This window comes from Rhodococcus sp. NJ-530 (assembly GCF_003860625.1).
Lineage (GTDB): Bacteria > Actinomycetota > Actinomycetes > Mycobacteriales > Mycobacteriaceae > Rhodococcus_F > Rhodococcus_F qingshengii.
Genome location: NZ_CP034152.1, coordinates 3,239,648 through 3,297,318 on the forward strand (window position 1 = coordinate 3,239,648; position 57,671 = coordinate 3,297,318).

Annotated in this window: 45 protein-coding genes, 3 pseudogenes and 1 riboswitch (2 of these 49 running past the window's edge); of the genes and pseudogenes, 18 read left to right on the forward strand and 30 right to left on the reverse strand. The window is 63.7% G+C overall.

What is annotated here, in order from left to right; genetic code table 11:
• Both EHW12_RS15185 and EHW12_RS15190 read right to left on the reverse strand, forming a co-directional pair.
• Positions 1-10,445 carry the start of a non-ribosomal peptide synthase/polyketide synthase gene (locus tag EHW12_RS15185; protein WP_125051073.1) on the reverse strand. The gene continues 16,132 nt to the left of window position 1, outside the view, so the window shows 10,445 of its 26,577 coding nt (coding positions 1-10,445); the start codon lies at positions 10,443-10,445; its stop codon lies off the left edge, out of view.
• Between the two features lie 294 nt (positions 10,446-10,739).
• Positions 10,740-11,096, reverse strand: coding sequence for a hypothetical protein (locus EHW12_RS15190; RefSeq protein WP_042450945.1), 357 nt, complete (start codon positions 11,094-11,096; stop codon positions 10,740-10,742).
• A 189-nt stretch (positions 11,097-11,285) separates the two neighbouring features.
• Between EHW12_RS15190 and EHW12_RS15195 the strand changes: the two genes are divergently transcribed.
• Positions 11,286-11,624, forward strand: coding sequence for an RNA polymerase-binding protein RbpA (locus EHW12_RS15195; protein ID WP_003944971.1), 339 nt, complete (start codon positions 11,286-11,288; stop codon positions 11,622-11,624).
• Positions 11,625-12,053: 429 nt separating this feature from the next.
• Here the strand turns inward: EHW12_RS15195 and EHW12_RS15200 are convergent, their stop codons facing one another.
• The 7 genes and pseudogenes from EHW12_RS15200 to EHW12_RS15225 all read right to left on the reverse strand — a co-directional run bounded on the left by EHW12_RS15200 (position 12,054) and on the right by EHW12_RS15225 (position 18,753).
• Positions 12,054-13,232, reverse strand: coding sequence for a PrsW family intramembrane metalloprotease (locus tag EHW12_RS15200; protein ID WP_125051075.1), 1,179 nt, complete (start codon positions 13,230-13,232; stop codon positions 12,054-12,056).
• Complete coding sequence (locus EHW12_RS35865) at positions 13,229-13,363, reverse strand: hypothetical protein (RefSeq protein ID WP_277426193.1); 135 nt, start codon at positions 13,361-13,363, stop codon at positions 13,229-13,231. The genes EHW12_RS15200 and EHW12_RS35865 overlap by 4 nt, the downstream gene beginning before the upstream one ends.
• Before the next feature lie 44 nt (positions 13,364-13,407).
• Positions 13,408-13,881, reverse strand: a complete 474-nt coding sequence (locus tag EHW12_RS35255; RefSeq protein WP_241198976.1) for a hypothetical protein — start codon at positions 13,879-13,881, stop codon at positions 13,408-13,410.
• Between the two features lie 136 nt (positions 13,882-14,017).
• Positions 14,018-14,848, reverse strand: a complete 831-nt coding sequence (locus EHW12_RS15210; RefSeq protein WP_047270554.1) for a hypothetical protein — start codon at positions 14,846-14,848, stop codon at positions 14,018-14,020.
• A gap of 92 nt (positions 14,849-14,940) precedes the next feature.
• Positions 14,941-16,508: pseudogene (gene lnt / locus EHW12_RS15215) on the reverse strand (apolipoprotein N-acyltransferase).
• 37 nt (positions 16,509-16,545) lie between these two features.
• A complete protein-coding gene (locus EHW12_RS15220) occupies positions 16,546-18,180 on the reverse strand; it encodes an amidohydrolase (RefSeq protein WP_125051077.1) in 1,635 nt (544 codons plus the stop codon).
• A 12-nt stretch (positions 18,181-18,192) separates the two neighbouring features.
• The gene (locus EHW12_RS15225; protein WP_003944915.1) at positions 18,193-18,753 is read right to left on the reverse strand and encodes an FxsA family protein; all 561 of its coding nucleotides are present in this window, start codon (positions 18,751-18,753) and stop codon (positions 18,193-18,195) included.
• Between the two features lie 250 nt (positions 18,754-19,003).
• On the opposite strand from EHW12_RS15225, the gene EHW12_RS15230 reads away from it, so the two are divergent.
• The gene (locus EHW12_RS15230; RefSeq protein WP_003944837.1) at positions 19,004-19,663 is read left to right on the forward strand and encodes a hypothetical protein; all 660 of its coding nucleotides are present in this window, start codon (positions 19,004-19,006) and stop codon (positions 19,661-19,663) included.
• Positions 19,664-19,700: 37 nt separating this feature from the next.
• Here EHW12_RS15230 and EHW12_RS15235 read toward each other — a convergent pair whose 3' ends face one another.
• Positions 19,701-20,360, reverse strand: coding sequence for a response regulator transcription factor (locus tag EHW12_RS15235; protein ID WP_003945024.1), 660 nt, complete (start codon positions 20,358-20,360; stop codon positions 19,701-19,703).
• A 57-nt stretch (positions 20,361-20,417) separates the two neighbouring features.
• Positions 20,418-21,545, reverse strand: a complete 1,128-nt coding sequence (locus EHW12_RS15240) for a sensor histidine kinase (RefSeq protein ID WP_003944953.1) — start codon at positions 21,543-21,545, stop codon at positions 20,418-20,420.
• Between the two features lie 74 nt (positions 21,546-21,619).
• On the opposite strand from EHW12_RS15240, the gene EHW12_RS15245 reads away from it, so the two are divergent.
• Genes EHW12_RS15245 through EHW12_RS15260 form a run of 4 tightly spaced genes read left to right on the forward strand, consistent with a single transcriptional unit; the run spans position 21,620 to position 26,198 of the window.
• Positions 21,620-22,387, forward strand: coding sequence for a TSUP family transporter (locus tag EHW12_RS15245; protein WP_030536361.1), 768 nt, complete (start codon positions 21,620-21,622; stop codon positions 22,385-22,387).
• Between the two features lie 30 nt (positions 22,388-22,417).
• Positions 22,418-23,938, forward strand: coding sequence for a TldD/PmbA family protein (locus EHW12_RS15250; RefSeq protein WP_125051079.1), 1,521 nt, complete (start codon positions 22,418-22,420; stop codon positions 23,936-23,938).
• Positions 23,935-25,293: a metallopeptidase TldD-related protein gene (locus EHW12_RS15255; protein ID WP_075833200.1), complete on the forward strand. Its 1,359-nt coding sequence runs from the start codon at positions 23,935-23,937 to the stop codon at positions 25,291-25,293. The genes EHW12_RS15250 and EHW12_RS15255 overlap by 4 nt, the downstream gene beginning before the upstream one ends.
• The gene (locus tag EHW12_RS15260) at positions 25,293-26,198 is read left to right on the forward strand and encodes a TIGR01777 family oxidoreductase (RefSeq protein ID WP_125051081.1); all 906 of its coding nucleotides are present in this window, start codon (positions 25,293-25,295) and stop codon (positions 26,196-26,198) included. The genes EHW12_RS15255 and EHW12_RS15260 overlap by 1 nt, the downstream gene beginning before the upstream one ends.
• A 7-nt stretch (positions 26,199-26,205) precedes the next feature.
• Here the strand turns inward: EHW12_RS15260 and EHW12_RS15265 are convergent, their stop codons facing one another.
• Complete coding sequence (locus EHW12_RS15265) at positions 26,206-26,586, reverse strand: PPOX class F420-dependent oxidoreductase (RefSeq protein WP_042450954.1); 381 nt, start codon at positions 26,584-26,586, stop codon at positions 26,206-26,208.
• A gap of 203 nt (positions 26,587-26,789) precedes the next feature.
• On the opposite strand from EHW12_RS15265, the gene EHW12_RS15270 reads away from it, so the two are divergent.
• Positions 26,790-28,445, forward strand: a complete 1,656-nt coding sequence (locus EHW12_RS15270) for a GMC oxidoreductase (RefSeq protein ID WP_082654839.1) — start codon at positions 26,790-26,792, stop codon at positions 28,443-28,445.
• A gap of 39 nt (positions 28,446-28,484) precedes the next feature.
• On the opposite strand, the gene EHW12_RS15275 is transcribed toward EHW12_RS15270, so the two are convergent.
• Entirely contained in the window at positions 28,485-32,105 is a 3,621-nt protein-coding gene (locus tag EHW12_RS15275) for a cobaltochelatase subunit CobN (RefSeq protein ID WP_042919753.1), read from the reverse strand.
• A 63-nt stretch (positions 32,106-32,168) separates the two neighbouring features.
• Positions 32,169-32,254, reverse strand: a riboswitch (cobalamin riboswitch).
• Between the two features lie 74 nt (positions 32,255-32,328).
• Here EHW12_RS15275 and cobG point away from each other — a divergent pair.
• The 7 genes from cobG (at position 32,329) to EHW12_RS15310 (ending at position 37,292) form a co-directional block, all read left to right on the forward strand.
• On the forward strand, positions 32,329-33,471 hold the full coding sequence (gene cobG / locus EHW12_RS15280; protein WP_058226724.1) for a precorrin-3B synthase: 1,143 nt from the start codon (positions 32,329-32,331) through the stop codon (positions 33,469-33,471).
• 19 nt (positions 33,472-33,490) lie between these two features.
• Positions 33,491-34,117: a precorrin-8X methylmutase gene (locus tag EHW12_RS15285; protein WP_007729839.1), complete on the forward strand. Its 627-nt coding sequence runs from the start codon at positions 33,491-33,493 to the stop codon at positions 34,115-34,117.
• Positions 34,114-35,601: a precorrin-3B C(17)-methyltransferase gene (gene cobJ / locus EHW12_RS15290; RefSeq protein ID WP_125051083.1), complete on the forward strand. Its 1,488-nt coding sequence runs from the start codon at positions 34,114-34,116 to the stop codon at positions 35,599-35,601. The genes EHW12_RS15285 and cobJ overlap by 4 nt, the downstream gene beginning before the upstream one ends.
• 26 nt (positions 35,602-35,627) lie before the next feature.
• Entirely contained in the window at positions 35,628-35,987 is a 360-nt protein-coding gene (locus tag EHW12_RS15295) for an HNH endonuclease signature motif containing protein (RefSeq protein WP_065455757.1), read from the forward strand.
• Positions 35,984-36,388, forward strand: coding sequence for a hypothetical protein (locus tag EHW12_RS15300; protein ID WP_058226722.1), 405 nt, complete (start codon positions 35,984-35,986; stop codon positions 36,386-36,388). The genes EHW12_RS15295 and EHW12_RS15300 overlap by 4 nt, the downstream gene beginning before the upstream one ends.
• The gene (locus EHW12_RS15305) at positions 36,385-36,624 is read left to right on the forward strand and encodes a PLDc N-terminal domain-containing protein (RefSeq protein ID WP_003944835.1); all 240 of its coding nucleotides are present in this window, start codon (positions 36,385-36,387) and stop codon (positions 36,622-36,624) included. Before EHW12_RS15300 ends, EHW12_RS15305 begins: the two co-directional genes overlap by 4 nt.
• Before the next feature lie 77 nt (positions 36,625-36,701).
• Positions 36,702-37,292: a dihydrofolate reductase family protein gene (locus tag EHW12_RS15310; RefSeq protein WP_125051085.1), complete on the forward strand. Its 591-nt coding sequence runs from the start codon at positions 36,702-36,704 to the stop codon at positions 37,290-37,292.
• Between the two features lie 446 nt (positions 37,293-37,738).
• Here EHW12_RS15310 and EHW12_RS15315 read toward each other — a convergent pair whose 3' ends face one another.
• Positions 37,739-38,521, reverse strand: coding sequence for an alpha/beta hydrolase (locus tag EHW12_RS15315; protein WP_125051087.1), 783 nt, complete (start codon positions 38,519-38,521; stop codon positions 37,739-37,741).
• A gap of 274 nt (positions 38,522-38,795) precedes the next feature.
• Here EHW12_RS15315 and ccsB point away from each other — a divergent pair.
• Positions 38,796-39,754 (forward strand): annotated as a pseudogene (ccsB, locus tag EHW12_RS15320) (c-type cytochrome biogenesis protein CcsB).
• A gap of 13 nt (positions 39,755-39,767) precedes the next feature.
• Here the strand turns inward: ccsB and EHW12_RS15325 are convergent.
• From EHW12_RS15325 to EHW12_RS15360, 8 genes and pseudogenes are all read right to left on the reverse strand, one after another.
• Positions 39,768-40,282: pseudogene (locus EHW12_RS15325) on the reverse strand (DUF1990 domain-containing protein).
• On the reverse strand, positions 40,282-40,641 hold the full coding sequence (locus tag EHW12_RS15330) for a VOC family protein (protein WP_019748498.1): 360 nt from the start codon (positions 40,639-40,641) through the stop codon (positions 40,282-40,284). The pseudogene EHW12_RS15325 and the gene EHW12_RS15330 overlap by 1 nt, the downstream one beginning before the upstream one ends.
• A 10-nt stretch (positions 40,642-40,651) precedes the next feature.
• A complete protein-coding gene (locus EHW12_RS15335; RefSeq protein WP_019748499.1) occupies positions 40,652-41,293 on the reverse strand; it encodes a ScbR family autoregulator-binding transcription factor in 642 nt (213 codons plus the stop codon).
• Positions 41,294-41,452: 159 nt separating this feature from the next.
• Positions 41,453-42,352: a HAMP domain-containing protein gene (locus tag EHW12_RS15340; protein ID WP_225320034.1), complete on the reverse strand. Its 900-nt coding sequence runs from the start codon at positions 42,350-42,352 to the stop codon at positions 41,453-41,455.
• Between the two features lie 166 nt (positions 42,353-42,518).
• The gene (locus EHW12_RS15345) at positions 42,519-43,292 is read right to left on the reverse strand and encodes a cobalt-precorrin-6A reductase (RefSeq protein ID WP_037126390.1); all 774 of its coding nucleotides are present in this window, start codon (positions 43,290-43,292) and stop codon (positions 42,519-42,521) included.
• Positions 43,289-44,038 (reverse strand): precorrin-4 C(11)-methyltransferase, encoded by a 750-nt coding sequence (cobM, locus tag EHW12_RS15350; RefSeq protein ID WP_003944967.1) that lies wholly within the window; start codon positions 44,036-44,038, stop codon positions 43,289-43,291. Before cobM ends, EHW12_RS15345 begins: the two co-directional genes overlap by 4 nt.
• A complete protein-coding gene (locus EHW12_RS15355) occupies positions 44,035-45,318 on the reverse strand; it encodes a bifunctional cobalt-precorrin-7 (C(5))-methyltransferase/cobalt-precorrin-6B (C(15))-methyltransferase (RefSeq protein WP_030536348.1) in 1,284 nt (427 codons plus the stop codon). The genes cobM and EHW12_RS15355 overlap by 4 nt, the downstream gene beginning before the upstream one ends.
• Complete coding sequence (locus tag EHW12_RS15360; RefSeq protein WP_051720849.1) at positions 45,315-46,076, reverse strand: SDR family NAD(P)-dependent oxidoreductase; 762 nt, start codon at positions 46,074-46,076, stop codon at positions 45,315-45,317. The genes EHW12_RS15355 and EHW12_RS15360 overlap by 4 nt, the downstream gene beginning before the upstream one ends.
• Before the next feature lie 30 nt (positions 46,077-46,106).
• On the opposite strand from EHW12_RS15360, the gene EHW12_RS15365 reads away from it, so the two are divergent.
• Positions 46,107-46,532, forward strand: a complete 426-nt coding sequence (locus EHW12_RS15365; RefSeq protein ID WP_007729859.1) for a PPOX class F420-dependent oxidoreductase — start codon at positions 46,107-46,109, stop codon at positions 46,530-46,532.
• On the opposite strand, the gene EHW12_RS15370 is transcribed toward EHW12_RS15365, so the two are convergent.
• Positions 46,533-47,669, reverse strand: coding sequence for a Xaa-Pro peptidase family protein (locus EHW12_RS15370; protein WP_125051089.1), 1,137 nt, complete (start codon positions 47,667-47,669; stop codon positions 46,533-46,535). It abuts the gene before it with no gap.
• Positions 47,670-47,706: 37 nt separating this feature from the next.
• On the opposite strand from EHW12_RS15370, the gene EHW12_RS15375 reads away from it, so the two are divergent.
• Entirely contained in the window at positions 47,707-48,672 is a 966-nt protein-coding gene (locus EHW12_RS15375; protein WP_003944862.1) for a 5'-3' exonuclease, read from the forward strand.
• Positions 48,673-48,676: 4 nt separating this feature from the next.
• On the opposite strand, the gene EHW12_RS15380 is transcribed toward EHW12_RS15375, so the two are convergent.
• The 7 genes from EHW12_RS15380 to pafA all read right to left on the reverse strand — a co-directional run bounded on the left by EHW12_RS15380 (position 48,677) and on the right by pafA (position 57,282).
• Positions 48,677-49,501 (reverse strand): DUF4333 domain-containing protein, encoded by an 825-nt coding sequence (locus EHW12_RS15380; protein WP_125051090.1) that lies wholly within the window; start codon positions 49,499-49,501, stop codon positions 48,677-48,679.
• Between the two features lie 52 nt (positions 49,502-49,553).
• On the reverse strand, positions 49,554-52,265 hold the full coding sequence (locus tag EHW12_RS15385; RefSeq protein WP_125051092.1) for an RNA helicase: 2,712 nt from the start codon (positions 52,263-52,265) through the stop codon (positions 49,554-49,556).
• 48 nt (positions 52,266-52,313) lie between these two features.
• Positions 52,314-53,342 (reverse strand): twin-arginine translocase subunit TatC, encoded by a 1,029-nt coding sequence (gene tatC / locus EHW12_RS15390; protein WP_003945030.1) that lies wholly within the window; start codon positions 53,340-53,342, stop codon positions 52,314-52,316.
• Between the two features lie 73 nt (positions 53,343-53,415).
• Positions 53,416-53,691: a Sec-independent protein translocase subunit TatA gene (gene tatA, locus EHW12_RS15395; RefSeq protein ID WP_003944836.1), complete on the reverse strand. Its 276-nt coding sequence runs from the start codon at positions 53,689-53,691 to the stop codon at positions 53,416-53,418.
• 134 nt (positions 53,692-53,825) lie between these two features.
• Complete coding sequence (locus EHW12_RS15400; protein WP_030536343.1) at positions 53,826-54,803, reverse strand: YafY family protein; 978 nt, start codon at positions 54,801-54,803, stop codon at positions 53,826-53,828.
• Positions 54,803-55,813 carry a YafY family protein gene (locus EHW12_RS15405; RefSeq protein ID WP_003944939.1) on the reverse strand — a complete coding sequence of 337 codons (1,011 nt, stop codon included), beginning with the start codon at positions 55,811-55,813 and terminating at the stop codon, positions 54,803-54,805. The genes EHW12_RS15400 and EHW12_RS15405 overlap by 1 nt, the downstream gene beginning before the upstream one ends.
• A 110-nt stretch (positions 55,814-55,923) precedes the next feature.
• The gene (gene pafA / locus EHW12_RS15410; protein ID WP_007729869.1) at positions 55,924-57,282 is read right to left on the reverse strand and encodes a Pup--protein ligase; all 1,359 of its coding nucleotides are present in this window, start codon (positions 57,280-57,282) and stop codon (positions 55,924-55,926) included.
• Between the two features lie 144 nt (positions 57,283-57,426).
• Between pafA and EHW12_RS15415 the strand changes: the two genes are divergently transcribed.
• Positions 57,427-57,671: the beginning of a phosphatase PAP2 family protein gene (locus EHW12_RS15415; RefSeq protein ID WP_007729871.1), read on the forward strand. Its footprint extends 1,174 nt past the window's final position; only the first 245 of its 1,419 coding nucleotides appear in the window; the start codon lies at positions 57,427-57,429; the stop codon falls past the right edge of the window.

A 57,671-nucleotide genomic window follows, 5' to 3' on the forward strand; every position in this document is an offset into this window, starting at 1 on the left:
ATCGCCGCGTCGAACACCGCGGTGCCCGGCTCGGCCTCTACCTCGATCACCCGGCAAATATCCTCGGCTGCAACAGATCTCGGCTCGCCGACAACAAGCCTGCGCTCGCCGTCGAGCTCGAGGCGTGCGCGAAGGATGTCGTGACGATCGAGAACAACTTGAAGAGCCGCGGTCAACTGCTCCACACTGTGAAGCCCGTGCGGCGCGTTGAGAAGAGTCGCTTGGGAGAACGAATCGAGACCTCGGAGATCGGAGCCGAGCCGGTCGAGCCACCACTGAGCCACCGGCATCAACGGCACGTGGCCCACGCCGTCTCCGGGAAGTTCCTCGAGCACCTCGGGTTCGTCGTCCTTGGTCGATGCCAGCAAAACCGCAAGACCGGCGACCGATTTCACCTCGAAGACGTCACGCGGGGTGAAGACGAGCCCGGCATCGCGGGCACGGGCGACGAGCTGAATCGACATGATCGAATCGCCGCCCATCGAGAAGAACGAGTCGTCGACGCCCACCGATTCGACACCGAGGACATCGACGAACAAGGCGGCCAGCGTGCGTTCGGTATCGGATTCGGCGGCCCGCGAGCGTGCCTGGGTTGCTCGCAAGTCGGGAACCGGCAGGGCTCGGCGGTCGAGCTTTCCGTTGGCAGTCATCGGCAGTTCGTCGAGAACGACCACGACCGCAGGAACCATGTACGGGGCCAGAGCCGAGCCCGCGAACGCGATGACGGCCTCGGGATCCACAGTCTGAGCGTCGTTGGCAGGCACGACGTATCCGACGATCCGTGCGGCGCCTCCGTCACGTTCGAGCGTGGTCACCACGGAATGTGCAACGCCGGGATAGCGAGCCAGAACTGCCTCGATCTCGCCGAGTTCGATGCGGAATCCGCGAATCTTGACCTGGAAATCGCCTCGACCCTGGTACTCGAGTTCGCCGTTCTTGTTCCACCTGGCGAGGTCGCCGGTTCGGTACATCCGTGTGCCCGCACTGCCCGCGGGATTGGGCACGAATCGTTCGGCGGTCGTGCCGGCGCGGTTTCGGTAACCGCGGGCGAGTCCGTCGCCGCTGACGTACAGCTCTCCCGTCACTCCGACCGGGACGCGGTGCAGGCGATTGTCGAGGACCCACGCGGTGATGCCTGTCGACGGGCGACCGATCGTGACTCGATCGGTCGGGGACATCGGCTCGGTGATGCTGGCGACGACCGTCGATTCGGTTGGTCCGTAGGCATTGATCATGATCCGGTGATCGCTGACCCAGGCGGCGACGAGGTCGGGTGGGCAGACGTCGCCGCCGGTTCCGATGCACACCAGCTCGTTCAGTCCGCTCGGATCGACCGTGGCCAGTGCGGCTGGTGTGATGAAGGCGTGCGTGAGGTGCTGGTCGGCGATCAGACTCGTCAGTTCGGTTCCGCCGATGATGCTCGGTGGGGCGATGACCATCGTGGCCCCGGCACCAACAGCCATCAGGAGTTCGAGAATCGAGGCGTCGAAGCTCGGTGAGCTGAAATGCAGCGTGCGCGAGGTCGACTCGACGCGGAAGCGACTGCGTTCCTGCTCGGCAAGTGCCGAAAGCCCACGGTGAGTGACCATGACGCCTTTGGGGACGCCGGTGGAACCGGAGGTGTAGATGACATAGGCCGGGTTGTCCAGGGACACCGCAGCCAGCAGCTCCGAGGCATCTATCCGCTGATCACCGATCTGTTCGAGGGTTGCGAGTGTCTTTGCCTGATCGAGCAGAACGGCGTCTGCCTCGTCGGGGACGACACCCACATGCTCGGCGGTGGTGAGAACGACGCCCGCTCCCGAGTCGTTGATCATGTGGTGCACGCGGTCGACGGGATACGCCGGGTCGACGGGTACGAATGCAGCGCCGGACCGGGCAACCGCCCAGATCGCGACCACGGATTCCAGTGAGCGTGGTAATGCCAGGGCGACAACGGATTCCGGACCGACCCCGCGGCTGATCAACAGTCGTGCAAGCCGGTTGGCGCGGCGGTCCAGATCGGAGTAGGTCAGATGGCGGTCGCCGAAAATCAGTGCAGCCCTCTGCGGTTCGTCGACGTACTTCCGCTCGAGCAACGTCGAGAAGTGAACCTGCTCGGGAAGTTCCGGTGCGACGGCGCGAATCGTGTCGAGATCACTCACGAGATCGATGTCGCCGACCGGCGTGTGCGGTGACTCGGTGACAGCACCGAGAATCCGAACCAGGTATCGAGCGAAACCTTCGACGGTCGACTCGTCGAACAGGGCGCTGGCGTAGGTGAACCCGGCCTCGATTCCGGCCGGCCGGCCGTCGTCGTCGAAGGTCTCGGCAAGCGTGAGTTGCAGATCGAAATTCGAGACGGCGGATTCGAGTTCGAGGACCTCGACGTCCAAATCCGTCAGACGAACTGCTGGCCGAGTGGTGTTCTTGAACTCCAGCATCACCTGGAACAACGGTGAATGCGACGTCGACCGCTCCGGAGCCAGCGCATCGACGACGCGCTCGAAGGGGACGTCTGCGTGAGCGAAGGCGTCGAGGTCGGTGCTGCGAACTCTGGCCAACAGATCGGTGAACGAGGCGGCGGGGTCGACGTCGGCGCGCAGGACCAACGTGCCGACGAACATACCGACCATCGGATCCAGCAGGGCATTTCCGCGCCCGGCGATCGGTGAGCCGATCGTGATGTCTTCCATGCCGGACAATCTCGCCACGAGCACTGCGTATGCGGCGTGTACCGCCATGAACATACTGCTTCGGTGTTCGATCGCGGTTTCGCTCAGACGACGGTGGATGCCGGCATCGATGTCGAATCGAACGACGCCGCCCGAGAGATCCTGCACACGCGGACGCGGTCGATCTGCGGGGAGCGCAAGAATTTCGGGAACACTCGCCAGTTGACGTGTCCAGTACTCGAGCTGACCGGCAAGAGTGCTGTCCGCTTCGTCGATCCGACCGAGAGCCCTTTCCTGCCAGATGGCGAAGTCCGCGTACTGGACCGGAAGAGGAGACCAGTCGGGCGCCTCACCTCGATGCCTTGCCGAGTACGCGCTCATCACGTCGAACGCCAACGGTGCCATCGAGAATCCGTCGGCGCAGATGTGATGGACGACCACGGTCAGGACGTGATCTTCTTCGTCGACCTCGATCAGTTCCGCCCTGATCGGTGGAGCCTGCGTGACGTCGAAGCCCCTCGAGGTGAGACGTTCGATCTCCCCGAGTACCGCTTCGGCGTTTGCGGCGACAACCGGCAGCGCGCCCAACGCTTCACCGGGTTCGACGATCACCTGCGCCGGCACTCCCTCGACCATGGGAAACAGCGTGCGCAGCGATTCGTGGCGAGTAAGCACGTCGGTGATCGCGCCCTCCAACACGGCAACGTCCAACCGGCCTCTCAGCCTGATCGCTATGGCGACGTTGTACGCCGCGGACGTGACGTCGAATTGATTGACGAACCACATGCGCTTTTGTGCCAGCGACAGCGGGATCGTCTGTGGCCGCGGCAATGCCTCGAGCGGAAGGACTGCCGGTCCCCCTCGTGCCGTGGCGCACTCGACCGCCAACTGCGCAACGGTCGGCGCGTCGAACAACTCTCTGATCGACAAGTTCAACGACAGCGAATCGTTCACGCGCGCCACAGCGCGTGCAGCGACGAGGCTGTTTCCGCCGATCTCGAAGAAGTTGTCGTGAACACCGACTGCCCCGGATTCCAGAAGCTCCTCGAAGATCGCCGCCAACTGCGCTTCGAGCGGTGTTCGCGGCGCCAGATACGTCTGCGAGCTGTCGAAGCTGGGCGCGGGCAGAGCCTTCCGATCAAGCTTGCCGGTCGAACCGAGAGGGAACACGTCGAGGGCGATGACCACCGCGGGAACCATGTAGGCCGGAAGGAGACCTCTCAACTCGGTGCGTAGGCCGTCCGTGTCGATCGAAGTGCCGGTGTCGGCGATGACGTAGCCGACCAAACTGTCACCGACCACGTCGTCGTGATGGACGAGAGCAGCAGCTTGCGCGACACCGGGCAGCCTGAGCAATGCTGCTTCGACCTCGGCGAGTTCGATGCGCTGGCCGCGGATCTTGACCTGGAAATCGCGTCGACCGACATAGTCGAGCAGCCCGTCGGCGCGCCACCGGACGACATCACCGGTTCGGTACATCCGGGTGCCAGACGGGCCGTACGGGTCGGCCACGAACCTGTCGGCGGTGAGATCACTGCGCCCGAGGTATCCACGCGCCAGTTGCACTCCCGCCAGATACAGCTCGCCGTGAACGCCGACCGGAACCGGATGCAGCCGCCCGTCGAGGACATAGAGCTGGGTGTTCCACACGGGCGCACCGATGGGAACGGTGACGGTCATGTCGGGGGTGAATTCGGCGGCGCTGACGTCGACGGCAGCCTCCGTGGGTCCGTACAGGTTGAACAGTCCCGCAGAACTCAGACGGGTGAACGCCTCCGCAGTGGTAGGCGCGAGGGCTTCACCGCTGCAGAACACCTGACGCAGGCTCGCACACTGCCCGGCAGTCGCGGCAGCGACGAATTCCGCGAGCATCGACGGAACGAAGTGCGCCGTCGTGACGCCTCTGTCGGCAATCAACACCGACAGGTACCCGGGATCACGGTGCCCGTCCGGTTCCGCGATCACTAACTGCGCGCCGGTCTGCAGGGGCCAGAACAGTTCCCACACCGAGACGTCGAAGGTTACCGGAGTCTTGTGCAGCACCACGTCCGACGCGTGAAGGGGGTACGTGTCCTGCATCCACAGCAGGCGATTGACGATCGAACGGTGTGATACTGCAACACCTTTCGGTCGACCCGTCGATCCGGACGTGAAGATCACGTAAGCAGCATTGTCCGGGCGCAGGGGTCCGAGCCGATCAGCGTCGGTGATCGGCGCCGTCGTGGACACCTGACGATCGAGATCGACGTCCACGATCGGGACTCGCGCGGGAAAAGCGCCGTGGTCCTGGGGCCGGCTCAGCACGCAGATCGGTTCCGCGATGTCGAAGACGTACGCGATGCGCTCGGCGGGATGATCGGGATCCACCGGGACGTATGCCGCACCGGCACGGATCACGGCGTGGACCGCGACGAGTAGTTCCGGTGACCGTCGAATCGACACCGCGACGCGCATGTCCGGGCCGACCCCGCGGGCGATGAGGGTTCTGGCAAGTTCACCGACCCTCGCGTCGAACTCCGCATAGGTCAGTGTCCGCTCGCCGTAGACCAGCGCGGCCCCCTCGGGTGTCCGGGCTGCCTGCTCCGCCACCAGGTCCGAGAGGGTGGTGATCGGTACGGCGTGTTCGGTGGCATTCCAACGCTCGAGGACCAGTTCCGCCTCGCCCGGAGCTGTGAGATCGACGTCGCCGACGACGGATTCCGGGTAGGCAGCTACCGCGTCGAGGAGCATCGTGAAGCGATCAGCGAGGCCGGACATGGTGTCCGAGTCGAAAAGCTGGCTGGCGTAGTTCAACTGGCCGTCGAGATGGTCGCCGCGGTCGGTGAGAATGACCTGAAGATCGAACTTTGCCGCGCCCGTCGACAGTTCGTCGACCGTGACCTCGAGCTCGGGCAAAGTGACCTCGGTGGGAGCGGCGCCCTGCATCACCAGCATCACCTGGAACAGCGGCGCCTGGTTGTCTGCGAGGGATTCGACGAGTACGTCGTACGGCACTTCGGTGTGCTGCAAGGCCGCCACGTCGACGTCGCGGACGCGGGTGAGAACTTCACCGAAGGTGAGTCCCCCCTCGAGAACCGTCCTCAGCACCACCGTGTTGACGAACATTCCGACGACGTCGTCGAGAGCGCGCTCGCTCCGCCCGGCCACCGGAGTGCCGATCGTGATGTCGTTCGCTCCGGATTCTCGGCTGAGCAGGACGGCCAGCGCGGCGTGGATCACCATGAACACGCTGACATCGCTGCGCGCCGCGATCTCGCCGACCCGGCGGTACGTCGCGGAGTCGATCCGGAAATCGAGATCGTCACCGCGCAGCGAGACACCCGCAGGGCGCGGATGATCCATCGGCAGTTCCGCGAGCTCACCGCGTTCGGTGAGCGTGTGCGACCAGAACCGCAACTGCTCGGCAAGAATCGAATCCGGGTCGGACGCTTCACCGAGCGCTCCGCGTTGCCACTCGCTGAAATCGCCGTACTGCACTTCGAGTGGCAGCCACGCCGGCACGCGTCCGCTCGCCCGCGAGGCGTACGCCACCATCACGTCACGAGCCAGCGGCGCCATCGACAGGCCGTCTGCTGCAATGTGGTGCACGACGAGGACCAAGGTGTGCTCGCGTTCGTTCACCTCGAGCAGAGTCGCGCGGATCGGCACCGATTCGCTGACGTCGAATCCCTCTCGCGCGAGCTCACTCGCCCGCGCCGAGGTCGCTGCGGCAGGTACCGTTTCCACCTCGAGATGATCGAACATCTCGTCCACATCGAGAACGTGCTGGACGGGGCCACGCGCACTCTCGGGGAAAACGGTCCGCAAGATCTCGTGTCGAACGATGACGTCCCGCAGCGCGGTGAACAGTGCATCGACGTCGAGATCGCGGGTCATCGAAACCGCGATCGGAATGTTGTACGCCGGCGAACTCGGATCGAGTTGATTGGTCAGCCACATTCGTTGCTGCGCCAGAGATACCGGTATCCGGTCAGGGCGATCGATACGCGTCAGTGCCGGGGCACGTGTGTTCCGCGAGTCCGCGAGGTCGGCACGTGCTGCCAGAGCGGAGACGGTCGGCGCCTCGAAGAGGTCGAGAACGCTCAGCGTCGTTCCGAGAGCTCCGTTGACCCGCGACACGACGCGGGTCGCGATCAACGAGTCACCGCCGAGGTCGAAGAAACTGTCGTCTGCTCCCGCCCGGGTGATACCGAGCAGATCGCAGAACACCGCCGAAATTCGCTTCTCGGTCGAGGTCTCGGGGGCACGGTATTCAGCCGACCCGCCCACAGAATCGATGTCCGGTAACGCTTTCCTGTCGATCTTTCCTGCCGGAGTCAACGGAATGGAGTCGAGGACGACGATCCGCGCGGGAACCATGTGGGCTGCCAACGAAGATCTCGCGTGGGCGACCAGCTCGGAGTTGTCGATGTGTGTGCCCGCAGCCGCCGTGACGTACGCCGCCAACAGTGTTTCCCCACTCGGGCCCGCAACTCCGGCGGTGACTGCCTGTGCGACGCTCGGGTGGCGGCGCAGCACGTCGTCGATCTCGCCGAGCTCGACGCGGAAACCGCGGATCTTGATCTGGAAGTCGCTCCGGCCGAGGTACTCCAGCTCACCCTCGCCGTTCCACCGCGCGAGGTCACCCGTGCGGTACATGCGCTCTCCCGCAACACCGTTGGGGTCGGCCACAAATCGTTCGGCCGTAATCGTGGCACGCGCGTGGTACCCGCGCGCCAAACCGACACCGCTCACATAGAGCTCGCCGGCGACACCGATCGGCACCGGTTGAAGCCGCGAGTCCAGGAGGACGGTTGCGGCTCCGCGCATCGGCTTCCCGATGGTGACGGGAACATCGCTGCTCAGCGGTCCGGTCAGAGTGGCGACGACGGTGGTTTCGGTCGGTCCGTACGCGTTGAACATCGAGCGTCCGTGTGACCACTGATCCACCAGCGCGGGTGAGCATGCGTCGCCGCCGGTCACGACCACTCGTAGATCCGGTAGGCCGGCGGGATCGACTGTTGCCAGCGCGGCCGGGGTGACGAAAGCGTGGGTGACCCGTCCGATACGCATCACCTGTGCCAGTTCGTCGCCGCCGTACACGGTGGGCGGCGCGATCACCATCGTTGCCGCGCCCCCGAAGGCAAGGAGGAGTTCGAGGACCGAAGCGTCGAAGCTCGGCGAAGAGAAATGCAGGGTGCGGTCTCCAGGTTCGACTCCAAACCTGACTCGTTCTTCGTCGGCGAAGCTGCTCAGCCCGCGGTGACTGACCACGACGCCTTTAGGGACACCGGTGGAGCCGGACGTGTAGATGAGGTATGCCGGATCGTCGTAGCTCAGGCGCGTACGCCGCTCGGCGTCGACGACCGGTGCATCGGAATGGTGCGAGGTGTCCAGTTCGTCGAGGAGCAGCCAATCCACCGAATCGGCGAGCCCGCCGTGGTGCTCCCCCACACTGATTCCGACTACAGCTCCCGAATCGGTGAGCATGTGCCGAACACGATCCTCGGGGTAGTGCGGATCGATCGGGAGGAAGGCACCGCCGGTCTTGGCCACCGCCCACGTCGCGGTCACCGATTCGAGAGACCTCGACAGCGCAAGGGCGACATAGGTTCCGGGGCCGACTCCCCTGTTGATCAGTTCACGGGCGAGTGTGTTCGACTCGGCGTCGAGATCCCGGTAGCTCACCTCACGATCACCGAAAACAAGCGCTGGGGCATCGGGGTTCACAGCCGAGGCCCGGCGGAGAATATCGGGGAGAGTCAACGGGGAGGACGCGGTCGCTCCTCGCGCCGGTACCAGGGACTCACGCTCGAAGTCGTCGAGGAGATCGAGGTCTCCGACCGGCGTTCGCGGGGCTGCTGCTGCGCCTGCAAGGATCCGCACCAGTCGCGAGAGGAAGGCTCGGACCGTGGATTCGGCGTAGTGCTGCGTGGAGTACGCAACCTCGAGGGCGCCGGTATCTGCATGGACGTCGATCGCCACGTCGAGGCCGGCAATCGTGGTCTCCTGCGAGCCGTCGTTGAGGTGGACGTGCAACTCGGGCAGTGCGGGGACACCTGCCGCCGATCGAATCGACAACGTATCGCGTTCTCGAGCAAGAGAACTCACGAACTCGTCGAACGGCGCCGCCGGATCGACCTCGCAGCGCAGGGGCAGAGTTCCCCACTCGGTCCTCGTTCCGATCAGCACGTCCCGGCGCTCGGTCGATCTCGACAGCAACGCAGCAAATGCGGCATGGACAACGGCAAAGAGGGAGACGCCTTCCGTGCGCGCAAGTTCGGCGACCGCGGGATCGAGTGGGACGCTCAGCCGATTCGTACCGGTGGGCTCCGCTTCGGAGTCGATTCGCTCGAGGCCCAGTGTCTCGAGGTCCAGTGTGGAGCCCTCGTCGGAGTCCCCCAGGTATCTCGCCCAGAACCGCTCGAGTTCCCTGCGCTGTGCACTGCGCGCCCCTGCCTCGGCACTTGCCGGATGAATCCGGTTCATCGGCGTACCGGCCGGTGCTGCTGTCAGTTCTGCGACCAACTCGGTGAACGCCCGGTGGTGCTCGGCCAGTTCGTCGTGGCCGTAGCGATTGGGGTTTCCGCGAAAGTCGATCAACGTCTGCGCCGGATCGCCGCTCTGGTACACGTTGACCAGCAGATCCTCGACCGGACCCGACGTGACGATGTGATACTCACCGGTCAGTGGCCCGAGGGTTATCTCCTGCCGGAAGAGCATCACATTCATCATCGGGCCGGACAGACGCGCGTCGCCGACGGTCAGACCGGCATCACGCCGGATGTCCTCGAGGCTGCATCGCTGATGACGAAGCGCACCGAGAAGTTCGAGTTGCACGCGCCCGACCAGATCGTCGACACTTTCGTCCGGGTTTACGTGGATGTGTAGCGGCGCGACGTTGACCAGCATTCCGCCGGACCGCTGCAGCGGTGCCGTCGTCCTCGCGGAAACCGGCAGGTTGATCAGCACGTCGTCGTAGCCGGTACTGCGGGACAGGTAGCACGCCAGCGCCGAAATCAACACTGCGGCCGGAGTTGCACCGGAACGTGAATTCCATTCGTCCAAGGCAGCAAGGCTGTTCGCCGACATCGCGGCACTGACGAGCTCACTGCGTGCAGTCGGGGGTCCCTCACGGGTGGCCAATGTCGAACCGTGTTCGACGCCCGACACACGCTGGGCCCAGTACTCGCGGTCGGCTTCGAATCGGCTCGATTCGCGGTACTTCTGGTCGAGCTCGGACAGCGTCGTGACGTCGAGCGCCTTGTTCACCGCAGGCTCTCGACCTTCGACGGCTGCGGTGTAGATCGCCGCAATCCGATTGACGATCGTCATACCGCTGTATCCGTCGAGAGCGACGTGATGAATCCTGGTGTACCACAGGTAATCCCGATCACCAGTTTGAAGAATTGTCATCTCGACGAGACGATCGCGAGTCAGATCGAGCGTCGTCGCGTAATCGTTGTCCATCCACTCCGAGGCAGCCTGCCGAGGGTTCTCACGCTCGCGGAAGTCGAAGTAGTCGATGCCCGGGTCGATTGTGAAGTCCACGATCTGGCAGGGCTCCCCATCCGGGTACATCAACCGTAGAAACGGCGATTCGAACTCGTGGGCAGCCTCCACCGCGGCGCGACTGAGCAGTTGCATGTCCAAATCGCCGTGGAACTCGATGTACTGCGCGATGAAGTACGGGACCGTCGGGTGAAGTTGCTGCGCAAACCACATGCTGCGCTGCACCGCAGACAGGGGGAACGCTCCTGCCGGCAGGCTTCGCGATCCGGTGAGCGGGTCGATCCTCTTGTCGGTATCCATCACGACCACCCCCACACAGCGTTGTGACGATCAGCGTTGTCACGATCAGCGCCGGGAAGTGTGGCTCGGGGATTGAAGAGAAACATCGCACCGCCTCGATATCGAGTGGAAACCATGTGGCGATCCTGCGAGAGCGCAGCCGAAGGTCATCGACCTCGACGAAGGGTCGCTTCGAAGTCCGAACCTCCCCGAAGGTCCGAACTCAGGATCAAAATTTGTCGTCGTCAGGCGTCAGGAGCACCGCAGTGTTGCAGTGCTCGACGCAAGGCTAGAAACCGGTTGCCCACACCTGCTCTACCGGAAACGTTCGGCTTCGCGGGCAAGTTCGGTCAACCGTTCACACAACTGTGTGAGCTCTGAACTCTCTGCGCCCTCGGCAACTGCTGTCGCCACATCTTCGGCAGCGCATCGGACCTCGAACATCCGATCCACGAGTTCGACCGCTTCGACTGCGGTCAAGATGACGGCGTCAGCCGGGATCGACGTGCCCTTGACGGCATTGCGCTGCTCGTACGCACGCTGTCGACAAGACTGGCTGCAGTACCGGCGTCGACGACCGACACCGGTCACCGCGACCTCTCGACCACACCACACACACGGGTTTCCCGAACGCGCAGACTGCGGTGATCCGACGCGTGTGCTCTCAGCCATGAATCGACACTGTACTCGAGATTCGGACGCCTTCGATGAACGCGCACGGTACCCGGTAAGATGGAGAGGTTGCGTCTTCTCGCCACACGGGAACCAATCGGGTGCTCGTGGCGTTGTAGATGAGTGTGAGCGTCTACTCCCCAAGTCAGGGCGCCCACCAGCGGTGACGAACGAAGAGAGGACACCACCATGGCAGATCGCGTACTTCGAGGTAGCCGACTCGGAGCTGTGAGCTACGAGACCGACCGTGACCATGACCTCGCGCCCCGTCGTATGGCCAAGTACAAGTGCGAGAACGGCGAGATCTTCGACATCCCGTTCGCGGACGAAGCCGAGATCCCCGGCACCTGGTTGTGCCGAAACGGCCTCGAAGGCACCCTCATGGAGGGGACTGCTCCCGAAGCCAAGAAGGTCAAGCCTCCCCGCACCCACTGGGACATGCTGCTCGAGCGTCGCTCGGTCGAGGAACTCGAAGAGCTCCTCAAAGAGCGTCTCGATTTGCTGAAGGCCAAGCGTCGCGGCGCATGAACTAGCACTTCGATCAAGACCGTCCGGTTCTACACCGGGCGGTCTTTCTCGTTCTTCGGGGAGTGATCGTTCACAAGTCGACGTCATACTTCGGCCCTTCTTCGACGTGGCAACTTCAGGATGCTTCGCGGTCCTCAAAGACACTTCAGGGCAACGTCATTCAGCATCCAGGCGCACTCGCGGGCCGACAGTGCGCAAATCCTGGACTTGCGCTGGAGAACCATCGGCGCTGCTTCGTGCACCAGTGTGAGCTGTATCCCCCACCCCGCGACACACCAAACTTCGGTACACCAAACTTCGATACGGAGTGAACTGGTAGCCCAGTCACTCGGCCGGGTTGCTTGCCAAGTGACGATGGCAAGCAACCCGGCCGACTGGGGTGTGGGTGAATGATTTGCGGTGCTGAACGGTTCTTCCGCTACTTCCCGGTCACCGAGTGATGCTCTGTGCCGCGGTTCCTTGGCGGAGGCGGGTGATTTCGTTGCGTGATTCGACGACCTGGGGGCTGTCGTCGCCCTTGCTGACAGCTAGGTCGCTGCACAGATCCAGCGCGGCACGAACGATATGTCGTCGTTGGCGACGTTCGGTGCGAGTGGGTGCGGCTTTCGCGTAAGTGCGTTGTTGTCGCCATCCGCCGGCGGCTGTCACCTCGGCGTCGGTCAGGACGCCGGACTCGATTTCCGGGGCGAGAATGTCACGGACGAAGTGGGATTCACGTGGGTGCGCCCAGACGAACGCGATCCACAAGGCAGTGAACGCGAAGACGATGTCGCCGATCATGATGACGAACACGAGCGAACTGCTGCCGCCGGCGATCGCGAGCATGGAATCCCACACGCCGTGGATCAGGATGGGTGCCACGATCAACGCCAATCCGCGTCCGATCCGCCGGGGCTGGGCCGGGGTGCCGATCAGATAGATCACGCCGGCGCAGAAAAGGGCGGTGAAGAGGGGATGAGAGACGATGTCGGAGTAGGTGCGGGTGGCGATGGAACCGAGCAGGCCGTCGGTTTGGTGGGCGCCGAAGCCCTGTGTTGCGCCGGCAATCGAGTACAGAAAGTCTTCGCTGGTCTGAAATCCCAAGCCGATGAAAGCACCGAGGAGCAGGCCGTCGGTTGCGGTGCGCACCAGGCGTGGTGCAAGCGCGAGGAGGACTACGATGCCGATGCCTTTGGCGGTTTCCTCCACGAAGGGTGCAGAGAGGCCCGCATGCCAGTCCTGAGCCCATACCTGCCCGAAAATCTTCGAGTAGAGCGAACCGACTGCTCCGTTCGCGGGTACTGCGATAGTGAACGTTGCTGCGGTGGCGCCCCAGATGAAGCCGGTGACCACTAGTCCTACGGGTTGGCGTTCGTAGCGGTCGATGTGCCGGAACCACCATGTCCAGACCGCGGCGCTGATGACGCCGACGATGCCGGCAACGAGGAGTGCGCGCCCGAAGTATCCGGCGAAGGGAGCAAACATCTGCCAGCCTTTGACGAGGCCGAATCCGCACATCCACAGGTATATCCAGAACACGACGTTGTGTGGCTGGAAGAAGTGAAATTTCTCGCCCCAGGCCGTCGTATCGAATGCGCGGGAGCGGGTTTCGAGGAGATCGGTGCTCACTTGGTGTCTCCCTCGTGTGTGCCGATAGAGGCGATCATGTCGGTGATTTCTCGACTGCGGGCGGCGATCTGATCGGGTGGGCCGACTACCTGTACCCGAATTCCCTTGCCGTCGACGACGAATGTGGTCACCGATCCGGCGGACCGCGGAGTGTCAAAGCTGACCTGGACGCCACTCAGACCCCGGCGGTGCTGATCGGCTGGCGCGCACCGGAGACCGCAAGCACGGAACTGCCGTTCGTCGCAAGACTCACGGCATCTGTTTGGGAGAGGAGTTCGTCGGCAGTTCCACTGAATGTGTCGGCGTCGACGCTCACGGTGACGGTGCCATCGGTCAACGTCACACGTGGGAGCGAATCGGACGCGCCATGTTGGTCGGTTCGGAAACCACTGTCGACATTCCAGCCCGCAGGTACGGCGAAGGAGACCGTTTCGGTCACGGCCATCCGGTCTCCGGCGCCGGTTGGATCTTCGGAGGAGACAGCGGAATCGATGGCGGGCACGATCACGGTCCAGAGCATCCACACCGCCAAGATCGCGAGGGCGTGTGGGAAGACTCGTGTGTCGAATCCGAGGAAGCGGTGATCCGCTGGTGGACGTCTTCCGTGTAGGGGCTCGTGCTTGTGTGCAGTACTCGAAATAACGCTCAATTTCCCTCGTTTCCATTGCACAGCAGGTGCACTGACTATCGCAGAAACGGACAAATTCCGTGCATCAGCCGGCACCTGCCGGTCATCGAGACGATCGTGCACCAAGTTCCCGTAGGCGCGAGATCACCGAGAGCTCCTAGTCGACTGTGAATCTTCGCATCGCCAGATGTCCGAACACGCCGACCAGAATCAACGTGACGCCTGCGGTCACGGAAACGGAGTCGGTCACCAACCCCGCGATGCCGGTCACGGCTACGAACACCGGCAAAAAGTCGAACAGCCTGAAAATCGACTGCGGTGGTTCGGTTTCGAGGCCCTGAGCCTGAGCGGCCTTGTTCGGCGCATACTCGGGGTACCACTCGGTGAAGGAGATCGCGAAGAAGGTTCCGAGCAACTGCAGAATCCATCCGGTCCAGAAGTTGTCACCGTCGTGCAGCAGTGCGTCTCCGAACAGGCCCACCACGGCCGACCAGGTGAAGGCGAGAGCCCACACCGCCGTAATGACGTAGTTGATGCGCAGAAACAGTGGCGTCGTCCAATACTCTTCAGGCGTCGACTCTTTCGCGTACTGCAAAGTGAAAGGATTGCGGAGCAGGATCGATCCGAAGGCAAAGACCACCAGCGCGATGTTGGTCAGTTCGCCTCCCCAGAGTTCGAACCACCGAATCGTGTTCGCCGACGCGAGGAGGCCGATGGCCGCCAGAACGCCGAAGAACACGACGTCGAAGACCTCCAACAGCTTCACGGTGCCGCCGCGCCGGTGACTGGCCGCCAAGATCAGCAGCGACAACCCGAGGGCTGCGGCCGCGGATTCCTCGAACCTTCCCGGCCCGGAGAGCAAGGACAGCAAGATCCACGGTGACAGGCCGGCGAGCGGTGACTGCAGAACCGCGTCGACGACACTGGTTTTGTGAACTGCATCCCGGGGCTCGGACTTGTCTGGCTCGGTTTTCTCAGGCTCGGTCACAAGAAGCCGCCTTACGCAGGAACGGGTGGCACAGCGAGTACCCGCGTAGGCGCTCCTCGGAACATCGGCAGCCCTAATATCCGATGCTCGGCTCAGATTGCCGCAGTCTCCTCGGGTGAGTGCTCAGCCTGATCTCGGCGCCGGGCCAGCACTGCCATGGCAATCGCGCCGACCGCGATGATGCTGAGCACGATCTCCGGCACCGGACCTACTCGGCTGGCAAGGGTGGAACTGGTCGAGAGCGGCACCTTCGCCACCAGGGCCGCCGGCACGAACAGGTCGGTTTGCGAAGTCACCGCACCGTCGGGAGCGATGATGGCGCTGACACCACTGGTTGCGGCGACAACGACGGCGCGGCCGTGCTCGACTGCCCGCACACGCGACATTGCCAGCTGCTGATAGGTCATCTCGGTGTCCCCGAAAGTGGCGTTGTTGGTCGGTACCGCCAGCAACTGTGCACCGTTGCGCACCGATTCCTGGAACGCCCGGTCGAACGCCACCTCGTAACAAGTCGCGACACCGATGGGTACCCCCGCTGCATGGACAACGCCGTTGCCCTCGCCGGGAACGAAATTGCCCGCGCGATCGGCGTACGAGGAGAAGTTCCGGAAGAAGCTTCGGTAGGGCAGGTATTCGCCGAACGGCTGAATGATCTTCTTGTCGTGCTGTTCCTGAGGACCGTTGGCGCCGTCCCACACGATCACCGAATTGGTAGTCGTACGATCGGCATTCACGAGTACGGTGCCGACAAGAATCGGCGCTCCGATCGCTTCGGAGGCCCGGGTGATGTCGGCAGCGGCATCGGCGTTTCGCAGGGGTCGATGTCCGAGGCGTTCTCCGGCCAGATCACGACGTCAGGCTGATCGACGCGGCCCGCGTCCACCTCGGCAGCAAGTTTCACGGTTTCGGCGACATGGTTGTCGAGGACCTGCTTGCGTTGCGAGTTGAAGTCCAAGCCCAACCTCGGAACGCTTCCCTGAATGGCGGCGACGGTGATAGTTCGATCACCGGAATCCATGGTGGACAAGAACGGCGACACCGCGAGAGCAATGATCACGGGCACGAGGGCAGCGGCAACAGCTCCGAAGAATCCTCGGTCCCATCGTTTGGCCGCGACAGCGACTGCAACTGCTGCCAAGCCGGTACCGGTCAGGGCCACCGCGAAGCTGAGCAGCGGCGCACCGCCGACACTCGCAAGTGGGAGGAGCCACCCTTCGGATTGACCGAATGCGAGCCTGCCCCAAGGAAATCCGCCGAAAGGAACGCTGGAACGAAGCCACTCGGTGAGCGTCCAGGTCGCGGCAATCCACAAGGGTGCCCATGGCAACCTCGCCACCAGAACCGCAAGCAGCCCGAACAGTCCGATGAACAACGACTCCACCGCGGCCAACGCGATCCACGGGACCGCACCTACGAACACACCGATCCACGGAAGCAACGGCACCAGAAATCCGAGACCGGCCAAGTATCCGTAACCGAAGCCGGCACGAAGGCGCAGTCCGCCGCGCCCGAAGTTCGTCAACACACACGTCAGAAGAGCGATCCCGACGGGCGCCAAGAACCACAGCGGGCGGGGTGGGAACCCTGCGAAGATCAGGAATCCACCTGCGGCCGCGTACAGCGAACGTAGCCATGCGGAACCGGTGAGCACAGCGCTCACACGGGAGCGATCACCGACAGACGCCTCTGCGCCGGCCTCACTCACTCGACGAGCCGCGCTGATAGACGACGCGTCCGCGATGCACCGACTTGATGCAGACCGGAATCGGCGCATCTTCCGCCAGCCTCGGCAGAGCGGGTACGCGCGAGCGCGGATCGGTAGACCATCGCTGAACCGAGTCGGCGGGTGCGCTCACTTCGAGTTCGCCTGCCACCCACAACACGTAGGAGGCCGGTGCGCCCGGATTAAGGGTTCCCGCGGCGCCGTCCCGCACTCCGCCCGCGCGCCAGGCGCCGCGAGTTGCCGCGGAGAAGGCCGCACGCGGCGAGATTCCACTTCCGTCGGTGCGGTGCTGGACAGCGGCGCGCAGCATCGCCCACGGCTCGATGGGGGTGACCGGGGCGTCGGAGCTGAATGCGAGCGAGACACCCTTACCGGCAGCAGGTGCAAACGGATTCAACGCTGCTGCGCGCTCTACTCCCAGGCGCGTGGCGTAAAGACCGTCGGTGCCACCCCACAGTGCGTCGAACACCGGTTGGACGCTAGCGATGACACCCAAGGCGGCAAAGGTTTCCGCGTCGGCCATGGACATCATTTCCGCGTGCTCGAGGCGGTGACCCAACGCGGCGACCTTGGGGCCACCCAGTTCGTCGGCGACCCTGCGGAACGCGGCAGCTGCCGACGAGACGGCGCCGTCACCGATGGCATGGAACCCGGCCTGGACGCCCGCGAGGGTACAGGCCCGGATGTGTGCGGCGATCGCGTCGACGTCGAGGTAGGCATTGCCCGTCGAATCAGGTTGGTCTGCATAGGGTTCGAGCAACCACGCGGTATGCGAACCGAGCGAGCCGTCGATGAAGAGATCCCCGCCGAGTCCGTCTGCTCCGGTTTTGTCGAGGAGCGCGCGAGCATCCTCTTCGCTGTCGACACGCTCACCCCAGTAGCCCCGAACCTCCACGCCGTGATCGTGGGCCAACAGTTCCTGGAAATCGGTCAATCCCGAGATGTCCGGTCCCCCGCACTCGTGAACGGCCACGATTCCGCGTGAGGCGCAGAGATCGAGCGCAGCGGTACGAGCAGAAGCGCGCTGAGTTTCCGTCAGCAGATTCCGAGCGGCATTGCGCGCCAGGTGGTGTGCGTCGAACGTCAACGGGCCTTCGGCCGAGTATCCAGCGGTGGCGGCGAGGCCGGAGATCCCGTCGCGCAGTGCGCTCGAGCACGCGGCCGAGTGAACGTCGATCCGCGAGAGATACACCTTGCGGCCAGGGGCGGCCGCGTCGAGATCTGCGGTCGACGGCGGGGTCTGTTCGGCCCACTCGGTGTCGTCCCAACCGTGTCCCCAGATGACTGCGTCGGGATGGGCAGTTTCGGGGTTCGCGGCTGCGAATGTTCGTACTCGCGCGAGACATTCGTCCAGAGAGTTCGCGCCCACGAGATCGAGGCCGACGAGATTGAGTCCCAGCGCGGTGATGTGGACGTGGGTGTCGACGAACCCGGGAGTGACAAACGCACCACCCAGGTCTTCGATCTCCGCGGCGGGGTGCAACGCCCGTCCGGCGCGCTCGTCGCCGACCCACCCGACGGTGCCGTCGGTGATGGCGATCGAGGTCGCGTCAGGTGCAAATGAACTGTAGATCCGGCCGTTGACCAGCAGACGAGTAGTCACGAGCACCCAGTCTGCCTGTTAGTACTGCGGCCCCCGCGAACGGGTGGGTGTATCCGTGTCCAGAATCTCACCCTCGAGGACGAGTTCCTTGCCGTTGCTGGCGACGTACTCGGTGGTTTCGGGTGTCTCGACGATGATCTCGCCGTCGATCACCTCGCCGTTTCCGCGCATCCGCGCCGCGTAGCCGACGGTTCCGGCGAAGGCGTCACCACCGGCGGCAAATGCTGCTGCGCGCTTACCTGCCAGGAGCACTGCAAGCGGGCGCAGCGCCCAGCGGGTCGGCGGAATCAGAAGCAGCAGGCCCAGAACCGAAGTCACGAGTCCGGGTACGAACATCAACGCGGAGCCCGCCGCGACCAGGGCGCCGTCGGCGACCGCCAGTGACGGCGATCCCTCACCCCGCGTGGCCTTACGGAACCCGTCCATGACCCGTCGCCACTGCGAGCGCATGAGGATCAATCCGACAAGCGATCCGGCGAGAAACAGCAGCACTGTCCAGGCGACACCGATGGCGTTGCCCACGATGACCAAGGCTGCGATCTCGACGATCACGTAGAGGAGAAATACGGCGGCGATCATGACGTCCCCTTTCAGACGGTCTATTCGTTCAACGCTCGAGGGGCCGGTTTTTCTCCCGACAACGACGCAGAGGTGCAAAACATGTGGGTGCCGTGAGTCACACGGGCCTTCTCTCACGCACGTGCGACTTGCCTGGCGTTAACTAACGCTCCGCTAACGATTCTAAACCTCAAGTTGACGTTGAGACTCTGCGCATGGTCAAGTCACTTCGGGCCGCATTTCCCGGCCTCATGAAATGAAGGAGCCCGACATGAGCCGACTCCCCGGCAAGACACTCGCCCGACGCATTCCCGCTGCCATCGCCGGCACTGCCGCCGTCGTGGCACTCACCGCCGGCAGCGCGATGATCAGCGCGGGAACCGCGGCCGCAGAACCGGTAGTACCCGAAGGGATTGCCGCACTGATCGCGCAGGCCGCAGCCATCTCCCCCGAAGCCTCTGCTGCTGTTCAGCAGTTGATCGGCACGGCAGGCGCTGATCAGATCACGACCGCTCTCGATCTCCCGGACATCGGCGTCACCAAGCCGCAGTCGTTCATGTACCCCGCACCGACGGTCGGGTGTGGCGTGGCCGGTGAACCCGTCACCGTAACCCTCAGCTCCGCACAGGCCGGTCCGAACTTCCCGTTGCCGCCGTGGGTCGAGGCCGACCATCTCCGTTTCCAGGCAATCCCGGGTTACGTCGGCATACCCAAGACCTCAGGGTTGAGTGTTGCCTGGATCAACGTCGGCACGTTCAAGGGCGGCATCGTCCCGTTGGACGAGAAGTTGCCCGTACTCGATACGCCGTTGCTCTCGAAGGTCGTCGACACCGGTGACGGCAAGGTGTTTGCCGCTCTGTTCGGCAATGTCGATTACGCAGACGGGAAGACCTGCATCGTGCTGCCAACAGTGGGCGCTTTTGATGCTTGAGCAGAGCGAAACGCTCGCTGCCTGACAGACGGCTGGCCTACGCGCCCGGAGTCACCAGTCCGGTCTCGTAGGCCAGCACCACAGCCTGCACACGATCACGCAGATCGAGTTTGGTGAGAATGCGTCCGACGTGCGACTTGATCGTCGATTCGGACAGGTACAGCTGCTGTGCGATCTCGATGTTCGACAGCCCCGTGGCCACGTGTCCGAGGACTTCGCGTTCGCGTTCGGTCAGGACGTCGAGAACTACCGGATCGCGCCGGGGCGCCGGACCGTCCACGATGAACCTCGACAGCAGACGACGTGTCACCTTCGGGGAAACAACCGCGTCACCGGCTGCCACGCTGCGGATAGCCGACACGAGATCCTCGGGCGGGGTGTCCTTGAGAAGGAAGCCGCTGGCTCCGGCGCGCAAGGCACCGAGAGCGTGTTCGTCCAGGTCGAAGGTCGTCATCACCAGGACCCTGGATTCGATCCCGGAGGCAAGAATCTGCTCGGTCGCTTTCACCCCGTCGACAATCGGCATCCGCACATCCATCAACACGACGTCAGGCTTCAGCGCCACCGCCGCTGCGACCGCCGCGGCCCCGTCGCCGGCCTCACCGATAACCGAGATGTCTTCATGTGCTTCGAGCACCATGTTCAGGCCCATCCGCATGAGTTCCTGGTCGTCGACTAGCAGCACGGTGATGGGCACGGCGTAAACCTATCGGGCCTGAGACGTCGGTGCCAATGCGATTGCGGCGAGCCGGTATCAATCGTGGATCTCGAGCGGCAGCTCTGCGTACACACGCCAACTGCCGTCGGGGCGTCGTCCGGTCTCGAGCGTCCCGTGCAGTACCGCCACCCGCTCACGCATTCCGACCAGTCCATTCCCCGAACCGTGGGAGAAGGTCGAACTCGACGTTCCGTTGTCGACGACCTCGAGTAGTACCGCGGTGTCGGTGCGGCGCACGGTGACTCGTGCCTTCGGGTTTGCGCCGGCGTGGCGGAGGACATTGGTCAGTGATTCCTGAACGAGGCGATGAATTCCCAGGCTGACTGAAGGACTGACGTCGTCGAGCTCGCCGGTCAGCTCGAGGCGCACGCCGAGACCAGCGGCCCGCATCATCTCGACGACCTTGGCGATGCCGGCAGTTCCGTGTTGCGGCATCGCATCACTACTGACCTCGGTGCGCAGCAGCGAGACGGTACGGCGAAGCTCGGCAAGGGCGTCGCGTCCGGTGCTGGAGATGTTGCCGAGCGCCTTCTTGGCCAACGCGGGATTGGAATCGACCGCATACGACGCGCCGTCCGCCTGGACGATCATCACGCTGACCGCGTGGGCGACGACATCGTGGAGTTCGCGGGCGATTCGGGTTCTTTCCGTGGCCACCGCATCCTCGGCACGCCGATCCCGTTCGTATTCGGCCACTTCGAGTCTGGCGGCCACTTCCTCGTCGTAGGCGCGGCGGGCGCTCAAGAACTCGGCGGTGATCCAGGCCAGTGCATAGAGCAGGGTCGCGATGATGATCGTGAGGATCACGTCTTCGCGGATGACGAGCAACGAGAGTGTCATGTCCAGGGCAAGGAAGCACGCGAAAATCGCCCCGGTGCGTCGATCGACATACGCAACGAGTGTGTAGAGCGAGACCCCGAGCGCCAACAGGCCTGGATGTTCCGCAGCCGGATCCCCGGTCGCCCACATCATCAAGGTTGCGAAGTACGACATCGACAAAATGGACGCGGCGGAGATACGCGGATATTTGCGACGCCACACGACGGGAAGGCAGATCAGAAATCCGACGACGAGCTGAGGCCACCGCTCCTCACGCGGCGAACTGACGAACGTGACTACCTCGAGCGCGAAGAACACGAGCGCCAGCGCGCTGTCCGCGATCATCGGCTTTCCTCGCAGCCACAGGCTGAACCTCCGCATGTGCTCAAGAGTGTCACAGCTGTGAAAGAGTCACCGCCGTGGATATTGCTGATTGGGGACTGCTGATGACGGCAGCGACGGCGGCGGGTTGGGTCGACGCCGTGGTCGGCGGCGGTGGATTGATTCTGTTGCCGGCGCTCTTTCTGGTCGCACCCCAATTGACCCCACAGGCGGCACTGGCCACCAATAAATTGACGGCATTCACCGGGACGAGTGCTGCGGTGTACACGTTCTCCCGTCGAATCCCGATGGAGTGGCGGCAGATGGCGCCGGCAGCCGCGTTGGCTGCGGTGACGGCCGCGTGCGGGGCGGCGGCCGTTTCGCTGATCGACAAGAAGTACTTCATTCCGATCGTGATGGTCGTCCTCGTCGCCGTCGCCGTCTTCGTGACCATGCGTCCGACGCTGGGCACCACGATCGCGACCCATCGTCCGACGCAGCGCAAGACCGTCCTCGTCCTGCTGCTCTCCGCCGGACTCATCGGCCTCTACGACGGTCTGCTCGGACCCGGCACCGGCACCTTCCTCATCATCAGCTTCGCGACCTTCCTCGGAACCGAATTCGTTCGGAGCGCAGCGATGGCGAAGGTGATCAATCTCGGTTCCAATTTCGGCGCGCTCGCCTACTTCGCCGTCACCGGGCATGTCTGGTGGAGTTTGGGTTTGGCGATGGCGGTGTGCAACGTTCTCGGCGCGGTCATCGGTTCGCGGATGGCGCTGAGCAAGGGATCCGGATTCGTGCGGATCACGCTGTTGGTGGTCGTGATCGCCATGGTGATTCGCCTCGGATGGCAGCAGTTCGGCTGAGATCGGCGGTCGTCGGCTAGCGTCGTGTGCGTGACCGTCACCCGAGATGTCGATGCAGATTTCCTCGCCCTCCCGCTGCGAGCTGTCGCTGATGCGGCGCTGTCGGCAGCGAGAACGGCCTGCGCCCAGCACGCCGATGTTCGTGTCCACCGCGTGCTCACACAGTCGATCAGGTTGCGCGACGGCGTAGTTCAGGCGGTGTCCGACGGAGACGAGATCGGGGTCGCCGTCCGTGTGATCGTCGACGGCACGTGGGGATTCGCCTCGCACGCCGAGGTGTCCCCCGATGTCGCTGCTGCGCTGGCACGCCAAGCGGTCGAGGTCGCGAAGGCATTGCGCTCGCTCAATCGGGATCCGGTCACCCTCGCCGACGAGCCCGTCTACGTCGACGCGACGTGGGTGTCGCCGTACCTCGAAGATCCCTTCGCGACACCGACGGCCGAGAAGGTAGGCCTGCTGGTCGACTACTCCGGACGGCTTCAAGCCGCCGACGGCGTGGATCACGTCACGGCGAGTGTCCTCCAGGTCAAAGAGCAGACCTTCTACGCGGATCTGGCCGGTTCGTCGATCACCCAGCAACGGGTGCGTCTGCACCCCGAGTTCGAGGCGACCGCCGTCGACAAGTCGGCCGGCAGCTTCGAATCGATGCGCACCTTGGCGCCGCCGGTAGGCCGCGGATGGGAGTACCTCGGGGCGGAGAGCACACGGAACTGGGGCGATGAGCTCGCGCAGATCCCGGAGTGGCTGGCCGAGAAGACCAAGGCACCGACCGTCGAAGCGGGTCCGACCGACCTCGTGATCGATCCGACCAATCTGTGGCTCACGATCCACGAATCCATCGGACACGCCACCGAATACGACCGGGCGATCGGCTACGAAGCGGCCTACGCCGGTACGTCGTTCGCGACGCCGGACAAGCTGGGAACGCTGAAATACGGAACGCCACTCATGCACGTGACCGCCGATCGTAACGAAGAGCACGGCCTGGCCAGCGTCGGATTCGACGACGACGGCGTCGCCTCTCAACGGTGGGATCTGGTGGCAGAGGGAACACTGGTCGGGTATCAACTAGACCGCGTGTTCGCGCCGAGGCTGGGGCTGACGCGTTCCAACGGTTGCTCGTACGCAGACTCCGCACATCACGTTCCCATCCAGCGAATGGCCAACGTCTCGCTCTCCCCCGACCCTTCTACGGACACCTCGACTGCAGACCTGATCTCGCGAGTCGAGAACGGCATCTACGTCGTCGGTGACAAGTCCTGGTCGATCGACATGCAGCGCTACAACTTTCAGTTCACCGGTCAGCGGTTCTTCAAGATCCGTGACGGAAAGCTCGACGGTCAGGTGCGCGACGTGGCGTATCAGGCGACGACGACGGATTTCTGGGGCTCGATGGAAGCCGTTGGCGGTGAGTCGACCTGGCGTCTGCAAGGCGCATTCAACTGCGGCAAGGCGCAACCCGGTCAGGTTGCGGCGGTCAGCCACGGCTGCCCGTCCGCTCTGTTCCGCGGAGTCAACATCCTCAACACTCGTTCGGAGGCTCAGCAGTGATCGATCCGCAGCAGGTCGTCGAGCGTGCATTGGCCGCGAGGACGGTAGACGAATCGTTGGTGATCGTGACCGATGCGAGTGAGGCGTCGCTGCGGTGGGCCAACAATTCGATGACCACCAACGGAGTTTCGCTGTCCCGGACGTGGACGGTGATCTCGATCGTGCGCGAGGGTGACATCGCGAAGGTGGGCACTGTCAGTTCCAGCAGTGTCGATCCGGAGCAGATTTCCGCGCTCGTACAGGCAAGCGAGGCAGCTGCTCGCACAGCCACTCCGGCTGACGACGCGTCCGACCTGATCACGCAGTCGGCGGCAGAGACCGACTGGGACCTGCCGGCCGCCCTGACCGACATCGGTGTCTTTGCGCCGTTGGCTGCCGACCTGTCCACGGCCTTCGACGGCGGCGACCAGTTGTTCGGCTTCGCTCACCACCAGTTGCACACCACCTGGCTCGGCACTTCGACGGGCGTGCGACGTAGAACGGCTCAGGCCACCGGCTCCGTGGAGATCAACGGCAAGCGCGGCGACGCAAGTGCCTGGGTCGGATCCGGAACTGTCGATTTCAGCGATATCTCGATACCGAAGCTCTTGTCGCAGTTGACCACTCGACTCGACTGGGCGGGTAACTCCGTCAGTCTGCCTGCCGGCCGCTACGAGACAATTCTTCCGCCGTCGGCTGTGGCGGACCTGATGATCTATCTGATGTGGACCATGGAGGGTCGCGGCGCCGAAGAGGGCCACACCGCACTGTCCACCACCGGTGGTACCCGGATCGGCGAGAAGCTCGGATTGCCACTGACACTCACCTCCGACCCCGGCGCCGAGGGCTTGCAATCCGCGCCGTTCGTGATCACGACGTCGTCGAGTGAATCCGTCTCACTGTTCGACAACGGTATGGAGATCGAACCCGTCGACTGGGTCCGAGACGGCGTCGTCAATGCGCTGGCGTACCCGCGCCACGCTGCACGAGAATTCGGTCGACCTGTCGCAGTTCCCGGCGACAATCTCATCCTGACCGGTGGTGACGACACCTCGATCGAGGACATGATCGCAGGTACCGAGAAGGGTCTACTGCTCACAACCCTCTGGTACATCCGTGAGGTGGATCCGACGACGCTGCTGTTGACCGGACTCACCCGTGACGGGGTGTATTTGATCGAGGACGGCAAGATCGTCGGCGCCGTCAACAACTTCCGTTTCAACGAGAGTCCGCTCGATCTCCTGCGGCGGGTCACCGAGGCTGGACGCACCGAGATCACGCTTCCTCGGGAGTGGAAAGATTGGTTCACCCGCACGGCCATGCCGCCGATGCGCATTCCCGACTTCCACATGTCCTCGGTCAGCCAGGCGCAGTGATGGCGAAGGTCGTGATCGCCGGCGGCACCGGTGCTCTCGGCCGCCGAATCAGCGACGATCTCGCGGACCGCGGATATGACGTCGTGGTCCTGACTCGCTCACCGAAACCCGGCGGGCACAGGCAGGTTCAGTGGGACGGCGTCACGGTGGGCGACTGGGCAGGAGAACTCGACGGCGCATCGGTGATCAATCTGGCCGGCGAGTTGGTCGATCGCCGACCCACACCGGCAAACATCGCACTACTCACCAGTTCCCGAGTCGATCCGACCTGCGCGCTGGTCGAAGCGTCGAAACTACTGGCGAACCCTGTTCCGGTGTGGATCCAGGCGAGCACGCTCGCGATCTACGGCGACGCCGGAGAGACCCGGCTCGACGAGGCTTCCCCACTCGCTGACGGACCACCTCAGATGACCGACGTCGCAAAGGACTGGGAGGCAGCGGTCGAGGGAGCAAACGCGTCACGAGTGGTGATCCTGCGAACCAGTGTCGTGTTGGAGAAGGGCACACCGGCGCTCGAGCGACTGCTGTTGCTCGTGCGTCTCGGTCTGGGCGGACGCGTCGCCTCGGGTAGGCAGTGGACCAGTTGGATTCACATCGAGGACTGGCTGTCGATAGTGCGCTGGGCACTCGAACCCGATTCGGCTGCCTCGGGCGTGGTCATCGCGACGGCTCCGGATCCCGTCCGAAACTCAGAACTGATGGCCGGGCTGCGCAAGCACCTTCACCGGCCACCTGCGCCGCCGACGCCCGCTTTCATGGTCAGAATCGGCGCGTTCCTTCTTCGCAGCGACGCTGCCCTGGGCCTGACGGGTCGTCAAGCCGTATCGAAAGTGTTGGCGGACAAAGGCTTCACATTCACCTATCCGCGCTTCGACTCAGCGTTGGACGATCTGCTCGGCAACTGACGCGCGGTCAGGCTGCAGTGACGGCAAGTCCGATCGTTCCGGTCTTGCCGCGGCGAAGGAGACTGCCCTTCATGGTGATCCAGCCGAGGATTCCGTACCGACGTGCTATCGCGTCGCGAGCATGATCGGTGCCCGGTCCGTCGAGGATCTCGGCGACGGCGGCCACCGGTTCACCCTTGGGATTTCCCCGAGCGTCACACGCAGCGACGGTGACCGACGGGTTTCGCCTGATGCGCTTGACCTTGTAGGAATCGGTGACGGTCCACATCAGGAGCTTGTCGCCGTCCGGCGCGGCCCAGAGCGGAGTCGCCACCGGCGTTCCGTCCTTGCGGAAGGTCGTGAGTAGGACGTACTTGGCCTCGGAGACGCGCTTGAAGTCGGAGTTCACTCCTCGAGGATAGGTGCGAGCGCCTCTCGTTGAACACCGACAGGTTTCCGCGACTATCTGGCGACCGATCAGTACCACCCAGGAAGTGCCACTTATGCGCGTTTTATCCGGTTCTTCTTGACGTCGGACACGCCGTTTCGTCCCCGAACTCCATCTCGAGTTATTCTGAGGCAAACCGTCGAACTGGGGAGTCGAACAAACACATGCAGCGTCGTGACATGCAGCGTCGTGACTTTTTCAAAGCGGCCGGAGTGGGGGCAGCAGTTGCAGCCGCGACACCGCTCATGTCGACATCGATCAGCCACGCCGCCCCCGCACCTCTGCGTGAGCTACCGATGGGTGCCGATCACTACCGCGCACTCGTCCCCGAGTTGTTCGTACCCTCGCCCACTCCCCCGGAACATTCCGAAGCCATCGTCATCGGGTCCGGATTCGGCGCCAGCGCGACCGCTCTCCGGTTGGCGCAGAGCGGCACCCAGGTCACCATCCTCGAACGCGGACTCCGATGGCCGCATGATCCGCAGCGGGAGATTCACACCTCCGACATGCTGGCCGACGGCCGCGGAGTTTTCCGGCGCACATCGTTCACCAACCTCACCGGACTCCCGGTGGTGTGCGACTACTTCAGCGGCGTCCTCGATGCCACCGACTACGAACACATCTCGGTCTGGCGCGGCGCTGCAGTCGGCGGTGGTTCCATCATCTTCACCGGCGTGATGATCGCGCCCGAGCGCCGATTCTTCGACGCAGTCTTCGGCAACTCCCTCGACTACGACGAGATGGCGTCCACCTGGTACCCCAAGGTGCGCCAGATGCTGCGTCTGAGCCCGTTGCCCGAAGACATTTACCAAACCCCGAATTTCGGCCACTCGCGTCGTTGGGATCAGGACGCTCGTCGTGCCGGATTCGATCCGCAGCGGATCGACGGGATCTGGAACTGGGACGTGGTGCGCTCAGAACTCGACGGCCGAACCCGAGCCTCGGCCACTGTCGGTGACAGCAACATGGGTAACTCCAACGGCGCGAAGTTCGACCTCACACAGAACTACATTCCCGCCGCCGAAGCCACCGGACGAGCCACCGTCTGTTACGGACATCAGGTGCTCGCGATCAGTCGCGAACGTGATGGACGCTACGTCGTCGACGTCGAATCGACGGATCCGACGGGTGGCGTTCTGGCCCGGAAGACTCTTACCTGTGACCGTCTGTTCCTCGGCGCCGGCTCGATCGGCACCTCCGAACTGCTGGTACGCGCCCAGGCGACGGGCGCGCTGCCGAACCTCAACGAACACGTCGGTAAGGGCTGGGGAACGAACGGCGACGCCGGGATGGTGCGCTCGTTCGGCTTCAGTGACGGCACTGCGCAAGCCGCACCGTCGGCATCACGCATCGTCGACGAGTCGGGAATGCCACTCTCCCTGGAAAATTGGTACGTCCCCGGCCTACCCGTCAACATCGGCATGCTCGGAACATTGGGGATGACCCTCGACTCGCAGCGCGCCGACTTCGCCTACGATGGCGGCTCCGATCGGGTGGTGCTGAACTGGCCGAAGAACGGCAACGACGCCACCGTCGAGGCACTACGCGCCGTCCAGAACAAGATGGCCTTCGCCGGCACCACGCTGCCGTCGGCATTGCCGTTCGCGAAGGACGTCAATTCCTCGTTCACCGCGCATCCCCTAGGCGGTGCGGTTCTGGGCAAGGCCACCGACGGTTACGGGCGAGTCAAGGGCTACGACGGCCTGTACGTGATGGACGGCGCCGCTATTCCGGGCAGCACCGGCACCGTCAACCCGTCACTGACCATCACTGCCCTGGCGGAGCGGAACATCGCTCAGATCATCAAGTCCGGACGCTGACTCACTTCAGCGCCCGGATCTGCCGGTGATGCTCGAGGTCTACTCCCCCTCGAGCTCGCCTTCGGTTTCGAGGTACACCTGACGCAAGCCGTCGAGTGTCTTCTGCTCGGGGTGCTCCCACATGTTGCGCTCGGCGGCTTCGAGGAGCCGCTCGGCGATTCCGTGTAGTGCCCACGGGTTGGATTGCGTCATGAACTTCTGGTTCTGCTCGTCCAGAACGTAGGTCTCGGCGAGCTTTTCGTACATCCAGTCCGCGACCACGTTGGTGGTGGCGTCGTACCCGAAGAGGTAGTCGACCGTGGCTGCCATCTCGAAGGCACCCTTGTACCCGTGACGGCGCATCGCGTCGAGCCAGCGGGGATTGACCACGCGCGCCCGGAAGACACGTGCGGTCTCTTCCGAAAGTGTGCGTGTGCGAACCGATTCCGGTCGAGTGCTGTCGCCGATATATGCCTCGGGCGACTTTCCGGTCAGCGCGCGCACGGTGGCAACCATGCCGCCGTGGTACTGGAAGTAGTCGTCCGAATCGGCGATGTCGTGCTCACGCGTGTCGGTGTTCTTGGCCGCCACGTTGATTCGACGGTATGCACTGCGCATGTCGTCGGCTGCCGGGATTCCGTCGAGCCCACGGCCGTACGCGAAGCCGCCCCAATTGGTGTACACCTCGGCGAGGTCGTCGTCACCGCGCCAGGTCTTGGAGTCGATGAGTTGCAGCAGGCCGGCGCCGTAAGTTCCGGGCTTCGAACCGAAGATGCGGGTGGTCGCACGCCTGGCATCGCCGTGCTCGGCAAGGTCGGCCTGCGCGTGGGCGCGCACGTAGTTCTGCTCGTCCGTCTCGTCCAATGCGGCGACCAACTGAACAGCGTCGTCGAGCAGTGCGAGCACGTGCGGGAACGCATCACGGAAGAATCCGGAGATGCGGACGGTGACGTCGATGCGCGGGCGGCCGAGCTCTTCGAGATCGATGACCTCGAGGTTGACCACGCGTCGGCTTGCTTCGTCCCAGACAGGGCGAACACCGAGGAGCGCGAACACTTCGGCGATGTCGTCGCCGGAGGTACGCATGGCGGCGGTACCCCACACGGACAGACCCACCGAGCGCGGGTACTCGCCGTGATCGGCGAGATATCGAGCGGCGAGCGACTCGGCCATCGCCTGACCGGTCTCCCACGCAAGTCGTGAGGGAACTGCCTTGGGATCGACGGAGTAGAAGTTACGACCGGTGGGAAGCACGTTGATCAGGCCGCGCAGCGGTGACCCACTCGGGCCGGCGGCGATGAAGCCGCCGTCGAGCGCGTGCAGGACCTGCTTGATCTCGTTGTTCGTCTGTCGGAGGCGTGGAACCACTTCGGTGGCGGCGAACTGAAGGATCTTCACGACGGTCTCGTCGTCGCTGAGTTGTTCTGCCGCAGCGGGGTTCCAGTCGGCGTCGTACATGCCGCGAACCAGAGCGTGCGCCTTTTCCTCGACGTCGTCGACACGGTTGCGGGACTCGTCGCCGTCTTCGCTGAGCCCGAGAGCTTCGCGCAGACCAGGGACACTCTGTTCGCCGCCCCACATCTGACGGGCACGGAGCATGGCCAGGACCAGTTCGATTTCGGCGTCGCCCTCGGGTGCGCGGCCGAGAATGTGCAGACCGTCGCGGATCTGGACGTCCTTGATCTCACACAGCCAACCGTCGACGTGCAGGAGCATGTCGTCGAACACGTCTTCTTCGGGACGCTCCGCGAGGCCGAGGTCGTGGTCCATCTTGGCTGCCCGCATCAGCGTCCAGATCTGCTGGCGAATGGCCGGCAGCTTGGACGGGTCCAGTGCGGAGATGTTGGAGTGCTCGTCGAGCAGTTGCTCGAGACGGGAGATGTCGCCGTAGCTTTCGGCGCGGGCCATCGGCGGGATCAGGTGATCGACGAGCGTCGCGTGGGCACGACGCTTTGCCTGTGTTCCTTCACCCGGGTCGTTGACCAGGAAGGGGTAGATCAGCGGCAGGTCGCCGAGGGCTGCGTCGGTGCCGCAGTTGCTGGACATGCCGAGCGTCTTGCCCGGCAACCATTCGAGGTTGCCGTGCTTGCCGAGGTGCACAACGGCGTCGGCGCCGAATCCGCCGTTGTCCGGTGTTGCAGCGATCCAGCGGTAGGCCGCCAGGTAGTGGTGGCTCGGCGGCAGATCCGGGTCGTGGTAGATCGCGACGGGCTTTTCACCGAATCCCCGCGGCGGCTGGACCATGAGCACGATGTTGTTGAATCGCAGTGCCGCGATGACGATTTCGCCGTCCGGATCCTGCGAGCGGTCGACGTACAGCTCTCCGGGCGCTGCGCCCCAGTGCTCTTCGACGCCGCTGCGCAGTTCCTCGGGCAGGGTGGCGAACCATTCGCGGTACTTTGCTGCCGAGATGCGGATCGGATTGCCCTCGAGCTGCTCGGCAGTGAGCCAGTCAGGATCCTGGCCGCCGGCCGCGATCAGGGCATGGATCAGCGCGTCGCCGTCCTTCGCCGCCAGGCCGGGAACTGCGTCCGGGCCGTCGACCGGACCGAGGTCGTAACCGGCAGAACGCATTTCGGTGAGCAGGTCGATTGCGCTCGCCGGAGTATCGAGACCGACCGCGTTGCCGATGCGGGCGTGCTTGGTCGGGTACGCCGAGAGCATCAGAGCAACGCGACGCTCGGTGGTGGGAATGTGGCGCAGCTTGCCGTGACGGACCGCGATCCCGGCGACACGGGCGGCGCGCTCGACGTCGGGGACGTACGTGGACAGTCCGTCGGAGTCGATTTCCTTGAAGGAGAACGGGACGGTAATGATGCGGCCGTCGAATTCCGGCACCGCGACCTGGGTCGCGACGTCGAGAGGCGACAGTCCGTCGTCGTTCTCGTCCCAGGTGGCGCGGCTACTGGTCAGGCACAGGCCCTGCAGGATGGGGACGTCGAGCGCAGCGAGTGCGGCGACATCCCAGGCTTCGTCGTCGCCACCGGCGGACGCGGTCGCGGGCTTCGTGCCACCGGCAGCGAGAACTGTCACGACCATGGCGTCGGCGCGGCGGAGCGTGCTCAGAAGTTCGGCTTCTGCGGTTCGCAGAGATGCACAGTAGATCGGCAGCGCGGTGCCACCGGCCTCGGCGACCGCGTCGCACAACGCCTGGATGTACCGGGTGTTTCCGGCCAAATGCTGGGCGCGGTAGTACAGAACTGCGATGACCGGACCGCTCGCCGAGTCGAGATCGGGCGCGAAATCAGCGATGCCCCAGGAAGGCAGGTGGGCCGGCGGTTCGAACCCGTGGCCGGTGAGCAGGACGGTGTCGGACAGGAAGTGGTGCAGCTGTGCCAGATTCTGTGCGCCACCCTCGGCCAGGTAGTTGTGCGCCTCGGCAGCAACGCCGGCGGAAACCGTCGAGCACTCCATGAGGTCGGCGTCCGGCGCGTGCTCGCCGCCGAGAACGACTACGGGGAGTCCGGAGGCGAGGACCATGTCCAGGCCGTCTTCCCAGCTGCGACGGCTGCCGAGGATACGAACGATCACGAGGTCGACGCCGTCGAGCAAGGGCGGCAAGTCCTCCGAGACCAGCAAGCGTGAGGGGTTGGCCCAGCGATAGGAGACTCCGTCGCCGGCTTCCTGGCTGGCGCGGGCGCTCAGCAGATCGGTGTCGGACGTGGAGAGCAGAAGAATCACGGGTGAAGCCTTCCTGGGGTTTCGCGCCCCGTGGCACAGATCTGTCATCGACGGCGGTTGAGGGTCTGACTCGTGTTTCCGAGCGGAAACACGTCCCGCTCGAGCAACACTCACAGTGGCGCGACCGCACCGGACTTCCACCGGTTTCCTCAACTGCCGTCACTGGTGGTGGTGATGCTACCGGTCCGCAGAAGGCACTCATGACAGGTCGTACCCTGGAGCCATGCCCACGGACCGTTCACAGCCAGACGCGTGCCCGGGTGCACTGCAAGTTCACCACGCCGCCGACGGCGCACTGGCTCGCGTGCGCCTACCCGGCGGACTCCTCACCCCGGTCCAATTGCAGACGCTCGCCGACGCAGCGCGCGATCTCGGCAACGGGCAGATGGAACTCACCTCGAGGGGCAACGTCCAACTGCGCTCGGTCTCGGATCCCGAAGCCTTCGCAGCGCGAATCGCGTCGGCCGGCCTGCTGCCGTCCGCGACGCACGAGCGAGTGCGCAACATCCTCGCGTCCCCACTGTCCGGCCGTATCGGGGGCGTCGCCGACATTCGTGAACTGGTCCACCGTCTCGATTCGGCGATCCAAGCGGATCAAGCATTGGCAGATCTGCCAGGGCGAACCCTGTTCACCCTCGACGACGGGCGCGGAGACATCACCGGGCTACGGGGCGATTTCGGACTCCATGCGCGCAGCGCCACCGAGCATTCACTGGTGCTCGCCGGTCACCACACCACTCATCTCGTCCAGGCGGACGACGCCGTCGAATTGCTCCTCGAGGCGGCTCGATCATTCCTCGCCGTTCGCGACAAGCACTGGCGCCTGGCCGAGGTTCCGGACGGAATCGAACGCACCCTCGAGCAGCTGGGTCTGAGCGCCGAGTCCACCGGTGCTGCGGACCTCACGCCGGATGCACGGCCTACTATCGGCTGGCTCGAGCAGCGCGACGGGACCGTAGCTCTGGGCGGCGGCCTGCGATTCGGGCTGCTCGACGCTCGGCTGGCCGAGTTCCTCGCAGCCGTCGACAAGCCCGTCGTCGTGACACCGTGGCGATCGGTGCATATCTTCGACCTCGACGAATGGGCAGCCGAGCAGGTAGTCCGGGTGCTGGCACCCATGGGGTTGATCTTCGACGAGAACTCACCGTGGCTCGAGGTCACCGCCTGCACCGGAAGTCCGGGATGCGAGAAGTCGCTCGCCGACGTGCGCGCCGACGCGATCACCGCCGTCGAGCAGGCAGAACTTCCGGTTGTCGGGCGCCAGCACTGGGCCGGGTGCGACCGCAGCTGCGGACGTCCCCGCGGGGACGTAGCGGATGTGATCGCGACGGGTGACGGTTACCGGGTGAATCCGCCCGATCGGTGATGCCTCTATCGTGTGGCACATGATCGAGTACATCCGTGACGGCGCGGAAATCTATCGCCAGTCCTTTGCCACCATTCGGGCCGAAGCCGACCTGAGCCGTTTCCCGGCGGATGTCTCGCAAGCTGTAGTGCGCATGATTCATGCAAGTGGCCAGGTCGATCTCGTCGACGACGTCGCCTTCACACCCGGTGTCGTCTCGGCTGCGCGCGCAGCTCTGCGCGACGGCGCGCCGATTTTCTGCGACGCCCAGATGGTGGCTGCCGGCATCACGCGCAAGCGTCTGCCCGCCGGCAACGACGTCATCTGCACCCTCGGCGATCCGCGGGTTCCCGTGCTGGCGTCGACCATCGACAACACTCGCTCGGCGGCTGCTCTCGAACTGTGGGGAGCCAAGCTCGAGGGCGCTGTTGTCGCGATCGGAAACGCACCCACCGCACTGTTCCATCTCCTGAACCTCATCGAAGCCGGCGCACCCCGTCCGGCCGCCATCGTCGGAGGTCCGGTCGGCTTCATCGGCGCTGCCGAGTCGAAGGAAGCCCTCATCGAACACGCCAGCGGGATCGATCATCTCGTTCTCCGCGGCCGACGCGGCGGCAGCGCGATCACCGCCGCCGTCGTCAATGCGATTGCGAGCGAAGTCGAATGAGTGCAGGCAAGCTCTGGGGTGTCGGTATCGGCCCCGGCGATCCCGAATTGGTGACCGTCAAGGCAGCCCGCGTCATCGGCGAGGCCGATGTGGTTGCGTTCCACTCCGCGCGGCACGGCAAGAGCATCTCCCGCGGAGTTGCAGCGCCGTACATGCGCGAAGGACAGATCGAAGAACACCTCGTCTACCCCGTGACCACCGAGACCGTTGATCATCCCGGCGGATACCAGGGCGCGATGGACGAGTTCTACGAAGCAGCTGCCGAACGGCTGGCAGCTCACCTCGCGGCCGGTCGAACCGTCGCGTTGCTCGCCGCCGGCGATCCGCTCTTCTACAGCTCCTACATGCACATGCACAAGAGACTGGCCGATCGCTTCGACGCCGAAGTGATTCCCGGCGTCACCTCCGTCAGCGCGGCATCTGCTGCACTCGGAAAGCCGCTGGTCGAGGGTGAAGAGATCCTCACGATCCTGCCCGGAACGTTGCCGCAGGCCGAGCTGACCAGGCGGCTCAAGGAAACCGACGCCGCGGCCATCCTCAAGCTCGGACGTACCTTCCCACCGGTCCTCCAATCGCTCGAGGATTCCGGCCGCCTCGGCGAGGCCCACTACGTCGAGCGCGCGAGCACCACACGTCAACGCGTCGAATCCGCTGCCGAGGTCGACCCGGACGGAGTTCCGTACTTTTCGATCGCCATCGTTCCGAGCCCGTCGAACAACCCTCGACCCGCAGCCGAGTCTCGCGGCGAGGTGGTCGTGGTCGGACTCGGGCCGGGCGACACCGCCTGGACCACACCCGAAGTGGCGCATGAGCTTTCGTTGGCAACCGACCTCGTCGGCTACGGCCCGTACGTCGATCGCGTGCCGACGCGTCCGGGCCAGCGTCGCCATTCCAGCGACAACCGCGTCGAAGCGGAACGCGCCGCGATGGCGTTGGACCTGGCGAAGAACGGCGCCCGTGTAGCTGTCGTCTCCTCGGGTGATCCCGGCGTATTCGCCATGGCTGCAGCAGTTCTCGAAGTTGCCGCCGAAGACCAGTGGCGCGGGGTGCCGGTCCGCATCCTTCCCGGCATGACGGCGGCAAACGCTGTCGCCAGTCGCGTCGGCGCTCCCCTCGGGCACGACTACGCGGTGCTCTCGTTGTCTGATCGCCTCAAGCCGTGGGATGTCGTCGCGCGCCGTATCTCGGCAGTTGCAGCCGCGGACATGGCATTTGCGGTCTACAACCCGGCGTCGAAGTCCCGGACGTGGCAGGTCCAAGCCATGAAGGACCTCGTGCTCGAGCACCGCTCCCCCGAGACTCCCGTCGTCATCGGCCGCGATGTTGCCGGTGCCGAGGAATCAGTTCGCGTCGTGACCCTCGGCGAGCTCGAGCCTTCCGAGATCGACATGCGAACTCTGCTGATCGTCGGCTCCTCGATGACGACGGTCGTCGAAACCGGTTCGGGCCGTCAGGTGTTCACCCCGCGGCGCTACCCGGAGTGAACGCCGCACGGCGATAGCATGGCCTCATGCCCGTCAACCGGACCCGGAAAGCCAGATACGCGCGTAGGCGCAAACGCCGAATGGATCTGATGGAGCACGACCTGTCCGTCGAGCAGTGGTCCGCGCTCAAAGCGGCCTGGGGTGGCTGCGCGTACTGCGGCGAGCCGGACGAGTCGCCGCAACGTGACTGCGTGCTGGCGATCTCCCGCGGTGGGCGCTACACACTCGACAACATCGCACCGGCTTGCCGCTCGTGCAATGCGAGCAAATGCAACAGCGAGGTCACTCTCTGGTTGCGGCGCAAGGGTTATGACGAGAAGGCCTTCCTCCTGCGCCACGCGGAGATAGGGATCGAGATGAGGGCGCAGTTCTCGGAGCAGTCGTGACGGCCCCGGACGAGTTGCGCCCGATCCTCGACGAGCTCATGGAGTTCGAACCTCTGTTTCACCGAACTCGAGTAGCGATGTCACGAGACGAGTTCGATGCGGTCGTCGACCCGGAGTTCCGGGAAATCGGAGCCTCCGGTGCGCGATACACCCGCGACTACGTGCAGTCCGTAGTCGAGACCCGGCGACTCCGCGGCGAAGTGAACGACGCGGCTGAACTCGGATGGAGGGTTGACCGACCCGCGCTGAGCCGGATTGCACCTGACACGTATCTGGTGACGTACCGGCTGGCGCAAGCGCAACGAGTTACCGAGCGATCATCCATCTGGCGGTTCACCGAGAATCGGTGGAGCGTGTTGTTTCATCAAGGCACAGTCGTCGAAAGTGGTTTGGAAGCGTGAACGAATCGACCCCCAACCCCACCATTCCGCTTTGGATGGACATCACCTTCACCGCCTTCGTTCTTGCCTGGATCTTCATCACGATTAGCGCGCTCGTGGCGATCGTGCGCACTGACTTCGAACGCTCGGGCGGCAAATTCTGGTGGTCGGCACTGGTGATCGCGGTGCCTGTACTCGGTGCGCTCGTCTGGTTACTGTTCGGTCGACCCCCGCGTGACTCCAGGTCCCGAACCTGATCTACACCGACGGCCCGGCAGTAGTCTGAGTACGGTCCGGTGCTGTCACTCTGCGCCTATCAGGGGAGAACAACGAGATGAGACCACTTCGATACTCGATCAACGTCACCCTCGACGGCTGCTGCCATCACGAGGCGGGGCTCCCACCCGACGAGGAGTCGATGCGCTACTGGACCGCTCAGATGGAACGAGCCGATGCCTTGCTGTTCGGCCGGGTGACCTACGAGATGATGGAGTCGGCGTGGCGGCGGCCCGCAACGGGCGCGTGGCCTGACTGGATGGACGAGTGGGAGATCCCGTTCGCCCAGGCCATGGACCGGGCGAAGAAGTACGTCGTGTCGAACACGCTGAGCGGGGTCGATTGGAATGCCGAACTCGTGCAAGGCGACTTGGGGCCAGTGATTCAACGGCTCAAGGAGCAGCCCGGCGAAGGCCTGTGGGTTGGCGGCGTAACACTCCCCCTGGCATTGGCAGACCTGGGACTGATCGACGAGTACGAGTTCGTTGTGCAACCGGTCCTCGCCGGACACGGACCGACGTTGCTCGCCGGTCTGCGCAAGCGCATCCAACTCGAACTCGTCGATCGCCACGAGTTCCAGTCGGGTGCAGTCGCCGTGCGATATCGGCCCACTCAAATACCGCCCCCGGGTCAGGTATCGGACGGGTAGTCGACGCATGGCTGGACATGCGCGGTTGAAAGACATGTCGTCGCCTCAGTTCGGACGCGAGAAGAGTTCCCAGTCTTGTTCGGTGTTCGGTATTGACCGGACACTCGGCACAGCATGAACATTAGCCACCGAAGTTCTCCGGACAACCCTCGACGAGATCGAAGCATCGAACTGGATCACGAACAAGTTCATTCCGCCCGGCGGACCGTAAGGACATATGTCGCCATCGAGCGCCTCAGCAAAAATGGCCAAGCTGGACGGCTACTAGCGAGCGAAGGATCGAAATCGCCACCATCGCGAGCGCCACAAAAATGATCATCTGAAAAGCTTTGGTCAAATTGATGCAGGATACGTTGACGCCACTACTTCGGGTCTTGCTGAGAAACGAAACCTGGTCGAGATCGTATCGGCGTCCGACACAGGCCGGACGCCGATACGTGTTCACGTCAGCTCACAGGAGCGCCACCGCTCCCGCCGAGGTGGCGGACGAAGAACCGAGCCGAACTGTCGCGCTCGTAGTCGGGCACCGGATAGTGCCTGCCCGAGTAGGCGTGCAGCGTCTTCTCCTTCGAGCCGAAGGCATCGAACAACGCTATCCCCGACGTGCGGTCGTAATCCTTGTCGTCCCAAGGGATCCGGTACTCGACCGGGACCGCGAGCTTTCGTGCCGCTTCGATGAGGGAGTCGTCCACAAAAACTCCCCCGAAGCTCACGGCAGCGATCCTGGATTCGACCGGGGCCAACATGAGCCCGGTCACGACCCCTAGCGACACGCCGCCAAAGCCGATCGGAGCGTCGGCGTTGACGTCGGGCAGCGTTTGCAGAGCGTCGATGGTCGCCTGCCATTCCGGCACTGCACGCTCCGCCAACGATCGATTGTACTCGACGACGATCGGGGCGATCGGCTCGTGGGCCGCCCTAGCCTGGTGGATCGCCTCGACCCACTGTTCGTCCTGTGTGTTCCGCGGGCGGTCGCCGTGTCCGGGCGCGTCGATCGCGGCGACTGTGAACCCGTGGGAGCTCACACTGTGGAGTGCGCTGGCAACCAGTCCTGGTGCCTTCTTGTGCATGCCGCCGGAGTGCCCGGACAGCAGAAGGGGTGATTCGACAGATCCGGACGCGGGTGACCAGAGCACACCGGTGATGTCGTCCAGAATGAAATGGCGTTCGACGACCCCGTTCAACGGCGTCTCGGAAGTGAATTCGATGGTCTGAGAATTGGATTGCATGGTGTTACCTCTCGGGATTGCCTACTCGAGGCGCTCCCGGCGACACCTACGTCAATCGCCGATCCGTGAACACGAGTGGGAGCACCCACATGGTTACAGCGTTCATGGGTCTCACCTCCTGGCGTGTTGTCACGGTCTCGCACAAGCTATCAACCCCAACCGAAGCTCGTCCAATCATTTTCCGGGCCACTGATCCGACAGACGGCCCTGCCAGTTCTACGATCGTGTGTAGTAGATTCCAAATAACAACCAACCGGTCGTTATGAGGAGTCTGATGTCGGTCGATCCAGTTCTCGCGCAGTACAGCGACTACGCCTTCGCGTCGTCTTTCGCGATTTACGTTCTCGCCCTGGTTCTTTCCGTCGTCGACTTCTCCAGCACACCCCTCTCTGCCACGGTGCGACCGGCACTCGCACATGCCGGAAGTGCATCGAATCCTGCATTGCCCGGCCGGATCGCATTGCTGCCGAATCGAACCCGCGCCCATCGTGCGGGTCGCGCTGCCATGTCTCTCATCGTCGTCGCCCTGGTCCTCAACGTCACCGCGCTTGCACTTCGCGGCATCTCGACGCACCGATGGCCTCTCGGAAACCTCTACGAGTACGCGCTTTTCCTCAGCGCGGCATTGGTGGCATGCTGGCTGGTCATTCTGCGGCGGTACCCGATTCGATCGTTGACCTTCTTCGTTCTGTCACCCACCGTGGTGCTTCTGTTCGTCGCCGCCGCAAGCATGTATGCCGAGGCAGCGCCGGTCGTACCCGCTCTTCGTTCGTACTGGATCGGCGTGCACGTCACGATCATCGTCGCCGCCTCCGGCATCCTTACGTTCGCAAGTTCGGTCAGCGCACTTTTCATGATTGCCGAGGTGGGCCCGCAGTCGAAGAAACGCGCGTTGCGTTGGATTGCGGCACGACTGCCGTCATCCGAATTGCTTGACCGCGTGGCCTACCGAACAACGGTCGTCGGGTTCCCGTTGTTCAGCATCGGGGTGATCTGCGGGGCGATCTGGGCGGAGGCCGCGTGGGACGTTTCTGGGGCTGGGACCCCAAGGAGACGGTCTCGTTCATCTCCTGGGTTCTCTATGCCGCGTACCTCCATGCGCGCGCTACCGCCGGGTTGAAGAACATGCGTGCGGCATGGATCAATGTTGCTGCGCTCGCCACCATGCTTTTCAACATGTTTGCGATCAACTACGTCGTGTCGGGATTGCATTCGTACGCTGGATTGAATTGACGCCTACAACGGGTCAGACCCGCGATCGGGCGACGCTCTGGCGGACGGCACGGATGTAGCGGCGCGTGACAAACGCCTGTACTCGACGTCCGATCGGAGCGCCGAGACGCACCCACCACGTTCCGGGCTTGGAGAACGCAACGATCTCGATACGAACCGCTTGGCTGGCCTCGTCGAACTGGACGACAAACAATTCCTCCCCGCATTCGGGTGGCCCGCGCGGGTTCCGTACGCGAAGCCCTTGCGATTGGGTTCGTCTACGACATAGACGATCCGAACGGGGATAGTTACCGGACCGAGTCCGAAGGTCGCATCCTGACCCGCCACGGCGGTCGGGGCTGCCGTCCGTACGGCCAGTCCGGCTCCGCGGTGCATTCCCCAATTCGCGACGGTTCGAGCGGCAACCTCGAAATCCTCCCGTCCGGATCCGACCGTCGCGCTCTCGTGAACGTGGTGATAGCCGGCGGGGAGAACGCCTGACGTTGCGCCCACCTCGAGGTACGTCAGCCCGCCCGGGCGGGACGCCATCATTGCTCGCGTCGGTGGCTGAGGATGTTGATCACGTGGCCGTCGGGGTCGGCAGCGAAGAACCTGCGGACACCCCACGGCTCCTCGGTGACGGGATAGACGATGGTGTCGCCGCGCTGCACCGCGGCCTCGTACGCCGCGTCGAGATCATCCACCTCGACGGAGACGTCCGGTACTACGGGCGCATGAGCGTCGTGCGTCATGACGCTGATCTGCAATGACGGATCCGTCGGCGAAGCCAACGTCACGATCCACCCGTGATCCATGACAACTTCGAGGCCCAGCACTTCGGTGTAGAAGCGCTGCGCGGCCTCGAGCGAGCTACTCGACAGATCCGAAACTATCCGCGTGACGGCCATGTCCCGCAGGCTACGCCGCCGCCGGAGTCCACCGCGACTTGACGAGGCGCTCGATATCACCGGAAAGTTCGTCGCTGACGATTCCCGGAAGCAGGATCTGCCACATCTCGTCGACACGATCCGGAAGATCCGAGCGTCGGGTGAGGACGTTCGAAACCAGCTGTACCCCCGTGAATGCCGAGGGCATGAACCTGCCGAACGATTCTGCGCTGACCGATTTTCGGATTTCACCTTCCGCCTGAGCTCTGGCGGTGAGATCGGTGATTGCCGAGATCCATTCGGCGTACGGTTCCACCGGCCCCTCGTACGTGCTCAGTTCCAGCGTGAGGCGAATGCCCGCGCGAACGATCGGCTCGTCGACAATCTGGCGTGCCATTTCGTGCGTGAGCATGATCATCTGTTCCAACGGGTCCTTTCCCGTCGCGGAAATCGCCTGCACCGACTCGATCGAGAGCCGATGCTGTTCGGCAATGATGAATTGCGCGAGCTCGTCCTTCGACGCGAAATGGAAATACAACGCGCCCTTGGTAGTACCGGCCCCCGAGACTATGTCGGCCATGCTGGTGCTGCCGTAACCAGTCTTCTCGAACTGCGCGGCCGCGCCGGCAACGATTTGCTGCCGAGTCAGCTCGGCGCGTGCTTGCTTGACCACTGAATCCCTCTCGTCCTCCAAAGGCCCCCGCCCAGCAAACCCCACGGTTCGCGCCACATTCCAGCTATACCCAAAAACTTCACAATTGCCCCACATTACCAGCGCTCCTTCCATTGCTTCAATTACGAATGCAACAAAGTCGCTGGTCAGACGTCCGATTTAGAGGGAATCTCCTCTCCCCAACGTGCTTTCGTCAACCCGCGCACGGTCCACCAACTCTCCGACGAGGAGCGTCAACTCCATCATCTGGTCGGTGATTTCCTCACGCAGCTGCGTTGCATCCGCCTCGGAAATCGCGCCGGACTTGGTATCGAAAGACATCAACAACTCGATATTGGTGCGAAGTGCAGTCAAAGGAGCCAGAAGGTCCTGGCCCGCTTCGGTGATCAGACTTCTCTGGCGTGCCCGCGATTCCGACAACGTCCCGAGCATCCGATTGAAACTGACTGTCAACGACGCCAACTCGTCGTCACCGGTCACCGGGATCGGCGCAAGATCATCCGTTTCGGCGACCCGCCGCGTCGCCGCAGTAAGTCGCGCAATCGGCCGTAATCCTGTGCGTGCCACAGCATCTCCGGCCGCGTAAGCTAGGGCGATTCCGGCCGCCCCGAGTGCCGCCAACACCACTGCCAGTCGCTTGAGTACCGAACGCGTCGGCCCCAGGGATTGCGCGACAACCAAAGTCTGGCCCGCAACCGAGGGCTCGACAAGAATTCGATACGCATCAACCGTCGCGATTGTCTGCGACGAATTGCCGTCTGCGATCGACCTGATGGCGTCTGCGCTCGTGCTGAACGGCGGCAGACCGGGAGTCGCCGTCACCAAGGCGCCGTCGGCAGTAAGAAGCCCCACCGCCTGGATGACCGCTGTATCCGCGCCGGCCGTCAATCCCAGAACCGGTGTGACACCGCCGAAATTGACGGTGTCGGTGATCGCGTCACTCGTGCGCTCGAGTTGTCGATCGACGTTGCCTTGCAAATACGCGTTGAACACTATGTACACCGCCGACGCCGACACGATCACCGCGATCGCCACCAGGCCTGCAGTCAGCAATTTCACGCGAGCATGGAGCGTCCGCACGTGAATTCCCGATGGTTTTCGACGGCTCATTCCGGGAACCGACACTCTCATGCGCGGTCCCGCAGTGCGGCGTCGAAAAATCCCAACATCCCTCCAGTATGGTCACGGAACCTTAGACGAACCTGAAGCGAACGCGATGTCGGCCTCACAGCGCCGTTCCACGACCGAAAGCCGTGAGCCAGTCCATCGCCTCGGCTTCGGTATCGAATGCCGGGACGGTCGCCGGGATCGGTGGTCGTTCGACGACGATCACCGGGATCGACAATTGCCTGGCTGCGGCGATCTTTGCGTACGTCTGCTCGCCGCCACTGTTCTTGGTGATCACGACGTCGATGCTGTGAGTTCGCATCAGATCGACTTCCGCTTCGATGTCGAATGGACCACGTGCGAGCAGCAATTGCGAGTGAGGCGGCAATGTCCCTGAAGGCGGATCGATCGAGCGCACGAGAAACGAGACGCTCTTCACGCGGTCGAACGCCGAAACTCCTTGCCTCCCGATCGTCAGAAAAGCGCGTGAGCCGACCGTCGGCACCAACTCTGCGGCGTGATCGAGATCGTGTGCCGGAAGCCAAGTGTCACCGAGTTGCTCGCGCCAGGGCGGGCGTCGGTACATGGCGTACGGCACGGAATTCGCAAGGCACGCTTCGAACGCATTCTGGGTGATGCGAGCGGCAAACGGATGCGTGGCGTCGAGCACTGCACGAATATCATTGGCCGACAACCACTCCGACAGCCCTTCGGCTCCCCCGAACCCGCCGATACGCACTTCCCCCTCCGGCCATCGAGGATCACGAACCCGGCCGGCCAGCGATGTGACAACCTCGAGGTCGGCTGAACCGGCCAAGCGAGAAGCGATCACTCGACCTTCGCCTGTGCCGCCGAGCAGGAGTACGCGGCGACGAGTACCTGTCGAGGTCAGTGTGTGCTTCTCTCGCGCGCTGCCGAGTAGAGGTAGCTGTCCGGAAACCCCTCCGCAGTCAACACTCGGCCGACGATCACGACGGCCGTCTTCGTGATGCCGGCCGCATGAACAAGTTCGACGATCGTCTTCAAAGTGCCTCGAACAACGATCTCCTCGGGCCGTGAGGCGAAGGCGACCACCGCGACCGGGCAGTCCTCGCCGTAATTGTCGGCCAACTCGGATGCGATCTGTTCGATGCGATGAGCGCCGAGGTGAATCACCATCGTCGCGCCGCTGCGGCCGAGGGACCGCAGATCCTCGCCCTCCGGCATCGCCGTCGACAAGGTGGAGACTCGGGTGAGAACAATGGTCTGCGAGACGCCTGGGACAGTCAGCTCGCGCCCCAGCGCGGCTGCAGCCGCGGTAAATGCAGGAACACCGGGAATCATGTCGAAATCGACTCCTGCGGCGTCCAGGCGACGAGCTTGCTCTGCCACTGCACTGAAGATCGACGGATCACCGGAATGCAAACGCGCGACGTCCAGCCCAGCGGAATCCGCTTCGACAAGAATCGCGGTGATCTCGTCCAGGCTCAGCCGAGCAGTGTCCACGACCTGAGCTCCGACCGGGCACCACTCGAGCAACTCCGCTGGAACAAGGCTGCCTGCGTACAAGCACACAGGGCTCGCAGCGATGATCCGTTGCGCGCGGACAGTGATCAAATCTGCCGCACCGGGACCCGCACCGATGAAATGAACGGTCATTGTGTGGATTCCTCCGGCGTATCTGTGTCTGCGCCTGCAGACGGCTGACGTTTTGTGACGGACCATTGGACCACCGGAAGTTGCGGTCGCCAAACGTTGAACGTTCCCAACGGCTCGGCGCGCTGCACCTGAAAGCGTCGAAGCGTCCCACCATGGCGACTCATCCAGCCGAGCAGCAACGATTCGGACTCGGCGGTCACGGCGTTCGCGACCAGACGACCACCCACGCTCAACTGCTCCCAGCACGCTTCGAGCATTCCCGGTTGCGTGACGCCGCCGCCGACGAACACCGCATCGGGACGTCGAGTTTCGTCCGCAAACGCCTCCGGCGCGGCCCCTTTCACGTTCAACGCGGGCACGCCGAGATTGAGTGCATTGGCACCGATCTGCGACACGCGGCTCGCCACCTTCTCGAATGTTGTTGCAGTGCAACGTGGGTGAGTTCGCATCCACTCGATGGCGACGGTTCCCGACCCACCGCCCACGTCCCAGAGGTGTTCTCCCGGCGCCGGGGCAAGCGCGCACAACGTCAACGCACGGATCTCCTGCTTCGTCATCTGACCGTCGCCGACAAAAGCAGCATCCGGTAGCCCCGGGATTCGAGTCAGCCGCAAGAGAGGATCGGCCGCGATGCACTCGACGGCCAGAACATTCAACGCGTCCACGTCCTCGTCCGCGTGATCCCACTCGTCTGCGACCATGACGGTCCGCGATTCCCCGGCCCCGCCCAGCTGGGCCAGCACGGTCACGATCGATCGACCGAAGCCCGCGCCGGACAACAGACGTGCCACCTCCCCCGGTGTCGAGCGCCCGTTGCTCAACACCAGCAGTCGCGCACCAGAAGTCACGGAAGCCAATACTGTCGCCGAGTCTCGGTTGACCAGGCTCACGACGTCGATCTCGGCCGATGCCCATCCCATTCGCGCGCTCGCCAACGCCACCGACGACGGGTGGGAGATCACTCGCACGTTGTCCGCGCCGAGCAGCCTGACCAATGTGACACCGAGACCGTGGAACATCGGGTCACCGCTGGCGAGCACGCATACTCTGCGGTCCGCGTTCTCGGCGAACATCGACGGCAACGCCGGAATCATCGGAGACGGCCAGGTCAGCCTGGTGGGCGCACGCCGTGCCCCGAGATGTGTCGCCGGGACCAAGTCCAATTGGCGCGGCGACCCCATCAGGACCTCCGCGCCCAGGATTGCGCCCTTTGCGCTCTCGGACAGCCCATCCCAGCCGTCGGCGCCGATGCCGACGATCACCACCGGGTGTGTGGTCATCGCGGCATCCGGCGCCAGATCGTCTGAGGCAGAAGCCGCATGACGAAGAACACCGGCTGCAGAACTCGCGGTACCCACACACGCGTCGCCCCGGAGTTCAGTCCCCGCACGACGGCGTCCGCGACCTGCGACGGAGTGCTCGACATCGGGGCAGGCGACATTCCCTCGGTCATCTTCCCGATGACGAACCCTGGCCGTACCAGCATCAACTGCACGCCCGAACCGTGCAGCGCGTCGCCCAGACCGCTGGCAAAACCCTCCAAGCCGGCCTTTGCGCTCCCGTAGACGTAGTTGGCGCGGCGAACCCGAACGCCGGCGACGGACGAGAACACCACGATCTTTCCGGTTCCCTGTCGGCGCATGATCTCCGCGAGGTGCGTGAGGATGCTGACCTGAGCCACGTAGTCGGTGTGCACCACCGCGACCGCATGCGCCGCGTCGGTTTCGGCACGCGCCTGATCGCCGAGAATCCCGAAGGCCAGCACTGCAATCGAAATCCGACCGTGCTCGGCGACTACGGCGCCCAGGAGGTCTCCGTGCGTGTCGACAGCGTCGGCGTCGAACTCGACGGTGGAGACTTCGACAGCGCCGGCGTTTTTGAGCATCTGCTCCTGCTCCGACAGCTCTCCGCTGCGTCTGGCAGCCAGAACGATGTTGCGGCCCGGCGCGAGCCTGACCCCGATCTCGAGGCCGATCTCACTTCGTCCGCCGAGGAGCAGTACCGTCTCGATGTCATTCACGTTCGCACCCGCAGTCACCGCTCCAGTGTCCTGGATTACCGTCGTGGCATGACGCTCACCCCCTCCACCACGCCATCGTCACAGCAGACTCTCACCGAAGACGGGCTGAAGTTCGTCGGTGAATACCACCTCGCGACACTCACGACGTTGCGTCCGAACGGCACCCCACACGTCGTTGCCGTCGGGTTCACCTGGGACCAGGAAGCCGGAAAGGCGCGCGTGATCACCAGCGGTGGCTCACAGAAGGCGATCAACGCAGCGCGTGGCGGATACGCCGCCGTCAGTTCGGTCGACGGTGGCCGCTGGCTCACGCTCGAGGGGCCGGCACGCGTGCTCACCGACGCGGACTCCGTGGCCGACGCCGTTCGGCGCTATGCCGAGCGGTACCGCCAGCCACGGGTCAATCCCGCGCGCGTGGTCATCGAAATCGACGTCACACGCATACTCGGGTCCGCTGCGTTCAAGAAAAGCTGATCAGGCGAGGACAGTCAGGCCGTGCGGACGGTTGTTGAACGACTCGCAACCGTCGGCGGTCACGACGACGATGTCCTCGATACGGGCACCCCAACTGCCGCGGAAGTAGATTCCCGGTTCGATGCTGAAGGCCATACCTTCGACGAGTTCGATGGTGTTGCCCTCGACGATGTACGGCTCCTCGTGCACGGACAGCCCGATACCGTGACCGGTGCGGTGAACGAATACCTCTGCAAGCCCTTGTGCGGCAAGCACTTCGCGGGCTGCAACGTCCACGGATTCTGCGGAGACTCCTGGCCGCACCGAATCGACCGCAGCCTGCTGCGCCGCCTCGAGTACCGCGAACTGTGCGGCAACCTCCGCGGACGGCTGCCCCATGCTGTACGTGCGAGTGGAGTCCGAGTTGTATCCGGGCTCGACCGGTCCGCCGATATCGATGACCACGATATCGCCCCTCTCGATCACCCGGTCCGAAACCTCGTGATGCGGATCGGCGCCGTGCGGGCCCGAACCGACAATCACGAACGCGGCCTCGGTATGCCCCTCTTCGAGAATCGCCGCCGAAATCGCTTCGCCTACTTCAGCTTCCGTACGTCCGACGACCAAGAACTCGGCCATGCGGGCGTGAACACGGTCGATGGCCGCACCGGCTCGCCGCAACGCCTCGATCTCGGCGCCGTCCTTGACCATCCGCAATTCGCGCAAGACGCCGGTGGCGAGAATCGGCAACGCGCCCAAGGTGTCTGCGAGCGGGATCAGGTGCAATGCAGGCATCGCATCCGTCACCGCAACCTTCGCGCTGGTCGGGAGTTGCGCCGCCACAATCGCATACGGGTCGACACCGTCGACCCAGTCGAGAACGGTCAACCCGAGATCGCCCACTGCCGATTCCTTCAGCGACGCCAACTCCAACCGAGGAAGTACGACGGACGCCTTCGCCGTGTCCGCGGCGATGACCAACGCGGTCAAGCGCTCGAACGAGTCAGCCCGAGAACCTGTCAGGTACCGAAGATCCGGACCTGGAGTCACCACCAGACCGTCGAGTCCTGCTGATCGAGCCAACTCGGCGGCACGAGCGATACGTGCGCCGTACACGGCGCTGGAGAATCGGGAATCCTGTTCGGCTGGAGACGTCATGGCTTACAGGTTAGTGCCGACTGGCAGGATGGTGACCATGAGTGGGCCATTGCTTCTCCTCGACGGTGCCAGCCTGTGGTTTCGTGCGTTCTACGCGCTGCCCGAGTCATTCGTCGATCCCGACGGAAGACCTGTCAACGCGGTGCGCGGATTCACCGACATGGTTGCTTCCCTGATCACCAAACACCAGCCGAGTCGTCTCGCGGTGTGCCTGGACTTGGACTGGCGACCGCAGTTCCGCGTCGACGCCGTTCCGACGTACAAAGCACATCGCGTCGAGGAAGGCTCTGACGGTGCGTCCGAAGAAGTTCCGGACACGTTGACGCCTCAGGTCGACATGATCATGGACGTGCTCGCTGCAGCGGGTATCGCGACGGCGGGTGCAGTCGGACTCGAAGCCGACGACGTACTGGGAACGCTTGCCGCCACCGAGCGCGAAGATCTCACCGTCGTCGTCAGTGGTGACCGAGACCTACTGCAGGTCGTCACAGACGAGTACGTGCCCGTCCGTGTCCTGTACGTGGGCCGTGGCCTGTCCAAGGCGGAACTCTTCGGACCGGTCGAGGTTGCGGAGAAATACGGAGTACCCGGTGACCGTGCGGGCGAGGCTTACGCCGAACTCGCGGTACTGCGCGGAGACGCCTCCGACGGTCTACCCGGCATCAAGGGTGTCGGTGAGAAGACTGCGTCGACACTGATGCTCCGTTACGGCTCGTTGGCCGGACTTCGGGCGGCCGCAGCTGATCCTGAATCGGATATGGCCAAGGGGATTCGCGCAAAACTGACCTCACCTGAGGCAATGGCTTACCTTGATGCTGCGTTGCCGGTCGTACGAGTGGTTCGCGACGCGGACGTTCAGTTCTCGAAGGACGACCGACTCCCGGCGACCCCCGTCGATCCCGCACGCCTCGAGGAAGTGGCGGCCTCGCTGAACATCGAGCGCTCGGCCGGCCGGCTTGCCGCCGCGCTCGAGGCTGCGGCGGCAGGCCGTTCAGACCAATAGGGCGTCAGCTCGGGCGGCTGACCTCGTACGTGCCGTTGTCGTCGACAAACGTCACGGTCACGTTCGACTTCACACCCGCGATCGAAAGCGTGCAGGTGAACTTGTTGCCTGACTTGACTTCCTGGTCCGCGGGGCACTGAACGTTGCTCACGTTCTTCGCCCCGTAGGACTCGGTGACGATCTTCTCGACGCCGGCCTGAGCCGCGCTCTGATCGAGTGTGTTCTTGCCGAAGACTCCGAACACCAGGGCCACCACGACAGCGGCAAGAACGACGAGAACGCCGATCGCACCGAAGATCAGGGGCTTCTTCGACTTACCCGACTGGTTTCCGGGCGCACCGGGACTCGGGAACGGCTGAGCCTGGTTCCACTGGTTCTGCTGTCCCGGAGTCTGCCCGGGGGCCGTGGCGCCCCACGCCTGCTGCGGTGCGGCAGCCGGAGGCTGACCCCACGCCTGGGTTGCGTCAGGTGACTGCTGTTGCCCGTGCTGACCCCACGGCTGTGCGGGAGGTTGTTGCTGGGGTTGTCCCCACGGCTGTTGCTGGCCGGGTTGTCCTTGTCCAGGCTGTTGCGGCTGACCGTACGCAGGCTGACCACCCGGCTGGCCGTAGGCAGGTTGTCCCCACGGCTGTTGCTGGCCGGGCTGCTGACCGGGCTGCGGTGTTTGACCAGGCTGACCCCACGGCTGTTGCTGGCCGGGCTGCTGACCAGGCTGCTGTTGTCCGCCCGGCTGCTGAGGATTCTGCCCCCACTGCTGCTCGTTCGGCTGCTGCTGATCACCAGGACCCCATTGCCGATTCGGATCGTTCGGTCCGTAAGGCCCGCTCATGTTCGCCTCCCACTCGAAATACCAGTCTGCGAATCAAACCACATAGTTGCGGTCATGCTGCGTCGACAGCAACTACCCCGCGACGAATTGCAGCTACCGCCCGCGCCGCAGTCTTCGCGACGTCGGCATCCGTCGAAGTCAGGCGGACCTGATCGAGGAGATCGATGACCTGACGACACCAACGTACAAAGTCACCCGCAGACAGCGCACGACCCTGCACTCCGGCCGCGATCAGTGCGTCGACAAGCGAGTTTTCGCTCGCCCAGTGATAAACGGCAGTGACGAATCCGAGATCCGGTTCCCGCGTCGGCGGCAGCTTGTGGCGAATCTCGTCCGACCGCAGTTCGCTCCACAATCGTTGAGTGTCGTTGAGGGCGTGACGAAGCGCCGCTGTCGGCACTCGATCCACGGTGTCCCCGTCCCGACGTGATTCGTAGACCACCGAGGACACGACGGCCGCCAACTCGGCCGGGCTGAGACCTGTCCACACCCCGGTCCGCAGGCATTCGGCGACCAGAAGGTCGCTTTCCGAGTAGATGCGGCTGAGTCGTCGTCCGGATTCGGTGACTTCGGGCGCTGCTTCGGCAGTCATGTACTCACGCTCTTTGAGTAGCGCAATGATGCGGTCGAACGTCCGCGCCAACGAGTTGGTGGTGGCCGCAGCCTTTTCCCTCATCGACTGCGTTTCCCTGGCCAGCCGGTTGTAGCGCTCACCGATCCGGCTCAGATGTTCACGATCGGGCCAGCTATGGCACGGATGCGAGCGAATAGCACGTCGCAAAGTAGCGACCTCGGCATCTTCGGATGCGCCCGCCTTGTGGCGCTTCTTTCGCCGGGGGGCACTGATCCCGGTACTACGCAACGCCGAGGCCAGATCGCGCCGGATCCGCGCGGTGTGGTGATCGACATGCTTGGGCAGTCGCATCTTTCCCAGAACGTCGGCTGCTTCCGGGAAATCACCCGAGGAGAGTCGGCCGGCCCACTGGTCGGCCGTCAGAACCAGCGGACGCGGGTCCTTCGGATCGTTGTCCGGGACGAGGACCACTGCCACCCCGGAATGACGACCGATGGGAATTGCGATCACGTCACCGCGGGCGAGTGCACGGAGGGACTCCACCGCATCTCCGCGTCGGTCTTCGCGGCCCTTACGTTCGAGCGCGCGCTCGCGCGCACTGAGCCGCTCACGCAACGATGCGTATTCGAAGTACTCACCGTCCGCACCGCCGAGTTTCTCCTGCAAACCCTTCAGTGCTTCTTCGTTCCGCTCGATGCCACGCACCAGGCCGACCACCGAGCGATCCGCTTGGAACTGCGCGAAGGAACGCTCGAGCAGCTTCCGTGAATCCGCCGCGCCCATGCGCTCGACGAGATTGATCGACATGTTGTACGAGGGGCGGAACGAACTGCGGAGCGGGAACGTCCGTGTCGACGCCAAGCCGGCGACATCCCTCGGCTCGACCCCGGGCTGCCACAGGACCACAGCGTGGCCTTCGACGTCGATGCCGCGTCGGCCGGCCCGACCCGTCAGCTGCGTGTACTCCCCCGGCGTCAGTTCGGCGTGCGATTCACCGTTGTACTTGACCAGACGTTCGAGCACCACCGTGCGTGCCGGCATGTTGATGCCGAGGGCCAGCGTCTCGGTCGCGAAGACCGCCCGCACGAGCCCCTTGACGAACAGTTCCTCGACTGTCTGGCGGAATGCCGGCAGCATGCCGGCATGGTGAGATGCCAGTCCGCGTCGTAGTGCCTTGCACCAGTCCCGATATCCGAGAACTTCGAGATCCTCTTCGGGTAGCTCCCCGGTGTGTTTCTCGATGATGGTGTCGATCTCGCGGACCTGCTCCGGCGAAGTGAGATCCAGTCTGGACCGCAGGCACTGTGCAAGAGCCGCATCACAACCGGCGCGGCTGAAGATGAAAGTGATAGCCGGGAGCAGTCCGGACTGATCGAGCTGAGCGATGACGTCAGGTCGTGGCAAGGGCCGGAAATCGTTGGAGCTCTGGTAGCTGCCGCGTCGTCCGCGGCCACGCGGCTGCCAGCTCTCGACGCGTTCGAGAGCCTGACGCTGCTTGACGTGGCGAACCAGATCCTGGTCGACGAGCACGGTCTTCGGCCCGGCAGCAGGATGACTACGACTGTCGAAGAGATCGAAGATTCGCCTACCGACCATGATGTGCTGCCACAGCGGGATCGGCCGAGTCTCGTCCACGACCACAGTGGTGTCGCCGCGGACGGTTTCCATCCAGGCACCGAATTCTTCGGCATTGCTCACGGTCGCCGACAAACTCACCAGGCGTACGTCCTCGGACAGGTGCAGGATCACTTCCTCCCACACCGCCCCACGGAACCGGTCGGCCAGGTAATGCACTTCGTCCATGACGACGTGCGAAAGCCCGCGCAGTGCCTCGGAGTTGGCGTAGAGCATGTTCCGCAGGACTTCGGTGGTCATGACGACCACCGGTGCGTCGGAGTTGATACTCGAATCACCCGTCAGCAGACCGACTTCGTCGGGGCCGTACCGCTCGACGAGTTCGGCGTACTTCTGATTGCTCAACGCTTTGATCGGCGTCGTGTAGAAACACTTGCGGCCCGCCGCCAGAGCCAGGTGGACAGCGAACTCGCCGACCACGGTCTTGCCTGCACCGGTCGGCGCGCAGACAAGGACGCCGTGGCCCGCTTCGAGCGCAACGCATGCCTTCACCTGGAATGGATCGAGTTCGAACTTCAGGCTGGACGCGAACGTGCTCAGTTCACTCTTGTTCATAACCACCTCGTCAGGGTTTCACACGCCGCCGACGTGGTGGCACGGCGCTCAGAGAGTGTCAGTGAAATCCTGGCCGGGCGCGTTGTCGCCGGCGGTGTCGGATTTCTCCGCGACCGGAGCCTTGGACTTGGACTTACGTCCGAACAATCCACTCGATTCGGCCTTGGGTTTGGTCGGATTGTCGAAAGCCTCGTTCAGATCGGACGGAGCCGAGATGGAGGAAGCTTCCTCGTCGGACAGTGCGCCCCAGTCTTCACCGGCGCGCTTGGCCTTACGTTTGTCGTTGAGGCGAGCGATCTGTACCGCGACCTCGAAGAGAAGCGTCAGAGCCAGCGCGAGCGCCAACATCGAGAACGGATCCGACCCTGGCGTGGCAACTGCAGCGAATACGAAGAGCCCGAAGATCAATCCTCGACGCCAGGCCTTCAAACGCTCGTACGTCAGAATGCCGGCAAAGTTCAACACGACGACGAGCAGTGGAATTTCGAAGCTGACGCCGAAGATGAGCAGCAGATTGATGATGAAGCCGAAGTACTCAGAACCACTGAGCGCGGTGATCTGGACGTTGTCACCGATGGTCAGGAGGAAGTGCAAAGCCTTCGCCACGACGAGGTACGCCAGGATTGCGCCGAGAATGAAGAGAGCGGCACCTGCGGTGACGAATCCGACCGCGTAGCGACGCTCTTTGGCGTAGAGGCCCGGGGTGATGAATGCCCACAATTGGTAAAGCCACACCGGGCAGGCAAGAACGATGCCGGCGGTGAGCGCCACTTTGAATCGCAGCATGAACTGCTCGAACGGCCCGGTCGCCAGCAATCGGCACGCGTCGTCGGTGCTGAGGTTGGCGCGACTCTCGGACGGAAGCTCGCAGTACGGTCCGCGAAGCAGATCGCCCAGACTTTCGAGACCGAGTATCGAGTGTGAATACCAGAAGAAGCCGAACGCCGTGGTGATGATCACGCCGAGGAATGCGAACAACAAACGAGTCCGCAATTCGTACAGGTGGTCGACCAACGACATGGTGCCGTCTGGGTTGACCTTCCGCTTGCGGTTACGCGGGTCTAACGGAATACGCACTGTGCATCCTGGTCTTGGTCAGCAGACAACCGGGGTGAACGAATATTTCACCCCGGCTAGAACGCAGTGTGTACTAGAGCGGCTTGACTTCGGTCGGCTGCGCAACAGGTGCTGCTGCACCGTTTGCGACCACCGCGGTGTTGGCCGTCGGCAACTGTGCCGGAGCAGGCTGTGCGACCGGCGCGCTTGCGGGCGCCGCATCGTCGTTCTGCATTTCCTTGACTTCGCTCTTGAAGATGCGGAGGGAACGACCCAGACCGCGTGCTGCATCGGGAAGCTTCTTCGACCCGAACAGAATTACGACGACAACAGCGACAATCAGCCAATGCATCGGCTGCATTGCACCCATAACGACCTCCCATGATCAGATTCCTCGATGCTACCGGACACAACCGGCGCTCGGAGGTGCCAAAGCACTTACTTCAGCTACCTTTTACCTGTTTGTTTCCTGCGAACTCACTGAACGTGAAGTTTCCCGAAGTTTTACGAACCGATTACGTCATAGGCGTCGAGCGCCGCAACGGCTCGATCATGGACTTCGGAGACCAGTTCCGGCGGATGAAGGACCCGAACGCCCTCACCGAATCCCAACACCAGCCTTGCCATCCATTCAAGTGTTCCGAAACTCATCGTCGCCTCGACCGACCCGTCGTCGTTCACGTGCTCGACGTCCAACGGGTAGTAGTCGAGCATCCACACCCACTCTTTGGTGATGAACAACCGCGCTTCCGGAAGGGAACCGTCGCCGCTGAACAATTCGAGATTCGAATCCTCCTCGAGGGCCTGCGGCGGCGGGTCGGCGGGCTCGTCGAGTTGGACGGCGGCGTCGATCCGATCGAATCTGAACAACCGCACGCCCTCGGCTTGACGGCACCACGCCTGGAGGTAGCTGTAGTTGTCGACCAACACGATACGAACGGGGTCGACGATGCGCTCGGAGACCGCGTCGCGCGAGGCGGAGTAATACGTCAATCGCAGGGCGGTCTTGTCTGCGAGCGCGGCTCTGACCGTCGCTGCTATCGGGTCTTCGGCGATGTCCGGCGCCGGCGATGTGTCCCGGTCCTGACCGATGGCTCGTGCCGCGGCCGAGCCTGCTGCGTCCTCGATCTTCGCGATGGCACGCTGCGCCGAGGACGGATCGACCATGCCGGGCATTTCCACCAAGGACCGCAGGGCGATCAGCAACGCCGTCGCCTCCGTCGAGGTGAGGCGCAACGGGCGATCGATCCCGGCCGAGAACGTGACCTCGATACTTTCCTCGGAGAAGGACAGGTCGATGAGATCACCGGGACCGTAACCGGGCAGTCCGCACACCCACAGTTGATTGAGGTCGGTCATCAGTTGAGTGGTGCTGACACCGAGCTCCTCGGCGGCCTCGGCGGGACTGATGCCAGGATTTGCGATGAAGTACGGCACGAGGTTGAGCAGCCGTGCCAACCGCGACGACAGTCGATTGCTCATCAGTGGTCCCCCTGTCCATTGCCGGTGATCGGGCTCGCCGCGGCGGCGCGCAGCTTCGCGACGACCTCAGCACGCAAATCCGGTGGGTCCAGCACCAATGCGTCCAACCCGTGACCGGCGATCAACCGAGCGGTCCATTCCCAGGATCGGACGGGGATGGCCAGCACGCTGCCGTCGCGATCGGTCAACCGCCGTTCGGACGACGACGTCGCAAGCCGCCGAAGCTCATGGGCGCGGCCGTCTGCGACCCACACCGTAGCCGTCCCGGTCACGACGCCCGAACCGGTCACGCGATCGACGACCTCGCGAAGGTCGACACCTTCAGGTTTGTGAACCGAACCGGCCGGGCCGAACTCCCTGACGTCGTCACCGATCCGTGAGAGCCGGAAGGTCCTCACCGCATCACGGTCGACGTCGTGCCCGACCAGGTACCACTTGCCGTTGTGCGTGACGACGCCCCACGGCTCGACGGTGCGTTCGGTGAACGGTTCGTTCAATGCGCCGCGGTGCTGAAAATGAACTGCTCGGCCGGCGTCGACCGCTGCAAGAAGCTTGCCGAGCGCGGGCTCCGAACCGCGAGTGCGTGCCGGAATCGCGGTGACCGGGGCGGCACTGACTTCTGAGTCGACCTGGACGCCGGCCGCTCGGAGTTTGAGTAGTGCACTCTGGGCTGCCGAAATCAGTTCCGGCGACTCCCACAACTGCACTGCGACGGCGACAGCAGCAGATTCCTCGCTGGTGAGGTCCACGTCCGGAAGCTCGTAGGCATTGCGATTGATCCGATACCCCTCGACGGTCGAGAAACGTCCTGCCAGACCGGTTTCCAACGGGACACCCAGGTCACGAAGTTCGTTCTTGTCGCGCTCGAACATGCGACTGAACGCTTCGTAGTTCGCGGAATCGTTGTACCCGGCCACACTGTCACGGATTTTCTCCGCCGTGAGGAACTGTCTGGTGGACAGCAACGCGATCACCAGGTTCATCAACCGCTCGATTTTTGATGTCGCCACGCCGAAATCCTAGTGGCTATCCGATAACCGAACGCGCGCCGGACACTTTCGTGCCCGGCGCGTCGCCGCAAAACAGACCTGCTGTGTTGTAAATCGTGAAATTGGGTGACCTACATCGAAGCGATCAAACGCTCGACACGCTCGTCGACGGAGCGGAACGGGTCCTTGCACAGCACCGTTCTCTGTGCCTGATCGTTGAGCTTGAGGTGAACCCAGTCGACTGTGAAGTCCCGGCCTGCTGCCTGGGCTGCGGTGATGAAGTCGCCCCGCAATTTGGCGCGCGTGGTCTGCGGCGGATTCTCGACGGCGTCGTCGATCGTCTCGTCCTCGGTGACCCGCTTGACCAAGCCCTTGCGCTGGAGAACGTCGAAGACGCCCCGGCCGCGTTTGATGTCGTGGTAAGCCAAGTCGAGCTGCGCGATCTTGGGATCGGACAGGTCGAAACCGTGACGGTCCTGGTATCGCTGGAACAGCTTGCGCTTGATGACCCAGTCGATCTCCGTGTCGACCTTCGCAAAATCCTGAGCTTCGACGGCGTCGAGGGTGCGACCCCAGAGATCGACAACCTGCTCCACCTGCGGGTCCGGTTCGCGGTTACGCAGATGTTCGACCGCCTTGGCGTGGTACTCGCGCTGAATATCGAGGGCACTGGCCTGACGTCCACCAGCAAGGCGAACCGGCTTTTTACCGGTCACGTCGTGACTGACCTCGCGGATGGCACGAATCGGGTTGTCCAGCGCGAAATCGCGGAACGACACCCCGGCTTCGATCATCTCGAGCACCAGTGCGGCAGAACCGACCTTGAGCATCGTCGTCGTTTCGGCCATGTTCGAATCGCCGACGATCACGTGCAGGCGGCGGTACTTCTCGGCGTCCGCATGCGGTTCGTCGCGGGTGTTGATGATCGGACGCGAGCGAGTGGTAGCCGACGAGACGCCCTCCCAGATGTGTTCCGCGCGCTGCGAGAGGCAGAACGTCGCGGCCTTCGGAGTCTGCAGTACCTTTCCGGCGCCGCAGATCAACTGGCGCGTGACGAGGAACGGCAACAAGACATCCGAAATGCGGGAGAACTCACCGGCGCGCGCGACGAGAAAGTTCTCGTGGCAGCCGTACGAGTTTCCGGCCGAGTCGGTGTTGTTCTTGAAGAGATAGATGTCGCCACCAATACCCTCCTCGGCGAGTCTCGCCTCGGCGTCGATCAGCAGTTCTTCGAGCACACGCTCACCGGCACGGTCGTGATTGACCAGCTGGATGAGGCTGTCGCACTCGGCCGTCGCGTACTCCGGGTGCGAACCCACATCCAGGTACAAGCGAGCTCCGTTACGGAGGAAGACGTTGGAGCTGCGACCCCACGACACGACACGACGGAAGAGGTAACGAGCAACCTCGTCGGGGCTCAGTCTCCTGTGCCCGTGAAAGGTGCAGGTAACGCCGAATTCCGTCTCGATACCCATGATTCGTCTCTGCACACTTCGACAGTACAACCAGAATGCGAGGTTCACCCGTGTACTTCGATCGCGTCGTAAGTCACGACTCGACAACGTCGGGCGGCAGCATAGTGTGACGGTGTGAGCCTTATTCGCCGAAAAGTTGTCCGAAGCGACGTCAAAGTCATGGAAAGCACTGGAGCACTGCGCCCTTCCGTGCTCGACCCGACCATGCGGTTTCTCTCCAGAGCCGCCGATCACGGCGTTTTGTGGATGGTTGTCGCCGCCTTGCTCGCGATGATCGGCGGGCGGCCCCGTAGGGCAGCAGCACGCGGGCTGCTCGCACTGGCCGGTTCCAGCGCGCTGGCCAACGGCATACTCAAGCCCCTCTTTCCCCGCCGACGCCCACCGGCACGCGTCTGGCTGAGCCC

Bases quoted from the DNA above. Each gene is read 5' to 3' on its own strand.
- cobG (WP_058226724.1), top strand. From the start codon at position 32,329: ATGCCCACGGACCGTTCACAGCCAGACGCGTGCCCGGGTGCACTGCAA.
- tatA (WP_003944836.1), bottom strand. From the start codon at position 53,691: ATGGGTGCAATGCAGCCGATGCATTGGCTGATTGTCGCTGTTGTCGTC.
- EHW12_RS15315 (WP_125051087.1), bottom strand. From the start codon at position 38,521: ATGCAATCCAATTCTCAGACCATCGAATTCACTTCCGAGACGCCGTTG.
- EHW12_RS15330 (WP_019748498.1), bottom strand. From the start codon at position 40,641: ATGGCCGTCACGCGGATAGTTTCGGATCTGTCGAGTAGCTCGCTCGAG.
- EHW12_RS15355 (WP_030536348.1), bottom strand. From the start codon at position 45,318: ATGACCACACACCCGGTGGTGATCGTCGGCATCGGCGCCGACGGCTGG.
- EHW12_RS15190 (WP_042450945.1), bottom strand. From the start codon at position 11,096: ATGGCTGAGAGCACACGCGTCGGATCACCGCAGTCTGCGCGTTCGGGA.
- EHW12_RS15295 (WP_065455757.1), top strand. From the start codon at position 35,628: ATGCCCGTCAACCGGACCCGGAAAGCCAGATACGCGCGTAGGCGCAAA.
- EHW12_RS15365 (WP_007729859.1), top strand. From the start codon at position 46,107: ATGACGCTCACCCCCTCCACCACGCCATCGTCACAGCAGACTCTCACC.
- EHW12_RS15400 (WP_030536343.1), bottom strand. From the start codon at position 54,803: ATGAGCAATCGACTGTCGTCGCGGTTGGCACGGCTGCTCAACCTCGTG.
- EHW12_RS15240 (WP_003944953.1), bottom strand. From the start codon at position 21,545: ATGATCGCGGACAGCGCGCTGGCGCTCGTGTTCTTCGCGCTCGAGGTA.
- EHW12_RS15385 (WP_125051092.1), bottom strand. From the start codon at position 52,265: ATGAACAAGAGTGAACTGAGCACGTTCGCGTCCAGCCTGAAGTTCGAA.
- EHW12_RS15370 (WP_125051089.1), bottom strand. From the start codon at position 47,669: ATGACGTCTCCAGCCGAACAGGATTCCCGATTCTCCAGCGCCGTGTAC.
- cobJ (WP_125051083.1), top strand. From the start codon at position 34,114: ATGAGTGCAGGCAAGCTCTGGGGTGTCGGTATCGGCCCCGGCGATCCC.
- EHW12_RS15195 (WP_003944971.1), top strand. From the start codon at position 11,286: ATGGCAGATCGCGTACTTCGAGGTAGCCGACTCGGAGCTGTGAGCTAC.
- cobM (WP_003944967.1), bottom strand. From the start codon at position 44,038: ATGACCGTTCATTTCATCGGTGCGGGTCCCGGTGCGGCAGATTTGATC.
- EHW12_RS15375 (WP_003944862.1), top strand. From the start codon at position 47,707: ATGAGTGGGCCATTGCTTCTCCTCGACGGTGCCAGCCTGTGGTTTCGT.
- EHW12_RS15260 (WP_125051081.1), top strand. From the start codon at position 25,293: ATGGCGAAGGTCGTGATCGCCGGCGGCACCGGTGCTCTCGGCCGCCGA.
- EHW12_RS15270 (WP_082654839.1), top strand. From the start codon at position 26,790: ATGCAGCGTCGTGACATGCAGCGTCGTGACTTTTTCAAAGCGGCCGGA.
- EHW12_RS15310 (WP_125051085.1), top strand. From the start codon at position 36,702: ATGAGACCACTTCGATACTCGATCAACGTCACCCTCGACGGCTGCTGC.
- EHW12_RS15285 (WP_007729839.1), top strand. From the start codon at position 33,491: ATGATCGAGTACATCCGTGACGGCGCGGAAATCTATCGCCAGTCCTTT.
- EHW12_RS15225 (WP_003944915.1), bottom strand. From the start codon at position 18,753: ATGATCGCCGCCGTATTTCTCCTCTACGTGATCGTCGAGATCGCAGCC.
- EHW12_RS15380 (WP_125051090.1), bottom strand. From the start codon at position 49,501: ATGAGCGGGCCTTACGGACCGAACGATCCGAATCGGCAATGGGGTCCT.
- EHW12_RS15230 (WP_003944837.1), top strand. From the start codon at position 19,004: ATGAGCCGACTCCCCGGCAAGACACTCGCCCGACGCATTCCCGCTGCC.